The sequence below is a fragment of the Methylobacterium sp. TK31 genome (assembly GCF_055361545.1).
Genome location: NZ_CM143964.1, coordinates 3,943,623 through 4,000,200, shown reverse-complemented (window position 1 = coordinate 4,000,200; position 56,578 = coordinate 3,943,623). Strand labels below are relative to the sequence as shown.

At 72.0% G+C, this 56,578-nt stretch carries 50 protein-coding genes (2 of these 50 only partly in view); 37 read left to right on the top strand and 13 right to left on the bottom strand.

What is annotated here, in order from left to right; all coding sequences use genetic code 11:
- From ACXJY8_RS18530 to ACXJY8_RS18510, 5 genes are all read left to right on the top strand, one after another.
- Positions 1 to 601 (top strand): IS3 family transposase gene (locus ACXJY8_RS18530; protein ID WP_463771847.1) (it extends 613 nt beyond the left edge of the window). Within the gene, positions 1 to 601 belong to an annotated coding region that runs on past the window's edge; the region does not span the whole gene.
- A 498-nt stretch (positions 602 to 1,099) separates the two neighbouring features.
- Positions 1,100 to 3,994: a preprotein translocase subunit SecA gene (secA, locus tag ACXJY8_RS18525; RefSeq protein ID WP_463771844.1), complete on the top strand. Its 2,895-nt coding sequence runs from the start codon at positions 1,100 to 1,102 to the stop codon at positions 3,992 to 3,994.
- Positions 3,995 to 3,996: 2 nt separating this feature from the next.
- On the top strand, positions 3,997 to 4,404 hold the full coding sequence (locus ACXJY8_RS18520; protein ID WP_463771840.1) for a GNAT family N-acetyltransferase: 408 nt from the start codon (positions 3,997 to 3,999) through the stop codon (positions 4,402 to 4,404).
- A gap of 227 nt (positions 4,405 to 4,631) precedes the next feature.
- Positions 4,632 to 5,396, top strand: a complete 765-nt coding sequence (locus ACXJY8_RS18515) for a cell wall hydrolase (RefSeq protein WP_463771837.1) — start codon at positions 4,632 to 4,634, stop codon at positions 5,394 to 5,396.
- A gap of 148 nt (positions 5,397 to 5,544) precedes the next feature.
- Positions 5,545 to 5,850: a hypothetical protein gene (locus ACXJY8_RS18510; RefSeq protein WP_463771835.1), complete on the top strand. Its 306-nt coding sequence runs from the start codon at positions 5,545 to 5,547 to the stop codon at positions 5,848 to 5,850.
- A gap of 128 nt (positions 5,851 to 5,978) precedes the next feature.
- On the opposite strand, the gene ACXJY8_RS18505 is transcribed toward ACXJY8_RS18510, so the two are convergent.
- Both ACXJY8_RS18505 and ispG read right to left on the bottom strand, forming a co-directional pair.
- Positions 5,979 to 7,931: a potassium transporter Kup gene (locus tag ACXJY8_RS18505; RefSeq protein ID WP_463771832.1), complete on the bottom strand. Its 1,953-nt coding sequence runs from the start codon at positions 7,929 to 7,931 to the stop codon at positions 5,979 to 5,981.
- Between the two features lie 204 nt (positions 7,932 to 8,135).
- The gene (gene ispG, locus ACXJY8_RS18500) at positions 8,136 to 9,443 is read right to left on the bottom strand and encodes a flavodoxin-dependent (E)-4-hydroxy-3-methylbut-2-enyl-diphosphate synthase (protein WP_463771828.1); all 1,308 of its coding nucleotides are present in this window, start codon (positions 9,441 to 9,443) and stop codon (positions 8,136 to 8,138) included.
- 354 nt (positions 9,444 to 9,797) lie between these two features.
- On the opposite strand from ispG, the gene ACXJY8_RS18495 reads away from it, so the two are divergent.
- The 4 genes from ACXJY8_RS18495 (at position 9,798) to ACXJY8_RS18480 (ending at position 13,676) form a co-directional block, all read left to right on the top strand.
- On the top strand, positions 9,798 to 10,910 hold the full coding sequence (locus ACXJY8_RS18495; protein WP_463771826.1) for a patatin-like phospholipase family protein: 1,113 nt from the start codon (positions 9,798 to 9,800) through the stop codon (positions 10,908 to 10,910).
- 57 nt (positions 10,911 to 10,967) lie between these two features.
- Positions 10,968 to 11,582, top strand: a complete 615-nt coding sequence (locus ACXJY8_RS18490) for a sigma-70 family RNA polymerase sigma factor (protein WP_463771822.1) — start codon at positions 10,968 to 10,970, stop codon at positions 11,580 to 11,582.
- Between the two features lie 125 nt (positions 11,583 to 11,707).
- Complete coding sequence (locus ACXJY8_RS18485; RefSeq protein WP_463771819.1) at positions 11,708 to 12,502, top strand: anti-sigma factor family protein; 795 nt, start codon at positions 11,708 to 11,710, stop codon at positions 12,500 to 12,502.
- A gap of 313 nt (positions 12,503 to 12,815) precedes the next feature.
- Positions 12,816 to 13,676 (top strand): acid phosphatase, encoded by an 861-nt coding sequence (locus tag ACXJY8_RS18480; protein WP_463771815.1) that lies wholly within the window; start codon positions 12,816 to 12,818, stop codon positions 13,674 to 13,676.
- A gap of 255 nt (positions 13,677 to 13,931) precedes the next feature.
- Here the strand turns inward: ACXJY8_RS18480 and ACXJY8_RS18475 are convergent, their stop codons facing one another.
- Positions 13,932 to 14,681 (bottom strand): TerC family protein, encoded by a 750-nt coding sequence (locus tag ACXJY8_RS18475; protein ID WP_463771812.1) that lies wholly within the window; start codon positions 14,679 to 14,681, stop codon positions 13,932 to 13,934.
- A 102-nt stretch (positions 14,682 to 14,783) separates the two neighbouring features.
- Entirely contained in the window at positions 14,784 to 15,707 is a 924-nt protein-coding gene (locus ACXJY8_RS18470; RefSeq protein ID WP_463771810.1) for a lipid kinase, read from the bottom strand.
- Positions 15,708 to 16,104: 397 nt separating this feature from the next.
- Here ACXJY8_RS18470 and ACXJY8_RS18465 point away from each other — a divergent pair, with 397 nt between their 5' ends.
- From ACXJY8_RS18465 to ACXJY8_RS18445, 5 genes are all read left to right on the top strand, one after another.
- Complete coding sequence (locus ACXJY8_RS18465) at positions 16,105 to 17,088, top strand: hypothetical protein (protein ID WP_463771807.1); 984 nt, start codon at positions 16,105 to 16,107, stop codon at positions 17,086 to 17,088.
- A 74-nt stretch (positions 17,089 to 17,162) separates the two neighbouring features.
- Entirely contained in the window at positions 17,163 to 18,383 is a 1,221-nt protein-coding gene (locus tag ACXJY8_RS18460) for a thermonuclease family protein (RefSeq protein WP_463771803.1), read from the top strand.
- Between the two features lie 99 nt (positions 18,384 to 18,482).
- Positions 18,483 to 19,463, top strand: a complete 981-nt coding sequence (locus ACXJY8_RS18455) for an SPFH domain-containing protein (protein ID WP_463771801.1) — start codon at positions 18,483 to 18,485, stop codon at positions 19,461 to 19,463.
- Entirely contained in the window at positions 19,460 to 19,894 is a 435-nt protein-coding gene (locus ACXJY8_RS18450; RefSeq protein ID WP_463771798.1) for an NfeD family protein, read from the top strand. Before ACXJY8_RS18455 ends, ACXJY8_RS18450 begins: the two co-directional genes overlap by 4 nt.
- 195 nt (positions 19,895 to 20,089) lie before the next feature.
- A complete protein-coding gene (locus ACXJY8_RS18445) occupies positions 20,090 to 21,547 on the top strand; it encodes a phosphomannomutase (protein ID WP_463771795.1) in 1,458 nt (485 codons plus the stop codon).
- 76 nt (positions 21,548 to 21,623) lie between these two features.
- On the opposite strand, the gene ACXJY8_RS18440 is transcribed toward ACXJY8_RS18445, so the two are convergent.
- Positions 21,624 to 24,545: a phosphoenolpyruvate carboxylase gene (locus ACXJY8_RS18440; RefSeq protein ID WP_463771793.1), complete on the bottom strand. Its 2,922-nt coding sequence runs from the start codon at positions 24,543 to 24,545 to the stop codon at positions 21,624 to 21,626.
- 303 nt (positions 24,546 to 24,848) lie between these two features.
- Here ACXJY8_RS18440 and ACXJY8_RS18435 point away from each other — a divergent pair, with 303 nt between their 5' ends.
- The 3 genes from ACXJY8_RS18435 (at position 24,849) to ACXJY8_RS18425 (ending at position 26,506) form a co-directional block, all read left to right on the top strand.
- Complete coding sequence (locus ACXJY8_RS18435; protein WP_463771791.1) at positions 24,849 to 25,160, top strand: hypothetical protein; 312 nt, start codon at positions 24,849 to 24,851, stop codon at positions 25,158 to 25,160.
- Positions 25,160 to 25,951, top strand: a complete 792-nt coding sequence (locus ACXJY8_RS18430; RefSeq protein WP_463771788.1) for a hypothetical protein — start codon at positions 25,160 to 25,162, stop codon at positions 25,949 to 25,951. The genes ACXJY8_RS18435 and ACXJY8_RS18430 overlap by 1 nt, the downstream gene beginning before the upstream one ends.
- 105 nt (positions 25,952 to 26,056) lie before the next feature.
- Positions 26,057 to 26,506, top strand: a complete 450-nt coding sequence (locus ACXJY8_RS18425; RefSeq protein ID WP_463771786.1) for a cupin domain-containing protein — start codon at positions 26,057 to 26,059, stop codon at positions 26,504 to 26,506.
- Between the two features lie 10 nt (positions 26,507 to 26,516).
- Here the strand turns inward: ACXJY8_RS18425 and yddG are convergent, their stop codons facing one another.
- On the bottom strand, positions 26,517 to 27,386 hold the full coding sequence (yddG, locus tag ACXJY8_RS18420) for an aromatic amino acid exporter YddG (protein WP_463771782.1): 870 nt from the start codon (positions 27,384 to 27,386) through the stop codon (positions 26,517 to 26,519).
- A 154-nt stretch (positions 27,387 to 27,540) separates the two neighbouring features.
- Here yddG and ACXJY8_RS18415 point away from each other — a divergent pair, with 154 nt between their 5' ends.
- Positions 27,541 to 28,800, top strand: a complete 1,260-nt coding sequence (locus tag ACXJY8_RS18415; RefSeq protein ID WP_463771779.1) for a glycerophosphodiester phosphodiesterase family protein — start codon at positions 27,541 to 27,543, stop codon at positions 28,798 to 28,800.
- Positions 28,801 to 28,836: 36 nt separating this feature from the next.
- Here ACXJY8_RS18415 and phbB read toward each other — a convergent pair whose 3' ends face one another.
- Positions 28,837 to 29,568, bottom strand: coding sequence for an acetoacetyl-CoA reductase (phbB, locus tag ACXJY8_RS18410; protein ID WP_463771776.1), 732 nt, complete (start codon positions 29,566 to 29,568; stop codon positions 28,837 to 28,839).
- A 145-nt stretch (positions 29,569 to 29,713) separates the two neighbouring features.
- Positions 29,714 to 30,895 (bottom strand): acetyl-CoA C-acetyltransferase, encoded by a 1,182-nt coding sequence (locus ACXJY8_RS18405; protein WP_463771774.1) that lies wholly within the window; start codon positions 30,893 to 30,895, stop codon positions 29,714 to 29,716.
- 317 nt (positions 30,896 to 31,212) lie between these two features.
- Here ACXJY8_RS18405 and phaR point away from each other — a divergent pair, with 317 nt between their 5' ends.
- Both phaR and ACXJY8_RS18395 read left to right on the top strand, forming a co-directional pair.
- The gene (gene phaR, locus ACXJY8_RS18400; protein WP_463771772.1) at positions 31,213 to 31,839 is read left to right on the top strand and encodes a polyhydroxyalkanoate synthesis repressor PhaR; all 627 of its coding nucleotides are present in this window, start codon (positions 31,213 to 31,215) and stop codon (positions 31,837 to 31,839) included.
- 141 nt (positions 31,840 to 31,980) lie between these two features.
- Positions 31,981 to 32,289, top strand: coding sequence for a hypothetical protein (locus tag ACXJY8_RS18395; RefSeq protein WP_463771771.1), 309 nt, complete (start codon positions 31,981 to 31,983; stop codon positions 32,287 to 32,289).
- A 136-nt stretch (positions 32,290 to 32,425) separates the two neighbouring features.
- Here ACXJY8_RS18395 and rpmF read toward each other — a convergent pair whose 3' ends face one another.
- Positions 32,426 to 32,614 (bottom strand): 50S ribosomal protein L32, encoded by a 189-nt coding sequence (rpmF, locus tag ACXJY8_RS18390; protein ID WP_055946842.1) that lies wholly within the window; start codon positions 32,612 to 32,614, stop codon positions 32,426 to 32,428.
- A gap of 362 nt (positions 32,615 to 32,976) precedes the next feature.
- Here rpmF and ACXJY8_RS18385 point away from each other — a divergent pair, with 362 nt between their 5' ends.
- The 9 genes from ACXJY8_RS18385 (at position 32,977) to ACXJY8_RS18345 (ending at position 40,485) form a co-directional block, all read left to right on the top strand.
- A complete protein-coding gene (locus tag ACXJY8_RS18385; RefSeq protein WP_463771764.1) occupies positions 32,977 to 33,330 on the top strand; it encodes a helix-hairpin-helix domain-containing protein in 354 nt (117 codons plus the stop codon).
- 184 nt (positions 33,331 to 33,514) lie between these two features.
- A complete protein-coding gene (locus ACXJY8_RS18380) occupies positions 33,515 to 34,135 on the top strand; it encodes a ribonuclease D (RefSeq protein WP_463771761.1) in 621 nt (206 codons plus the stop codon).
- Positions 34,136 to 34,347: 212 nt separating this feature from the next.
- Entirely contained in the window at positions 34,348 to 35,145 is a 798-nt protein-coding gene (locus ACXJY8_RS18375) for a lipopolysaccharide-assembly, LptC-related protein (protein ID WP_463771759.1), read from the top strand.
- A 14-nt stretch (positions 35,146 to 35,159) separates the two neighbouring features.
- Complete coding sequence (locus ACXJY8_RS18370; RefSeq protein ID WP_463780784.1) at positions 35,160 to 35,933, top strand: LptA/OstA family protein; 774 nt, start codon at positions 35,160 to 35,162, stop codon at positions 35,931 to 35,933.
- Positions 35,934 to 36,016: 83 nt separating this feature from the next.
- Positions 36,017 to 36,805 (top strand): LPS export ABC transporter ATP-binding protein, encoded by a 789-nt coding sequence (gene lptB / locus ACXJY8_RS18365; protein ID WP_243214809.1) that lies wholly within the window; start codon positions 36,017 to 36,019, stop codon positions 36,803 to 36,805.
- A 366-nt stretch (positions 36,806 to 37,171) separates the two neighbouring features.
- A complete protein-coding gene (rpoN, locus tag ACXJY8_RS18360; RefSeq protein ID WP_463771757.1) occupies positions 37,172 to 38,734 on the top strand; it encodes an RNA polymerase factor sigma-54 in 1,563 nt (520 codons plus the stop codon).
- 212 nt (positions 38,735 to 38,946) lie between these two features.
- Positions 38,947 to 39,558 (top strand): ribosome hibernation-promoting factor, HPF/YfiA family, encoded by a 612-nt coding sequence (hpf, locus tag ACXJY8_RS18355; protein ID WP_463771755.1) that lies wholly within the window; start codon positions 38,947 to 38,949, stop codon positions 39,556 to 39,558.
- Between the two features lie 118 nt (positions 39,559 to 39,676).
- Entirely contained in the window at positions 39,677 to 40,144 is a 468-nt protein-coding gene (gene ptsN / locus ACXJY8_RS18350; RefSeq protein ID WP_055946855.1) for a PTS IIA-like nitrogen regulatory protein PtsN, read from the top strand.
- A gap of 2 nt (positions 40,145 to 40,146) precedes the next feature.
- Positions 40,147 to 40,485, top strand: a complete 339-nt coding sequence (locus ACXJY8_RS18345; protein WP_463771747.1) for a hypothetical protein — start codon at positions 40,147 to 40,149, stop codon at positions 40,483 to 40,485.
- A 146-nt stretch (positions 40,486 to 40,631) separates the two neighbouring features.
- Here the strand turns inward: ACXJY8_RS18345 and ACXJY8_RS18340 are convergent, their stop codons facing one another.
- The 3 genes from ACXJY8_RS18340 to ftsE form a co-directional block, all read right to left on the bottom strand.
- Complete coding sequence (locus tag ACXJY8_RS18340) at positions 40,632 to 41,441, bottom strand: YdcF family protein (protein WP_463771745.1); 810 nt, start codon at positions 41,439 to 41,441, stop codon at positions 40,632 to 40,634.
- Between the two features lie 139 nt (positions 41,442 to 41,580).
- Entirely contained in the window at positions 41,581 to 42,594 is a 1,014-nt protein-coding gene (locus ACXJY8_RS18335) for a cell division protein FtsX (RefSeq protein WP_463771742.1), read from the bottom strand.
- Positions 42,591 to 43,289, bottom strand: a complete 699-nt coding sequence (gene ftsE, locus ACXJY8_RS18330) for a cell division ATP-binding protein FtsE (RefSeq protein WP_181259686.1) — start codon at positions 43,287 to 43,289, stop codon at positions 42,591 to 42,593. The genes ACXJY8_RS18335 and ftsE overlap by 4 nt, the downstream gene beginning before the upstream one ends.
- Before the next feature lie 232 nt (positions 43,290 to 43,521).
- Here ftsE and ACXJY8_RS18325 point away from each other — a divergent pair, with 232 nt between their 5' ends.
- The 5 genes from ACXJY8_RS18325 to ACXJY8_RS18305 all read left to right on the top strand — a co-directional run bounded on the left by ACXJY8_RS18325 (position 43,522) and on the right by ACXJY8_RS18305 (position 46,857).
- On the top strand, positions 43,522 to 44,325 hold the full coding sequence (locus ACXJY8_RS18325; protein ID WP_463771740.1) for a zinc-ribbon domain-containing protein: 804 nt from the start codon (positions 43,522 to 43,524) through the stop codon (positions 44,323 to 44,325).
- A 12-nt stretch (positions 44,326 to 44,337) separates the two neighbouring features.
- Positions 44,338 to 44,931 carry a hypoxanthine phosphoribosyltransferase gene (hpt, locus tag ACXJY8_RS18320; RefSeq protein WP_463771737.1) on the top strand — a complete coding sequence of 198 codons (594 nt, stop codon included), beginning with the start codon at positions 44,338 to 44,340 and terminating at the stop codon, positions 44,929 to 44,931.
- A gap of 159 nt (positions 44,932 to 45,090) precedes the next feature.
- Entirely contained in the window at positions 45,091 to 45,456 is a 366-nt protein-coding gene (locus tag ACXJY8_RS18315) for a response regulator (RefSeq protein WP_055946868.1), read from the top strand.
- 38 nt (positions 45,457 to 45,494) lie between these two features.
- Complete coding sequence (locus ACXJY8_RS18310) at positions 45,495 to 46,559, top strand: cysteine synthase A (protein ID WP_463771734.1); 1,065 nt, start codon at positions 45,495 to 45,497, stop codon at positions 46,557 to 46,559.
- A 142-nt stretch (positions 46,560 to 46,701) separates the two neighbouring features.
- Positions 46,702 to 46,857, top strand: a complete 156-nt coding sequence (locus ACXJY8_RS18305; RefSeq protein ID WP_156389751.1) for a DUF3309 domain-containing protein — start codon at positions 46,702 to 46,704, stop codon at positions 46,855 to 46,857.
- Positions 46,858 to 46,867: 10 nt separating this feature from the next.
- Here the strand turns inward: ACXJY8_RS18305 and ACXJY8_RS18300 are convergent, their stop codons facing one another.
- On the bottom strand, positions 46,868 to 48,316 hold the full coding sequence (locus ACXJY8_RS18300) for a serine protease (protein WP_463771731.1): 1,449 nt from the start codon (positions 48,314 to 48,316) through the stop codon (positions 46,868 to 46,870).
- Positions 48,317 to 48,457: 141 nt separating this feature from the next.
- Here ACXJY8_RS18300 and ACXJY8_RS18295 point away from each other — a divergent pair, with 141 nt between their 5' ends.
- From ACXJY8_RS18295 to ACXJY8_RS18285, 3 genes are all read left to right on the top strand, one after another.
- Positions 48,458 to 53,821: an alpha-2-macroglobulin family protein gene (locus ACXJY8_RS18295; RefSeq protein ID WP_463771727.1), complete on the top strand. Its 5,364-nt coding sequence runs from the start codon at positions 48,458 to 48,460 to the stop codon at positions 53,819 to 53,821.
- A gap of 58 nt (positions 53,822 to 53,879) precedes the next feature.
- Positions 53,880 to 55,952, top strand: a complete 2,073-nt coding sequence (gene pbpC, locus ACXJY8_RS18290) for a penicillin-binding protein 1C (RefSeq protein ID WP_463780781.1) — start codon at positions 53,880 to 53,882, stop codon at positions 55,950 to 55,952.
- A gap of 163 nt (positions 55,953 to 56,115) precedes the next feature.
- Positions 56,116 to 56,578, top strand: the start of a protein-coding gene (locus ACXJY8_RS18285) for a potassium transporter Kup (protein ID WP_463780778.1). The gene runs 1,388 nt beyond the window's last position; only the first 463 of its 1,851 coding nucleotides appear in the window; it begins with the start codon at positions 56,116 to 56,118; the stop codon falls past the right edge of the window.

Here is a 56,578-nt window from a genome sequence, read left to right as displayed (position 1 = left end):
TGGTGGCCCTGTCACGACGCGGCGAGATCGAGAGGCGCGCCCGGCTCCCGACCTGGTCGACCGTAACTTTGCCGCCGCTGCCCCGAACCGGCTCTGGGTAGCGGATATCACCTACGTGCCGACTGATGCGGGCTTCCTCTACCTCAGCATCGTGCTTGACGCCTTCAGCCGCCGGATCGTCGGCTGGGCCATGGCCAATCACCTGCGTTCGGAGTTGGTTCTGGACGCTTTGGAGATGGCCGTGACACAGCGCAGGCCCCGCGACGTGATCCATCACTCGGACCAAGGATCGCAGTACACGTCGCTGGCCTTCGGCAGCCGCTGCCAGGAGGCGGGCGTGCGACCCTCGATGGGTTCGGTCGGCGACGCCTACGACAACGCCATGGCCGAGAGCTTCTTCTCGACCCTCGAATGCGAGTTGCTCGCCCGCCGCCGCTTCCGTTCGCAGGCCGAGGCACGAATGGCCTGCTTCAGCTACATCGAGGGCTTCTATAACCCGCTGCGCCGGCACTCGGCGCTCGGATACCGCTCGCCCGTCGTATACGAGCAGGAGACCCGACCGCACCCGTCACCTGAGACCCGGCTCAGCCAAGCCCCCTAACCGTCCACAGAAACGGGGCAATCCCAGACGGCAAGCGCGACCCGGCCGTGGAACGGTCGAATCCGGGCGCGGCGTCACGGTCGGGGCGGCGGGTCCGCCGGGGGCGCCGTCGAGGGGGCCCGCCTCGCCCGGGAGCCGCCCGGCGCGGGGCGATCACGATGCGGGGAGGTTCCGCCGCCGCCGCGGCGGGCCGGCTCGCGGCGGTGTTCCCGGTATCCCGCATGGCCGTGACGGGCCGGTCGCCGCGCGCCGGATCGAAACGAAGCCCTGCCGCGTTTGCCGAGCGACGCCGGCGGCCGCCCGTCCTGTGCGCCCCCTCCGGGCCCACCCGGACGCGCGGCCGCTCGGCCTCGCGCCTCCGCCTTGCGCCGACCCGGCCGCACCTCCATCCGGGTGTTGAGGCCGAGCCGGCTCTTTCGGATGCGCCGGCCCGTGTTTACCTCTATAAGCCCGGCCAACATTCGCCTTCAGACTTATTCGATCGACCGTAGGTTCACGATGCTCGGTGCCCTCGCCAAGAAGATTTTCGGCTCGTCCAACGACCGGCGCGTGAAGGGCTATCGTCCCCGTGTGGCCGAGATCAACGCCCTGGAGCCGCAGGTCGCCGCGCTCTCGGACGACGACCTGCGCGCCCGGACCGCGACGCTGAAGGCCGAACTCGCCGCCGGCAAGACCCTCGACGACATCCTGGTGCCGGCCTTCGCCACCGTGCGCGAGGCCGCCAAGCGCGTGCTCGGCCAGCGCCACTTCGACGTGCAGCTCATCGGCGGCATGGTGTTGCACGAGAGCGGCATCGCCGAGATGCGCACCGGCGAGGGCAAGACCCTGGTGGCGACCCTGCCGGTCTACCTCAACGCCCTCTCGGGCCTCGGCGTCCACGTCGTCACCGTGAACGACTACCTCGCCGCCCGCGACGCGGAGTGGATGGGCCGGGTCTACCGCTTCCTCGGCCTCTCCGTCGGCACCATCGTGCACGGCCTCGACGACCAGCAGCGCAAGGAAGCCTACGCCGCCGACATCACCTACGGCACCAACAACGAGTTCGGGTTCGACTACCTGCGCGACAACATGAAGTACGAGCTTAGCCAGCTCTCGCAGCGGGGCCACAACTACGCGATCGTCGACGAGGTCGACTCGATCCTGATCGACGAGGCGCGGACCCCGCTCATCATCTCCGGCCCGGTGGACGACCGCTCGGAACTCTACGTGTCCGTCGACGCGCTGATGCCGCATCTGGAGCGCGAGCATTACGACCTCGATGAGAAGCAGCGCACGGTCTCGCTGACCGAGAGCGGCAACGAGTTCGTCGAGGACCTCCTGCGCGGCGCCGATCTGCTCAGGGAAGGCGACCTCTACGACGCGCACAACGTCTCCCTGGTCCACCACGTGAACCTGGCCTTGCGTGCCCACACCCTGTTCACGCTGGACAAGGACTACATCGTCAAGAACGACGAGGTGGTGATCATCGACGAGTTCACCGGCCGCATGATGCAGGGCCGGCGCTACTCGGAGGGCCTGCACCAGGCCCTGGAGGCCAAGGAGCGGGTGACGATCCAGCCCGAGAACCAGACGCTGGCCTCGATCACCTTCCAGAACTACTTCCGCCTCTATTCCAAGCTCGCCGGCATGACCGGCACCGCCTCCACCGAGGCGGACGAGTTCGCCGAGATCTACAAGCTCGAGGTGGTCGACATCCCGACCAACAAGGAAGTCGAGCGCGTCGACGAGGACGACGAGGTCTACCGGACGGTGGCCGAGAAGTACGACGGCATCATCGCCGAGATCGAGAAGGCGCATGCGCGCCACCAGCCGATCCTGGTCGGCACCGGCTCGATCGAGAAGTCGCAGCACCTCGCCGAGATGCTGGTCAAGGCGGGCTTCCGCCAGCTCGACTACTCGGACCCCAACGCCCTGACCGACGTCTACGCCGCCGCCCGCGAGGGCCGGGTGACGAAGCGCTTCGCCGTGCTGAACGCCCGCTTCCACGAGCAGGAGGCCTACATCGTCGCCGAGGCCGGCGTGCCCGGCGCCATCACCATCGCGACCAACATGGCCGGCCGCGGCACCGACATCAAACTCGGCGGCAACGTCGAGATGCGGGTGGAGAAGGAACTGGCCGGCGTGCCCGAGGGGCCGGAGCGCGACGCGAAGATCGACGCCATCAAGGCCGAGATCGCCGAGAACCGCGACAAGGTGCTGGCCTCGGGCGAGCCGGCCGACCCGGCCGCAGGCCGCAAGGTCGCCCTGCCGGGCGGTCTCTACATCATCGGAACCGAGCGCCACGAATCCCGCCGCATCGACAACCAGCTGCGCGGCCGCTCCGGCCGCCAGGGCGATCCCGGCCGCTCGAAGTTCTACCTGTCGCTCCAGGACGACCTGATGCGGATCTTCGGGTCCGACCGCATGGACGGCATGCTGACCCGCCTCGGCCTGGAGCAGGGCGAGGCGATCATCCATCCCTGGATCAACAAGGCCATCGAGAAGGCGCAGCAGAAGGTCGAGGCGCGCAACTTCGACATGCGCAAGAACGTGCTCAAGTACGACAACGTCATGAACGACCAGCGCAAGGTCGTGTTCGAGCAGCGCCGCGACTTCATGGGCCAGGACAGCGTGCGCGAAACCGTGGACGAGATGCGCCACGGCGTCGTCGACGACCTCGTCGCCGTGCACGTGCCCGAGAACGCCTATGCGGAGCAGTGGGACATCGAGGGCCTGCGCGAGCGGGTCCAGACGGTGCTCAACCTCGACGTGCCGGTGGAGGACTGGGCCAAGGAGGAGGGCATCGCCGACGAGGAGATGCGCGACCGCCTGCGCCAGGCCGCCGACGAGGCCTATGCCCAGCGCACCGAGAAGAACACGCCGGAGGTGATGACCTATGTCGAGAAGCAGGTGCTCCTGCAGACCCTCGACCACCTCTGGCGCGAGCACCTCGTTACCCTCGACCACCTGCGCCAGGTGGTGGGCTGGCGCGGCGTCGCCCAGCGCGATCCCCTCAACGAGTACAAGTCCGAGGCGTTCGAGCTGTTCAACAGCCTGGTCGCGTCCTTACGCGAGCAGGTCACCCAGCAACTCTCGCGCATCGAGATCATGTACGAGGAGCCGCCGGCGGAGGGCGCCGACAACCCCTTCGCCCAGCCCGGCCTGCCGCCGATGTTCGCCCAGCACCTCGATCCCGTCACCGGCGAGAACGAGATGGCGGGCAACGGCACCGGCAGCGACGGCGGCGCGGGCCCCGCCTACGGCTACGCCGCCCGCGAGATGGCCACCGACACCGCCGTCCTCGAACGCGACCCGGACGATGCCACCACCTGGGGCCGCGTCGGTCGGAACGAGCCGTGCCCCTGCGGTTCGGGCAAGAAGTACAAGCACTGCCACGGGACGCTGACGGCCTGAGCGTGGCGGAGGTCGCCTACGGCCTCGAACCGGACCTCGACGCGGAGGCGTTCCGCCGCGTCCTGATCGATTCGGGCCTTGCCCCGCGACGCCCGGTCGAGGACCTGCCGCGCCTCGCCCGGATGCTGGCCCAGGCCGACCTCGTCGTCACCGCCCGGCGGGACGGCGACCTCGTCGGGGTCGCGCGCACGCTCACCGATTTCGTGTTCTGCGCCTACCTTTCCGACCTGGCCGTGAGCCGCTCGGTCCAGGGCCTCCGGATCGGCCAGGGTCTGATCGCGGCCACCCGCGCGGCGCTGGGGCCGCAGGCCTCGCTCCTGCTGACGGCCGCCCCCGGGGCCGTCACCTTCTACGATCACATCGGGATGCCGCGGGTGGCGGACGCCTTCCGCTACGACCGCGAGGCCTGACGCGGCGCGCCGCCTCGAAATTGCCGCCACTGCCCGAAAACGAACCCATTTGGTGGTCAAGCCATATGGATACGCTTGAGGGAGTGGAGCGAGACGGCATGCAGGAAATCCGATCGGCGACGACGCTGCCTCTACTTGGTCTTTTCCTGGCGGTTCCGGCTCTCGGTGGTTGCAATACCTATGCGGGTGCACCCAACACGACGGGCTCGACGCTCGCAGCCAAGCCGGTGTCTGTCACCGATGAGGAGCGCGACTGTCTCGGTCGGGCGATGTACTTCGAATCGAATCGCAGCGACGCGGAAGGCCTGCTGGCCGTCGGCACGGTGGTGATGAACCGGCTCGAGGCCGCCGCCTTCCCCAACGGGGGGATCTGCGCCGTGGTCGGCCAGCCCCGGCAATTCGCCCCCGGCGTCCTGACAAAGAAGATGGACGAGAAGAGCCTGCAGAAGGTCGCCGAGGTGACGGATGCCGTCCTCGACGGCCAGCGCCACCCGAAGGTCGGCCGGGCGATGTACTTCCACACCGCCGGCCTGCGCTTCCCCTACAACAACATGCACTACGTGGCGGTGGCCGGCGGCAACGCCTTCTACGAGAAGCGCAAACCCGGTGCCGTCGAGCAGGCCGAGCCGCCCGCGCGCACCACCGCGCTCGCCTTCGCCTCAGCCGAGGCCCCCGCGGCGCCGACGATGCCGACGATGCCGATGCGCGCGGCCCCGGTCTCTTCCGCCGCGGCGCCGGCCTCGATCGCCCCGGCCGTGACCCCGCCGGTTGCCGCGACCCCGGCCGCGTCGGCGCCGACCCCGCGCCCGGCTCCGATCCGCACGGCGCGGGCCGTCGAGGAGAGGACGGCGCCCGTCGCCCAGGTGCGCGTCGCCCAGGTGCCCGTCGTCAAGGCGCCGAAGGCGCCCCGCAGCCGCCTCGCCCTGACGCCGGCCGCCCTGGCTCCGGAGCCGCCGGTCCCGCCGACCGTCCTGAACCTGCCGAGGCCGTGAGCCGACGCCCGGGGCCACCGGCTCCGGGTCGCCGAGCGGTCTCCGGCGCCCCGCCGGTTCCGGTGCCCCGCGTGCCGCTTTCGGTCGCGGGGACCGGCGCGGCCCTCGCCCTATCTCGGATCGTGCCCGCCCGTCACCGAAGGTCACGATGAACATGCTTCGTCCGCTCGCCCACCTCGCAACGGCCTGCACGCGCGCGATCGTGCGTGCCATCACCGCGGGCTTCGATGCCCTGACGGGTCCGGTCGGGCGCCTGAACGACCGCGTCGAGGCCCATCTGCGCGATCGGACATCCTTGCTCAGGGCCTATTACGCGCGTCCCGCGAACCGGCAGGCCGCGCCGCTGCCCGTCCTCGACGGACCCGTCGACCTGGCGCTGCGCGGCGGGACCCGCGAGACCGGGGCCGCCCGGCCGTCGGGCGCGACGCCGGCGCCCTCGTCGGCCATGGCGTGAGCCCGGTGCCGCACGGCGCAACCGGCTGATCCCCGCTTCGCGCGGCGGTTTCGCCCGGATGCGGTCAAGGGCCGCGCGAGGGAAATCTCCAACGCGGCCCGGCCTGGAACCAATCCCCGGAGCGGTCCCTACACGGTGACCTGGGTTCCGACCTCGACCACGCGGCCGGTGGGGATCTGGAAGAAGTCCGTGGCGTCGTTGGCGTTCTTGGCCAGGGTGATGAAGATCCGGTCCTGCCACAGGGGCATGCCCGAATGGGCGGCCGGGCGGATCGAGCGGCGCGACAGGAAGAACGACGTCGCCATGATGTCGAACTTGAAGCCCTGCTTGCGCAGCAGCGTCAGGGTCCGGGGGATGTTCGGCGTCTCCATGTAGCCGAACTTCATCACGACCTTGTGGAAGTGCGGGCCGATCGGCTCGATGTGGATGCGGTCGGCCTCCGCGGCCCGGGGCGTGTCCACGGTCTCGACCGTGAGCACGACGTTCTTCTCGTGCAGCACCTTGTTGTGCTTGAGGTTGTGCAGCAGGGCGGCCGGCGCGATGTAGGGGTCGCTCGTCAGGAACACGGCCGTGCCGCGCACGTGGTGCGGCGGGCTCTTCTCCAGCATGCTGACGAGCTCGGTCAGCGGCACGTCGGTCTTGCGCGTCTTGTTGATGAGGATGCCGACGCCGCGCACCCAGGTCCACATCATCACGATCAGGGCGCCCGCGAAGAGCAGGGGCACGTAGCCGCCCTCGAACACCTTCAGCATGTTCGACAGCAGGAACAGGAACTCCACCGCCGCGAAGGGCAGGATCGCGAGGCCGGCGGCCCAGGGCGACCACTTCCAGGTCTTCCACAGCACCAGGAAGGCCAGGCTCGCGGTGATCAGCATCGTGCCCGTCACGGCGATGCCGTAGGCCGAGGCCAGGGCCGCCGAGGAGCGGAACAGCACGGCCAGGATCACGACGCCGACCATCAGGAGGGCGTTGATCTGCGGCAGGTAGATCTGGCCCGAATGTGATTCGGAGGTGTGGCGGATCTCGAGGCGCGGCAGCAGGCCGAGCTGGATCGCCTGGCGCGACAGGGAGAAGGCGCCGGTGATCACCGCCTGGCTCGCCGTGACGGTGGCGGCGGTGGCGAGCAGCACCATCGGCAGCAGGCCCCATTCGGGCACGAGCTGGAAGAACGGATCGGTGGTGTCGGGCTTCGACAGGACCAGGGCCGCCTGGCCGAAATAATTCAGCACGAGGCAGGGGCCGACGAGGCCGAGCCAGGCGATCTGGATCGGCCGGCGCCCGAAATGGCCGAGATCGGCGAACAGCGCCTCGGCCCCCGTCACCGCGAGGAACACCGCGCCGAGGGCCACCAGGGCGCCCGTGCCGTGCCCGAGGAGATAGTGGACGGCGTAGTACGGGTTGAGCGCCCAGAACACGTCGGTGTTGGCCGCGATATGGGGCAGGGCGGCCAGCGCCATCGCGGCGAACCACACCGCCATGATCGGCCCGAAGAAGGCCGCGACCTTGCTGGTGCCCCGCACCTGGATGAGGAACAGCGGCACGATGATCGCGATGGTGATCGGCAGCACGTAGGCGTCGAAGGCCGGGGTGACGAGCTTCAGGCCCTCCACCGCCGAGAGCACCGAGATCGCCGGCGTGATAATGGCGTCGCCGTAGAACAGCGAGGCGCCGAGCAGGCCGAACATGAACACCACCCGGGAGCCGCCCAGCGCCGTGCGGGCGAGCGCCATCAGCGAGAGGATGCCGCCCTCGCCGTTGTTGTCCATCCGCATCAGGATGACGACGTACTTGATGGTGACGATGAGGACGAGCGCCCAGAGGATGAGCGAGGCGACGCCGAGGACCTCCTCGCGCAGCAGGATGCCGTCGGCGCGGGCGGAGACCAGGGCCTCCCGGAAGGCGTAGAGCGGGCTCGTCCCGATATCGCCGTAGACCACGCCGATGGAGCCGAGGATGAGGGTCCAGAGGCTGGCCGGCGCGTGGGCGCGGGCGGTCTCGGCGGTCCCGTCGGCGACGGGGGGCGGGCTGCCGGCTCCCTCGGGTTTGGCGGCGGGCGCGCTCGAAGGGGCGGTCTGCGTCATTCGGCTCGATCGAGGCTCGTTGCGAGCCCAACGTCTCGCGGCGCGGCGTCAAGCTGCGCCCGGGAACGCCGGGGCCGGCTCCGACGAAGTCGGCCGGCGGGGGACGGATGCGTTCACGCTACCATGCGGCGCAGCATGCGAGAACGGCAACCTGTCCGAAGGCCGCCGTGCCGTCGCAGGGACCCGCGCCGTCCGGGTCGGTCGCTACTCGGCGGCGGTGCGGGCGCCCGAGCCGAAGCGCCGCTCGATGTAGTCGGTGACCACGGTCTCGAAATCCTTAGCCAGGGTCGGCCCGCGCAGGGTCATGGCCTTCTTGCCGTCGATGAAGACCGGGGCGGTCGGGGTCTCGCCGGTGCCCGGCAGGGAGATGCCGATATCGGCGTGCTTCGATTCGCCGGGGCCGTTCACGATGCAGCCCATCACCGCGACGTTGAGGCCCTCGACGCCCGGATAGGCCTTCTTCCACTCCGGCATCGAGTTGACGATCCAGCTCTGGATGTCGCGGGCGAGCTCCTGGAACGTGGTCGAGGTGGTGCGGCCGCAGCCCGGGCAGGCCGCGACGAGCGGCACGAAGGTGCGGAAGCCCATGGTCTGCAGCAGTTCCTGCGCGGCCTTCACCTCCACGGTGCGGTCGCCGCCCGGCTCGGGGGTCAGCGAGTAGCGGATGGTGTCGCCGATGCCTTCCTGCAGCAGCACCCCGATGGCGGCGGAGGCGGCCACCAGGCCCTTCGAGCCCATGCCCGCCTCGGTCAGGCCGAGATGGATGGCGAAGTCGGAGCGGCGCGCCACCTCGCGATAGACCGCGATCAGGTCCTGCACCGCCGAGACCTTGGCCGAGAGGATGATCTTGTCCTTCGACAGGCCGAGTTCCACGGCGCGCTCGGCCGAGGTGAGGGCCGACTGCACCATGGCCTCGCGCATCACCGCGCGGGCGTCGATCGGCCGGGGCAGCTTCGCGTTCTCATCCATCAGGTGGGTGAGAAGCGCCTCGTCGAGGGAGCCCCAGTTCGCACCGATGCGCACGGTCTTGCCGTAGCGGATCGCCTGCTCGATGATGGTCGAGAACTGCGTGTCCTTCTTCTCCTTGAAGCCGACATTGCCCGGGTTGATCCGGTACTTGGCCAGCGCCTCGGCGCAGGCCGGATGGTCGGAGAGGAGCTTGTGGCCGATGTAGTGGAAATCGCCCACCAGCGGCACGTGCACGCCGATGCGGTCGAGGCGCTCGCGGATCTTCGGCACTGCGGCCGCGGCCTCGTCGCGGTCGACGGTGATGCGCACGAGCTCCGAGCCCGCGCGGGCGAGCTGGGCCACCTGGGCCACCGTGCCGTCGATGTCGGCGGTGTCGGTGTTGGTCATCGACTGGACGACGATCGGCGCGCCGCCGCCCACCGTGACCGCGCCCTCGCCGGACCCGATGGTGACGCCGACCGTGCGGTGCCGGAGGCTCGGGCCTGCGATCTCGGGGCCGGTACCGCTGATCGGATTGACGGGGGTCGCGTCCATGATGTCCATCGTTGACTGTGCGCTCCGAGGAACGTCCGCCGGTGACCGTACCGCGCCGACCGGGCCGGCCGGGGCCGGTCGGCGGCGTTCCGATGCCGCGAACTCTACGCCCTCGATCGTTTAGCTGAGATGACGGCGGGCGGGCGTCAAGCCCGCTGCGTCACCCGGCGTCCCGGGCGGCACAGCGAGCACGCTGATCGGTTTCGGCTTCTCCCATGTCCCATCCGGGCGTCGATGTCGAGTTTCGGGGGACCGGCGGGGGGCAGGGCTGCGTGACGGACAGGGAACCGCTGCATCTTCGCGCCTGTTTGTGGCCTTGCGGCATCATATATTGCGTTGCAGCATCACCATCGGGAGATTCGCATGCTCGATCCGAACAAGGAACCGGCGATCGATTCGCTCATCGACGTCCCCGTCGAGCACGACCTGCCGATGCAGCCCGCCGCCGGCACCCGCGTGATCGCGGGGCCGCGGGCGGAGAAGACGGTGGCCCTCGCCCTGCAGGGCGGCGGCGCGCACGGGGCCTTCACCTGGGGCGTGCTCGACGCGCTGATCGAGGATGGGCGCCTCGGTTTCGAGGCCATCACCGGCGCCAGCGCCGGGGCCATGAACGCCGTCGTGATGGTCGATGGCTGGCTCGAGGACGGCCCCGCGGGCGCCCGCCGCGCCCTGGAGCGGTTCTGGCGGGAGGTCAGCCTCGACGGGGACCTCTGGCCGGCCCAGCGCCGCGCCTTCAGCGGCCTGTTCGAGTTCTGGTCGAACAACCCCGTCGCGGAGTTCTGGAGCCGGGCGCTGAGGATCAGCCCCTACACGTCGAATCCCCTCAACTACAATCCGCTGCGCAAGGTGCTGGCGGCCCAGGTGGATTTCGAGCGCCTGCGCGCGGCCGAGACGGCGTCGGTCTTCGTGTCCGCCACCAATGTCTGGACCGGCAAGCTCGCGGTCTTCGAGCGCGCGACCCTCGACGTCGATCACCTCATGGCCTCGGCCTGCCTGCCGACGGTGTTCCAGGCGGTGGAGATCGACGGCGTGCCGTACTGGGATGGCGGCTACCTGGGCAACCCGCCGCTCTATCCCCTCTATCGCGGCGCCGAGACCCGCGACATCGTCCTGGTCCAGATCAACCCGGTGGAGCGCCGCGAGACGCCGCGCACGCCGCAGGAGATCCAGGACCGCCTCAACGAGATCACCTTCAACGCCAACCTGATGCGCGAGCTGCGCGCCATCGACTTCGTCGATCACCTGATCGCCGAAGGCGTGCTCGGCCGGGGCGAGTACCGCTCGCAATACGTCCACCGCATCGACGGCACCGGGGCCCTCGACGAGTACCAGGCCTCCTCGCGCCTCGATGCCCGCTGGCGGGTGTTCGAGCGCCTGCGCGACAAGGGCCGCGGCGCGGCCCAGGCCTGGATCGCCGAGAACTACGACCAGATCGGCCGGCGCTGCACCCTCGACCTGGAGGCGACCTACCGCTGATGCGTTTGTGCGCCGGGCGGCTGGATTAAGCGCCCGGGTTCGTGCGTTGATGCTCTTATGACGACCGAACCGAACCGGACCGGCCCCGCCGCCATCGTCGACCTGCTCGTGCCGCTGCGGCGCTACGCCCGGGCCCTGACGCGCGACACCCTGCGGGCCGACGATCTCGTGCACGACGCCCTGGTGCGGGCCCTAGAATCGGGCCAGGCGGCGCGGCCGAACACCAATCTGCGCACCTGGATGATGACGGTGCTGCACAACGTCTTCATCGACGAGCAGCGCCGGAAGCGGGTCGAGGCCCGCCACGCCGACACGCTGGTCCAGATGAGCGAGGAGATGGCGCCCCCGGCCCAGGAGGCCCAGGTCCGCCTGGCGCAGATCCGCCGCGCCTTCCTGACCCTTCCGGAGGAGCAGCGCGCCGCCCTTCACCTCGTCACCCTGGAGGGCATGGCCTACGCCGACGCGGCCGCCGTGCTCGGCATTCCCATCGGGACGCTGATGTCGCGGCTCGGCCGGGGGCGCGCCGCCCTACGGGCCTTCGAGGAGGGCGAGCGGCAGGGCGGGGGCGTCGCCGAGCGGCGCCAGCGCCTCGCCGCCGAGCGGCCGCGCCTGCGCCTCGTCGCCCAGGACGATCCGGACGCCGCGCCGCGCCGGGCCGTCGGCGACACCTGAGTTTTGGAAGACCCGACAGTTTAGAAGACCGGGACGGAGCGCCGGCGACAGGCCGATCCGTCCCCAGCGCGGCCGGGACTCCATGTCCGGGGACGCGCCCCCTGTATCCGACCGGAGCCGACGCCATGGAACAGACCGCGATGATCGATCCGATCACCGAGAACGACCTCACCGCCTTCGTGGACGGGCAGCTCGACGGCATGCGCCGCCTCGACGTGGAGGCGCATCTGGCGCGCAACCCCGAGACCGCCGCGCGGATCATGGCCGAACTGCATGACCGCGATGCCCTGCGGCAGGCCTTCGCCATCCTTCCGGGCCCGGGACCGGAGCGCAACCGGGCCGCCGCGCGCCGGCTCGACCGCAGCCTGGCCTGGCGCCGGTTCGGCGACCGCCTGCGCCGGGCCGCCGTGATCGCGCTCCTCGTCGGCACCGGCTGGCTCGCCCATTCGGACGGCCCCTTCCTCGGCGTGCCGGACACCTTCGCCTCCCCCGTCGATCCGGCCCTGGTGGCGGATGCCCGCCACGCCCGCGAGGCGGCGCAGGTCCGCGCCCGCATCGCCGCGCAGCGGGGCAGCCAGACCCAGCCCTACGACCGTGCCGGCATCGCCGCGGCCACCGGCATCGCCCTGCCCGACCTGCCGTCCGACTGGACGGTGCGCGACGTGCAGGTGGTGCCGGCCCGGCACGGCACCGGCATCGAGGTGATGATCGACGCGGGCAAGCTCGGCGAGGTCTCGCTCTTCGCCACCCGCAACCTCGACGGCCACGTCGCCCCGAGCGAGGTCACGAGCCCCGGCGACGGCGAGACCGCCTACTGGACCGCGGGCCGCTCCGCCTATGCCCTCAGCGGCGGGCACGACCAGGCGGGTCTCGAGACCGCGGCGCGCAGCCTTGCCGGCCGGACCGCGACGAAGCTCTGACCCGGCGTCGGGCCGGAGCGGCCCGTGCCCCCTGCGACCAGCCTGCCCCGAGGCGCGGCGGATCCTCCGCCGCGCCTCGTCGCGTAGGGTCGTCTCGCGCCCGAGCCGCTCGCCGGCGGCCTCCCTGCCTGGGCGGAGCCGGACCGTGCGGGGGCGCAAAAAGATCCGGCCTCCCTCGAAATTCGGGCGGTCCGGCGAGACACCGGCGGCAATTTCGTCCGCGTTCAGATCAGGCCTGCCATAGGCCTGTTGTAAAGGCGTTCTATACTGACGCATCACCTGCTCTGTGCTGACCTCCGATACCGAGACGCCGATGGCCCGCCTGTCCCAGATCCTGACGTTCCTCGCGGTCGTGCCGATCGGAGGCGTGCCCGCGGCGGTGCAGGCGGAGGAGACGGCGCAGAAGCCGACTTCCGCCCCCTCCGTCAGCGCCGCGCCGCTGACGCCCGGCAAGCCGGCCCGGGCGCCCTACCTCTCGGAGACCCAGGCCCCCGACACCGTGGCGATCCTCGGCCCGCCGCCCCGGGGCCAGTCGGCGGCCGAGGCCGCGGACAAGGCGGCCTTCGTCGCCACCCGGTCCCTCAAGGGAACCCCGCGCTGGACCCTGGCCACGACCGATGTGGCCGACGGCGCCTCCGCGATCCTCGACGATTTCGCCTGCGTCATCGGCCAGCGCATCGAGCAGTCGCGCGCGCCCGCCCTGATGACCCTGATGGAGCGCGCACGCCTCGACATCGCGCAGGCGACCCGGGCCCCGAAGCTGCATTATCGCCGCCTGCGCCCCTTCGTCGGCAACGACGCGGAGATCTGCGTGATGCGCACCTCCGATCTCGGCAACGCCTTCAGCTTCCCGTCGAGCCACGCGACGCAGGCCTGGACCTACGCGGCGATCATGGCGGCCCTGATGCCCGAGAAGGCGACCCAGTTCTTCGTCCGGGCCCGCTCCTACGGCGAGAGCCGCATCGTCTGCGGCCTGCACTGGGCCAGCGACATCGAGGCCGGCCGCACGGCCGCCAGCGCGGTCTTCGCCGCCCTCCAGGGCGATGCCGGTTTCCGGGCCGATCTGGAGAAGGCCCGTGCCGAGCTCGCAAAGCTCGTGACCGCCGGTGGCCCGGCCCCCGATCGGGCGGTCTGTGCCCGTGAGGAAGCGGCCGCGCGCGAGCCCGTGCTCTAGCCCTCATCCGATCCGGCCGAGGGTCGAGGCCCCTTTCGCAAGGCACGTCCGGGCCGATTTGCCGGTCCGGACGCCGCGTGACCCTGTCGGGACGGGCGCGCGATCACATTCCGGCACGTCGGCCTTGGCATCGGCGCGGCAGGGTCCGGTTGCGAGCCGGTCCGGACGCGAGCGAGCCCGAACGTGAGCAGGCCCGGCCGATCGCTCGGCCGGGCCTGCTCACGGGTTTTCCCGTGAAACGTTAACCATGGCGTTTCAGGTCCGGGTCGGGGCTCCCGCCCGGGTGCGCTTGCGGCGCCGGGCCAGCATGTTCAGCCCCTCCACGGCGGCCGAGAAGGCCATGGCGGTGTAGATGTACCCCTTCGGCACGTGGGCGCCGAAGCCCTCGGCGATCAGCGTCATGCCGATCATGATGAGGAAGCCCAGCGCCAGCATGACCACCGTCGGATTGGCGGCGATGAAGCGCGAGAGCGGGTCGGCGGCCAGCAGCATCACGGTCACGGCCGTGACGACGGCGATCACCATGATCGGCACGTGCTCGGTCATGCCCACCGCCGTGATGATGCTGTCGATGGAGAACACGAGGTCGAGAACGAGGATCTGGCCGATGGCGGCGGCGAAGCCGAGCCGCACGGCGCCGCTGCCCGGGGTCTCCGGCTCCGGATCGACGGTGTGATGGATCTCCTTCGTGGCCTTCCACAGCAGGAACAGGCCGCCGGCGATGAGGATCAGGTCGCGCCAGGAGAAGCCCTTGCCGAACACCGCGAAGACCGGCTGCGTCAGCGCGACGATGTAGGCGATGGTGGCGAGGAGGCCGAGGCGCAGGATCAGGGCGAGGCCGATGCCGATGCGGCGTGCCTTCTGCTGGTGCTCGGGCGGGAGCTTGTTGGTCAGGATCGAGATGAAGATCAGGTTGTCGATGCCGAGCACGACCTCCATCACCACCAGGGTGGCGAGGGCCGCCCAGGCGGTGGGGTCGCTGGCGAGTTGAAGCAGGCTGTCCACGATGGCCTCGTTTCGTCGGTCGGGCCTGCTCCGCGTCCGACGTCGCGCCGGGAGCAGGCGTGCGGAGGAGAGGGACCGGCCCCGGCCCCGGATTCGGCTCGGTCAGGCTGTGAGGGGGGAACTGCGCGTGGCCACGCCCGGCCGCTCGGCCGGGGCCGGGCTGAAGATCCGCACCGCCTGCGGCACCACCTTGAAATGGGCCGGGGTGTAGGTCGACAGCTCGCCGTCGGTGTTCACCGGCCGCGGCTTCTTGGTCTTCACCACGATCTCGGTGGTGCTGAAGGCCCGCACGTCGGCCGCCTTGCCCTGGGTGCCCTTGCGCAGGGCCGGCAGCAGCATCAGCAGCCGCCACCAATGGGCGACCTCCAGGCTGTAGAAATCCAGCTTGCCGTCGTCGACGGTGGCCGTCTCCTCCACGGTCATGCCGCCGCCGTAGTGGCGGCCGTTGCCCACCGAGACCTGGATGGTGCGCACGGTCTCGGTCTGGCCGTCATGCTCGATATAGACCGTGAAGGGCCGCATCCGCCGGAGCACGCGAACCGCCGCGATGCCGTAGCCCAGGGTGCCCCAGGTCTTCTTCGATTCCGCCGTGAGATCGCCGGCGAGGTCCGCCGAGAATCCGATGCTGGCGACGTTGAAGTAGTAGTGTCCGTTGACGCAGCCGAGATCGGCCGGGCGCGCCTCCTCGGTGGTGATGAGGCGGGCCGCCTCCACCGGGTCGACGGGCAGGCCCAGGGAACGGGCGAGGTCGTTGGCCGTGCCGAGGGGCAGGATGCCAAGCGGCAATCCCGTCTCCACCAGGGCGGGCGCGGCCGCGTTGAGCGTGCCGTCGCCGCCCCCGAGGATGACGAGGTCGCAACCCTGCGCGTGGCGCTTGATCACGGCGGTGCAGTCGGCATCGCCCGGCGGCTCGAAGGGCTCGATGCCTCCGGCGCGCAGGACATCGCGCACCTCGTCGAGGGAGAAGCTGCCGTTGCGGGCCTTCGGGTTAACGAGGAGGAGCGCCTTGCGGGCGGGCGCGCTCATCGCGAGCCTCCGGACCGGCACGGGGCGGGCCGAATCGGATCGAGCGGGAGACTACGAGGGACCATGAGGTTCGACACCCTCCGGTGCGTTCGCGCCGCGTCAGCGCAAAAGCATGGAAGGGTCCGACATCACGGTCGACGCCTCGACCGCCAGAGGGGCCCGGACCCGCACCACAAGGTGGGTTCAGGCTTGGCAATGACAAGAGCCCGGCGGCACAAGAGTCCGTGCCTGGGGGCGTCCCCGCAATCCCCGCACTCGTCCACACCCCGGAACACGGGGCCGGGTCCTTCCGTGCGCATTCAGGGAAACTTAGCGGGCACGCCCGACGTTTCACCCCGGTCGATCGGTCCCGCACGCGCTTTTCCGAAACCCCGGCCGCGACCCCGGTGATGATACCATGCACCACGGTCCAAGCTCCCACGGACGCTCCCACGGAACCGGCCTCGTCCGACTGGGCCTCGCCTCGTCCGTCGCGCTGGTGAGCGCCGCTTTGTCCCTGGGGACGGCGGAGGCCCAGACGCGCCCGGGCTGGGTCGACCCGCCGGCCCGCCAGGCCCAGCAGCCCGGCACGGACAAGGCCGCCCCCGAGAAGTCGTCGCCCGAGAAGCCCGTGACCGGGAAGTCCCTGACCGGGAAGTCCATGACCGGGAAGTCCATGACCGGGAAGTCCCTGGCCGAGACGCCGGTGGCCGAGACGCCCGCGGTGGAAACGCCCGCGACGGCCCGGGCCCAGGCGGACGGCCAGGCGGCTCAGGACTCGGCCGCCGCGGAGCGGACCCCGATGGCCTCGCACCGGCGGCGCGTGGCCGGACCGTCCGCCGAAGGCCGCCGCCTCGCGACCCGTAGCGCCGCGCCGGAACGGCTCCACATCCACCCGCGCCTGGCCGACACGCCGACGCCGATGGCGCCGCCGCCGGCGGCCTCCGAGGCGCGCTTCCCCGAATGGGCCGCCACCGCGACGCGGCTGACGGACCGCTATCTCGACAGCGTCTCGGCCCCCGGCGACGCGATGGTGGCTGCCGCACCCCGGTTCTATGCCGAGCGCGTCCGCTTCCACGGCCGCACCCTGTCGCTGGCGGCCCTGATCGCCGAGAAGCGCCGCTTCGTCCGGCGCTGGCCCGAGCGGCGCTACGAAGCGCAGGGCGGCGCGACCCGGACCGCCTGCAACGCCGCCAGCGCGACCTGCATCGTCCACACCACCTTCGATTTCCGCGCCGACAATCCGGCGCGCGGCGTGCGCTCGCAGGGCGTATCGGAACTCAGCCTCACCATCAGCTTCGCCGGGGAGCGCCCGCTCATCGTCGCCGAGTCGAGCCGCGTCCTGCGCCGCTATGGTGCCGGGCCGCAGAGCGCTATAGCGGGTGCTCAGCGCGGTGCCTGAGGCCGGCCCGCTGCGATCGGTGCGTCACACCCGGAGTTGTTCGCGTCTTGGATGATCGGAATCCACCCTCGCCGGTGCCGGGTGACGCGCGACGGGACGGAACGGCCTCGGACCGCGCGGCCCTGCGCGCGCGCATCGCCGAGGCGGTCGCGCAGGCCGGCGCCTATCCGGTGGCGGAGCGGACGCTCGCGCTCCTGGCGGAGGCGGCCCTGGTGCCGGGCCTGGAATCGCCCGGCTACCGCGTGGTGGATCGCGCGGGCGTGCCGCGCCAGATCACCGGGGCGGACGGGACCGCGGTCCCGATGGACCTGCCGGCCCTGCTCGCGGAACTGCGCGACCAGCATCCCGCCCTGTTCCGGCCGATCCCCGAGCCGGCGCCCGAGCCCGAACCGGAGCCCGTCCCGACCGAGGATTTCCGGACGGCGACGGCGCGCTTCGTCGGGGCCCAGTCGGTTCTCGCCCGATCCCTGGTCGCGCGCTCGGCCACCCGCGGCCGGGCGTTCGCCACCTCCGTCTCCGACCGCCTTTCGACGCTCCGGCGGAGCCGGGCCGAAGGCTCGACGGCCGAACCGTCCGCTCCCGGCCTCGCGACGGAAGCTCCGGAACCGACCCGGGCCGGGCTCGTCGCCGGCCGTGTCCGCGACGGCGCGCAGCGCGTCGGTGGTTATGCCCGCGGCCGGCTCGCCGACAGCGCCTCGCGCTTCGGCGAGGTCGCGCGCGACCGCAACGTGCTGCGCGACGCCCTGTCCCGGCGCGCGCTTCCGATCGGGCTCGGGGCCGCCGCGCTGGTGGCCCTCATCGCCGTCCTCGGCGGGCGCACGCCCCCGGAGACCGCGCCCGCCGAGACGGGGTCCCCGCCTTCGTCCCAATCCCAACCCCAGTCCCAACCCTCGGCATCCGCGACCGCCGCGCCGCCGCCGAGCGCCCCCGACATGAGCCCGGCCGCGCCGGAGGAGGCACCGCCGAAGCAGGCCGCGGCCAACGAGATCAGCGGCCCGGTCGAGGTCATCGACACCGCGACCCTGCGCGTCGGCGGCAAGCTCGTGCGCCTGTTCGGGGTCGAGTGGGTGCGCGGCGGACAGGCCGACGAACTCACCCGCTACCTCGCCGGCCGCACCGTGACCTGCCAGCCGGTGGCGGGCAGCGAGGCCCGCCTGTGCTCGGTGGAGGGGCGCGATCTCTCCGAGGTGGTGCTGTTCAACGGCGGCGGCCGCGCCTCGCCCGAGGCGACGCCCGACCTCGTGGCCGCCGAGGACCATGCCCGCGCCGAACGCCTCGGCGTCTGGGCGCGCTGACCGCACGGGCCCCCTCCGGGTCGCGGCCGCGTGAACAACGCCCTTGCGTCGTCGCGGCCCGCCGGTCTCAATGCCGGCGGGACGGCCGGGGGACGAGGCATGGATTTCTCTGTGGGCGTGAGCGTCGCCGCCGTGGTGCTCGTGGCGCTCGTCGTCGTCACCCTGGGGATCGGCATCAACATCGTGCCGCAGGGGCACGTCTACACCGTGGAGCGGTTCGGCAAGTACCACCGCAGCCTGGAATCCGGCCTCGGCCTCATCGCCCCCTATGTCGAGCGCCTCGGCCGGCGGGTGAACGTGATGGAGCAGGTCATCGACGTGCCGAGCCAGGAGGCCTTCACCCGCGACAATGCCGGGGTGCGGATCGATGCCGTGGTCTTCTACCAGGTGCTCGATGGGGCCCGCGCCTCCTACGAGGTCTCGAACCTCGAGGTGGCGATGATGACCCTGACCATGACCAACATCCGCACCGTGGTCGGCTCGATGGACCTCGATCAGCTCCTGTCGCACCGCGACGAGATCAACGAGCGCCTGCTGAGGGTGATGGATGCGGCGGCCTCGCCCTGGGGGGTGAAGATGACCCGCATCGAGATCAAGGACATCGTGCCGCCCGCCGACCTCGCCGGCGCGATGGCGCGCCAGATGAAGGCTGAGCGCGAGAAGCGCGCCTCGGTGCTGGAGGCGGAAGGGCACCGGCAGGCGGAGATCCTGCGGGCCGAGGGGCGCAAGCAATCGGCCATCCTGGAGGCCGAAGGGCGCAAGGAGGCGGCCTTTCGCGACGCGGAGGCGCGCGAGCGCGGCGCCGAGGCGGAGGCGCGGGCGACCCAACTCGTGAGCGAGGCCATCGCCAAGGGCGACCTCGCGGCGGCGAACTTCCTCGTGGCCGAGAAATACGTCGAGGCGGTGAAGGCCATTGCCACGGCGCCGAACCAGCGCGTCGTGGTGGTGCCGATCGAGGCGGCGGCCCTGGCCGGCACGCTGGGCGGCATCGCCGAGATCACCCGCAGCGTCTTCGGCGAGGGCGCGCCTCAGCGCAAGAGCGCCGGCCTGCCGCCGAACGTCGGAGGCGGCGCCCGATGATCGCGTCGTTCGTCGAGGCGATCGGACCCGCCTGGACCTGGATCCTGATCGGCCTCGTGCTGATGGGGACGGAGCTCGTGGCGTCCGGGGTCTTCCTGCTCTGGCTCGGGTTGGCGGCTCTGGTGACGGGGCTGCAGATCCTCCTGGTGCCGATGCCCTGGCAGGGCCAGATCCTGCTCTTCGGTGTCCTCTCCGTGCTCTTCGCCGTGGTGGCGAGCCGGCGGACGCGGGCGACCAACACCCTGAACCGGGGGCCCCAGGGGCTGGTCGGACGCGAATATCCCCTGTCGGCCCCGATCGTGGCGGGCGAGGGCCAGATCCGCGTCAACGACACCCTCTGGCGCGTCACCGGCCCGGATGCACCGCTGGGCGCGCGGGTGCGGGTGACGGGGGTGGAGGGCACGCTGCTGACGGTGGTGACGGCGTCGTAGCCGGCGCCCCGACCTCGCTCGGCCACGCCCCCACGATGCGGGCCACGAGCGTCTTTACGGGCGCGCGTTCCCCGTCTCTGCGAGCCTATAGGCGACGGCCTCCGGGATTCATTTGAGAAAGCGGGCGGCTGTTAATAGAAGCGCAGCTGACGCTCCCTCTCGCCATCGCGTCGCGCGCCTCTGACAGGACATCTCATGAGCAGCTTGAAGTTCGGAACGAGCGGTTTGCGCGGGCTGGTCACCGATCTCGTGGGCTGGCCGAGCTACGCCTATGCGAGCGCCTTCTTCCGCTCCATCGCCGCGACCACCGGCCCCGGCCAGACCCCCGTGCGGACCGTCGTGATCGGGCGGGACCTGCGCGACAGCAGCCCCGGCATCGCCGCGACGGTGGCCGCCGCCGCCGCGGGCGCCGGCTTCACGGCGATCGATTGCGGCGCGCTGCCGACGCCGGCCCTGGCCCTGGAGGCCCTCCGGCGCGGTGCCTGCGCCGTGATGGTCACCGGGAGCCACATCCCCGAGGACCGGAACGGCCTGAAGTTCTATCGGCCCGACGGCGAGATCACCAAGACCGACGAGGCCGCGATCCTGGCCGCCCTCGGGGACGTCTCCACGGAAGGGCCCATGGCGGCGGCCGACGCCGCCCCGCAGGAATCCGGCGCGACGGACCGCTACCGCCAGCGCTACCGTGACGCCTTCGCCCCCGACATGCTGGCCGGCCTCAGGATCGCGGTCTACCAGCAGAGTTCCGTGGCGCGGGACCTGCTCGTCGAGCTCCTGACGGCGCTGGGGGCGGACGTGACCGCGATCGGACGCGCGGCGCGCTTCGTGCCGATCGACACGGAGGCCCATCGCCCGGAGGACGTCGCCTTCATCCGCGAGGCCATGACGTCCGGTGCGTTCGATGCCCTGGTGACGACCGACGGCGACGCCGACCGGCCGCTGGTCGCGGATGCCGCCGGGCGGATCCTGCGGGGAGACGTTCTCGGGCTGATCACGGCGCGCCACCTCGGCGTCGATACCGTCGTCGTGCCGGTCACGGCCGGCTCGGCCATCGAGCATGCGGGCGGGTTCCGGCGGGTGCTGCGCACCCGGGTCGGCTCCCCCTACGTCATCGCCGGCATGGCCCAGGCGGAGACCGAGGGCGCCGAGGCCGTCGTCGGCTTCGAGGCGAATGGCGGCTTCCTGCTCGGCTCGGACGTGACCCGCGACGGCCGGACCCTGCCCGCGCTGCCGACCCGCGATGCGATGCTGCCCATCCTGGCGACGCTGGCCGCGGCGCGCGGGGCCGGATTGTCCCTCGCGGACCTCGTCGCCTCCCTGTCCGTGGGCGAGACCGCGAGCGACCGCCTGCCCAACACGCCGGCCGAGCACAGCGGCGCCTTCCTGCGACGGCTCGGCCAGGAGGCGTATCGGCGGGATTTCGTTCGACCGGTCGGAACGCCGCGCGCCGTCGACGAGCAGGACGGCGTGAGGATGGAGCTCGACGGCGGGCGCACCATCCACTTTCGCGCCTCCGGCAACGCGCCCGAGCTGCGCTGCTACGCCGAGGCGGGAACGGCCGGCGAGGCGGAGGAGCTGGTCCGCTGGGGATTGGCGGCCGCGGCGGCCGCGATGAAGCCGGACGCGGCGGGCGGGGATTCCGCGCCGCGCTGAGCGGCGGCCGGACCCGCTTCTCCGCCGCGGCCGCCGGCGCGATCCGGCGGCCGCGGCGGGGCCGCGAATCCCGGCCTCACCCGAACGCGCCCACCTCGTGCTGGATCATGCCCGAGATCTCGCGCACCCGCTGGAAGCTGCGCCGGATCGGCTCGAACAGCGTCCTGTGCTCGGCCTCGTAGGTGCCGACGTCGCGCGGCCCGGCGGGCTCGCCGAAGTTCAGGCCGAGGGTCGGGTCCGGGGTGATCGGGAAGATGTCCTCCAGCAGCGTCAGGCAGCCGTCGATGTCGAGGCGCAGGAAGCGCTCGATCAGCGCCTCGCGGCTCACCCCCGATTGCGGGCGGAACCCCGGGATGTGCACGGCCAGGAACCAGATCCGGTGGATCAGCGCGAGGCGGATCGCGTGCAGCAGGGTCAGGCGGGCCGACATCCGGCCGAGGTCGGGCGCCGCGACCTGCAGGTTGAGCCAGTCGCAGGTGAGCCGGCCGAACAGGTGGCGCAGGTCGGGGGCGAGGCGCAGCCGGTCGAGGGCGTTGGCGATCACCACGAGCTCCTCGCGCCGGCCGTCGCGCTGGGTGCGCCGGGCCCGCTCCAGCCACACCGCCGGGTCGAGGGTGTCGATGTAGGCCCGCAGCACGTCGAGATCGGCGACGCTGGCGGCATGCTGCACCAGGCGGAAGGCGCGGGAGAAGCGCACCGAATCCCGGCGCATGTCGCGGAACAGGTCCGGGGTGCGGCCGGCGGCCCGGCCGACGCCGTGCAGGGAGTTGGCCAGGAAACCGAGCTGCTGCAGGATCGCGTTGTTGGGGATCGCCCGCATCTGGCGCGGATGGGTGATCATGGTCGGGCCGCCGCCATCGGTCTGGCGGGCGACGGGCCGGGAGCCGGTGCGGTCGAGGAGGCTCGGGCCGAAGGTGCCGAGCAGGGCGGCGTAGCCGGGATCGTCCACCAGCGCCTCCATGTCCTGGCGCACCACGGTGAAGAACTCGGCGGCGAAGTCCGGCTCGGCGTAGATCGGGTCGTCGGTCTCGTCGGCCCCGCTCGCCGGATCGGAGAGGACGTAGTCGGCGAAGCTGTCGTCGTCGGCGACGTCGAAGGCGAAGACGTGCTCGGCGATGCGCTCCACCGTGGCCTCGGCCAGGGGCAGGGTGCCGAACATCAGGTAGCCGTCCGAGCCCTGGAAGCTCGATTCGAGGCGCACGCGGATGCCGGCGGTCCGGTTGCGCCGGCGCGCATCCTCCGGGGCGAGATAGGCGAGGCGGTCGCGCAGGGAGGTCGGGTGCGCCCCCCGGCCGATGGATTCCCCGTGGGTGTCGAAGATCGCGAGCTCCACCCCCGTGAGGTCGTTCTGCACCATCAGCTCGGTGATGCGCAGGCGCAGGCGCTCGATCCAGAAGCTCGCGGCGAGCTGGCCGACGTAGCGCCCGGAATCCGAGTAGCCGAACTGCACCGTCAGGCGCCCGATGCGCTTGAGGTAGGCCCGCCAGTGCGGATTGCGGAGCGCATCGTCGAGGACGCGGATGCCCTGTTCGAGGGCGCTGGCCGTCTCAAACAGCGGCGTGATCTCGACCTTGTCGGCGATGCCGTAGTGCCGCGCCAGCCAGAGGGCGGCGAGCAGCGTGTAGCCGGTCTCGGTCTCGGCGATGAGGAAGCGGACCGGGTGGGTGCCGTCGACGTGCTTGAGGATCTGGGTGATCGTCATCATCAGCCGGGCGGCCGAGGCCCGCTCGGCGGCCAGCGCGCCGAAATCGACGTCCACCGCCTGCACGTCGTTGAGGAGCGCGTGGATGGTGGCGAGGTGGGACCGGCGCTGGGCGGCGTCGGTGGGCTCGCCCTCGAGGTCGGTGACGCGGCGCACCGCATTGTGGATCTGGCTGGCGTTCAGCCGGAAATGCGGCAGGGCGTTCGAGAGGCCGTGCGTGGCGATGCCGGAGCGCAGGAGCGCGATGCTGCGCCTGTCCGCGTCGGATTCGGCGGCTCCGACCGCCCCCGCGAGCCCGGCCAGGATCGCGCCGGAATCGGTCTGGGCCCGCTCGCGCTCGATGATCAGCGCGAGGGCGAAGCGGTGCACCGCCTCGAGGGTCGGCTTGGTCCCGAGCCGGGGCGCCACCGCGAGCTGGCGGTTCACGGCGGCGAGCGCGTTCCCGGTGAGCTCGCGCACCACCTGGGTCGCCGGCACCTGCGGCAGCTGGCGCATCACCCGGTCGAGCTGCATCCGCTTCGATTCCAGGCGGTAGCGCAGGGTGTCCCACCAGCCGATATCGGTGCGCCCGTCGGTGTCGCAGCCGACCCAGCTCGCGATCGCGAACGGCTTGGGCACGAGCTCGGTCCAGCGGTCCGGCCAGCGCGCCCGGGCGGCGTCGAGGAGCGCGGCGTTGAAGCCATCGAGGGCGGTGCGGCCGTGATTGGCCGCGACGCAGGCCTGGTCGAACTCGTCGTCGAGGCTGATGTTCGGGTCGGGCCGCGTCGAGAGGCCGGCCGCGCGCGCGAGCAGCGGCTGCCGGGCGGCACCCTCGGCCTCGCTCGCCGCCTGGGCGATCAGGGCGGCGACGGCGCGCGGCATCCCGAAGGTCGGGTGGGCGGTGAAGACCACAGCGAAGCCGGTGCGGCCGACGAGATCCCGGAAGGTCTCGAAATCCCCCTGGCGCGCCGGTACCGCCGCCACGAGGCGGGCGGCCATCCGGCTGTCGGGCGCCGCCGCCGCGTCCCGGTCGAGCCCGACATAGGCGCGCAGGCGCTCGGCGCGGGCGCTCAGGGACTGGGCCCGGAGCCGGGGGAACAGGGCATCGAGGTCGTCCTCGCCGATCTCGCCCCGGTCGAAGCGCCGGGTGATGGCCAGCGTCACCGCCAGCACCGGATTGCGGAACGGATCCTCCGCCGCCTGCTCGCGGGATTCCTCGATCAGCCGCAGGAGGTCCCGCTCCAGGCTCTCCGCCCCCTCCGGGGCATGGCCGGAATCGTGGCCGGCATCGGCCGGATTGAGGTCATGCAGGCGCATCGATCGACCTTGGGGTTCGGGAGCGGGCTACGGCGTCATACGGTATGCGGACGACGCCGGTGCGTCGGACCTGCGCGGAATCCACGGCCATCGACGGGGGAGGGCAGGTCCGCCCCGGGTCGCCGCGGTCGCACGCTCCATGCCTGACGGCCCCGGGGCGGGGGGCATCGGGCCGGGATGGAGACGTACCTTCTGACATCGCCGGTCCGGGACGCAAGGACCGTTCCGGGCCCGGGCCGGCTCCGGCGAAAGCGCCGGGGGAGGATGCAACGCGGCGCGTCCTGGGCTAACGCTGGACCCGGCATGGAAACACTCCTGATCCTGGGGGCCCTCGGCGTCCTCCTGTTCTCCGGCTTCCTCGTGGCCCTGCAGCTCGCGCGCGCGCGCCGCCCCGAACTCCGCATGGCGCGCGAGGAGGATCTCTTGGACGAGGACGACGGCGAGGACCTGCTGCTCCGCAGCCTGGAGCCGCCGCGCGCCAGCCCGATCGACCGCACGGCGACCATCCTGGACATCGAGCCCGAGCGGCCGCACGCGATCCCGGGCGAGGCCCCGCCCCGCGAGCTGCCATCGCCACCCCTCCGAGACCCGTATCGAGATCGAGAGCTTCGCTGATGGTGTGCTCCCGCACGCGCCGGTGGGCGGTCCTCCTGCCGCTGGCCGCCCTGCTGGCGGTCGGCCCCGCCCGGGCCCAGGCCCCCGAGCCGGCCGCCGAGGCCGAGGCTCCGGCCGCGCCGCCTTCCCGGGAGGCGGCCCCGAAGCCCAAACCCAAACCCAAACCGAAGCCCATTCCCAAGTCGGCACCGAAGCCGGCCGCCGAGGCCCGGCCGACCGCGCCGGTCGCCCCGGACCCCGTGGCCGCCGCCCCTCCTGCGCCGATGCCGGCCGCCAACCTGGCCGGCCTGACCGTGCAGTGCGAGGCGCGGGCGGCGCTCTACGAGGGGCCGAAGGACTTCGCGGTCTGGGTCACCCGCACGGGGGCCGTGGTGGTCGAGAACCCGCTGCGCCCGCTCACGCCGGAGACGACCCGGGTGCTCGAGGTCGTCATCGCCGGCAAGGCCGCCACGGCCTACGGCCCCGACCTGTTCGCCCTGCGGCGCGGCGGAAGCCCCGCGGCGCTGGGCGCGCTGCTCGGCGCCCCGGTCCGCTGGGACCCTGTGCCGGCGACCCTTCCCGACACGCTCAACATCGTCTCCGAGACCGGCCAGAGCCTGGCGCAGCTCGGCTTTCGCGAATGCGGCGAGGCGCCCGCGGTGAAGAGCGCCCCGGTCGCGGCCAAGGACGAGGCGGCCAAGGGCGGCAAGGCTGCGGCGAAGCCGAAGAGCCGGCCCAAGGTCTCGGCGGGCGGGGCGTCGGGCGCCAAGGCGCCCCCCGGCCTCAGCCTGCCGCAGGGGGCCATCGAGTGACTTGGCTTGTCGAGCGAGACTTGGCTTGTCGAGGGAGACTTGGCTTGTCGAGCAAGACTTGGCCTGCGGGCCTTCGACCAGGAGTTCCAGGATGAGTGTTCGCCGATGAGTGCCGGATCGCAGGGACCCACCGCCGCGGAGGTGATCGCCCGCCTCGGCCTCGTGCCGCACCCGGAGGGCGGGCATTATCGCGAGACCTTCCGGGACCCCCGCACCGTGGACGGGCGCTCGGTGGGCAGCGCGATCTACTACCTCCTCGATCTCGGCGAGGTCTCCGAGTGGCACCGGGTCGATGCGGCCGAGATCTGGCACTGGCACGCGGGCGCGCCCCTCGTCCTCACGGTCAGCCCCAACGGCCACGATGCCAGCGCGGCCTATCTCGGTCCCGACCTGACCCGCGGCCAGCAGCCGCAGATCGTGGTTCCGGCCGGGCACTGGCAGACCGCCACCAGCCTCGGCGCCTGGACGCTGGTGGGCTGCACGGTCTCGCCGGCCTTTGAGTTCGCCGGCTTCGAGCTGGCGCCGCCGGACTGGCGGCCGGTGCCCAGGTCCTGACGAGCAGGCCCTAGCGCGGCCCGGCGCGGGACGCCCGCACCGCCACGAGCGCGCCGAGGACGATGAGGAGGCAGGCGAGCGCCAGGGCCGGGCTCGGCTCGGCATAGCCGGCGAGCACCAGGGTCAGGGTCGACAGGATCGGGGCGGCGTAGGCCGCGACTCCGAGGAGGCGCAGGTCGCCCCGCTTCACGCCGATGTCCCAGAGGTAGAAGGCAGCACCCACCGGGCCGAGCCCGAGGGCGACGACGGCGCCCCATTGCACCGCGCCCGCCGGCCACAGGGTCGTCTCGAAGGCGCGGTGGCAGGCGAGGCTGAGGGCGGCGGTGGCGAGGCAGAAGCCCGCCACCGCGTCGGTCGGCACCGCCCCGACCCGGGAGGAGAGCACCGAATAGCCCGACCAGACGAAGGCGGCCGCCAGCGCCGCGAGGTATCCGGGCAGGGCCCCGGCGGCGAAGTCGATCCCGCCCCGTCCGGCGAACAGCACCACGACGCCGACGAGCCCGAGGGCGGCTCCGCCGAGATGGCCGGCGCGCAGGCCCGCCGCCCCGGGGAGCCGGGCCGACAGCAGCACGATGAGGAGCGGCCAGAGGTAGTTGAGCAGGCCCGCCTCCGCCGGCGGGGCGAGGCGCAGGGCGGCGAAGTAGAGGGCGTGGTACCCGAACAGGCCGCCGACGCCGAGGAGCCAGACCGGCCAGGGCTGGCGCAAGGCGCGCAGGCCCGCGGGGCGCACGAGCCAGCTGGCGCAGCCGACGAGGCCGCCGAGCGCGAAGGTCATCGCCGCGAGCTGGAACGGCGGCACCGCCCCCGACAGGGCCGTGAGCAGGGCGAGCAGCGACCAGAGCAGGATCGCGCCGAAGCCGAGCAGGGTCGCGGAAGGCATGGGAAACCGGGTGTCCGAGGCGGGAGGCCGTGCCGCTGTCCCATGCCGGAGGCGTCCCGGGCAAGGCGGGGATGTCCCGGGGCGGCCGCCTTCATCGACCGGTCACGGGCGGGCCCTACCTGCTGGGGGGCGACACGCGGCGGGGAGGCGGAGCATGGACACGGCATCTCTCGGATCAGGACGCGTCCGGAGGGCGGCCCTGGGCATGGCCTCGGCCCTGCTCCTCTGCGCAGGCCCGGCAGCGGCCGGCGAGCCGGCCCAGCTCGGGCCGCGGCCCTTCTACCTCGTGGACAGCATGAAGCCCGGGCCCCTGAAGGACCGCCTGCGGGCCTGCGGCGCCGACCGCCCCTACACCGCCCGCACCTTCTCGATCTCACACCGGGGCGCGCCGCTGCAGTTTCCCGAGCATACCCGGGAGGGCGTCCTGGCGGCTGCCCGCATGGGCGCCGGCGTGATCGAGTGCGACGTCGCCTTCACGCGGGACCGGCAGCTGGTCTGCCGGCACGCCCAGTGCGACCTCCATGCCACCACGGACATCCTCGCCCGTCCGGACTTGGCGGCCAAGTGCAGCCAGGATTTCCAGCCCGCCGACCCCGCCACCGGGCGCAAGGCCTCGGCCCGCTGCTGCACCAGCGACCTGACCCTGGCCGAGTTCAAGAGCCTCAACGGCAAGATGGACGCGAGCGACCCACAGGCCACGACGCGGGAGGCCTACGCGCATGCGACCCCCCGCTGGCGGACCGATCTCTACGCCACCACCGGCACGCTGATGAGTCATGACGAATACATCGCGCTGGTCAGATCCCTGGGGCGCCGGTTCACGCCGGAACTGAAGGCGCCCGAGGTGCCGATGCCCTTCGAGGGCTACGGCCAGGACCAGTATGCCCAGGCGATGATCGACGCCTACAAGCGGGCGGGCATCCCGGCCTCGGCGGTGCGGCCGCAGAGCTTCCAGCTCCGGGACATCCAGTACTGGCTGAAGGCCGAGCCCGACTTCGGACGGCAGGCCCTCTGGCTCGACAACCGGGACGAGACCGATCCGGGCTTCGACCCCGAGCGGCCGGAGAGCTGGAAGCCCGGCATGGCGGAACTGGCGGCGCTGGGCCTGCGCACCCTGGCGCCGCCCCTCTGGATACTGGTCCGGGTCGGGCCGAACGGGACGATCGAACCCTCGGCCTACGCGCGGGCGGCCCGGGCCGCCGGCCTCGACCTGATCACCTGGTCGCTGGAGCGCTCGGGGCCGCTGAAGGAGGGGGGCGGCTACTACTACAAGTCGATCCGCCCGGTGATCGACCGGGACGGCGACACCTTCGCGCTCCTCGACGTGCTCGCGCGCGACGTCGGGGTGAAGGGGGTCTTCTCGGACTGGCCGGCGACGGTGACGTTCTACGCCAATTGCCTCGGCCTCGAGTGAGGGGCGCGGCTCCCGCGGGGGGAGCCGCGCGGACCACTAGCCGGCGATGTACTGGGCGCCGTTGATGGTCAGGGTCGAGCCGGTGATGAAGCCGGAATCCTCGGCCGCGAGGTACTCCACCGCGCGGGCGATCTCCTCGGCCTCGCCGAGGCGGCCCACGGGGATCGTCGAGATGATCTTGTTGCGCACGTCCTCCGGCACCGCCATGACCATGTCGGTGGCGATGTAGCCCGGCGCGATCACGTTGACGGTGATGCCCTTCGCGGCGCTCTCCTGGGCCAGCGCCTTGGCGAAGCCGATCACGCCGGCCTTGGCGGCGGAGTAGTTGGCCTGGCCGACCTGGCCCTTCTGGCCGTTGATCGACGAGATCAGGATGATGCGGCCGAAGCCCCGGTTGCGCATGCCCTCGATGACCGGCCGGGTCACCGTGAAGGCGGAATCGAGGTTGGTCTTGATGACCGCCTGCCACTTCTCGAAGGTCATCTTGTGGAACAGGCCGTCGCGGGTGATGCCGGCGTTGTTGACCAGAATGTCGACCGGGCCGACCTCGGACTCGACGGCCTTGATGCCGGCCTCGCAGGCGGCGTAGTCGCCGACGTCGAACTTGAAGACCGGGATGCCGGTCTCTTCCTTGAAGGCGTTGGCGGCCTCGTCGTTGCCGCCGTAATTGGCCGCGACCTTGTAGCCCTTGGCCTTCAGGCCCTTCGAGATGGCGGCGCCGATGCCGCGGGTGCCGCCGGTGACGAGTGCGACGCGTTCCTGAGCCATGGTTTCCTCCGAACTCCGGTTTCTTGTGATTATGATTGCCCGGTCGTGCTTTAGCGGAGCGCCCGCGCGTCGCGCGACCGATTTAAATTTGCGGCGCCGTCAAGAATTCATGCGAGAATTCCTGCGGCGCCGCTCAAGCCGGAGCTCAGACGCGCTCGACGCAGAGGGCGACGCCCATGCCGCCGCCGATGCAGAGGGTGGCGAGGCCGCGCTTGGCGTCCCGGCGCTTCAGCTCGTGCAGCAGGGTGACGAGGACGCGGGCGCCGGAGGCGCCGATCGGGTGGCCGATGGCGATGGCGCCGCCATTGACGTTCACCTTGTCGGTGTCCCAGCCCATGTCCTTGTTCACGGCGAGCGCCTGGGCGGCGAAGGCCTCGTTGGCCTCGATCAGGTCGAGGTCGGAGGCCTTCCAGCCGGCCTTGTCCAGGGCCTTGCGCGAGGCCGGGATCGGACCAGTGCCCATCACCTTGGGGTCGACGCCGGCGGTGGCCCAGGAGACGATCCGGGCCAAGGGCTTGATGCCCCGGCGCTCGGCCTCGGAGGCCGACATCAGCACGATGGCGGCGGCGCCGTCGTTGAGGCCGGAGGCGTTGGCGGCGGTCACGGTGCCGTCCTTGGTGAAGGCCGGCTTCAGCTTAGCCATCGCCTCCATGGTGGCGCCGTCACGGATGTACTCGTCGGTGTCGACGATCACGTCGCCCTTGCGGCCCGGCACGGTGACGGGGGCGATCTCCTCCTTGAAGCGGCCCTCCTTGCGGGCGGCCTCGGCCTTGTTCTGCGAGGCGGTGGCGAACTGGTCCTGCTGCTCGCGGGTGAGCTGGAAGGCCTGGGCCACGTTCTCCGCCGTCTGGCCCATGTGGTAGCCGTTGAAGGCGTCCCAGAGCCCGTCCTTGATCATGGTGTCGACGAGCTTGACGTCGCCCATCTTCTGGCCGCCGCGCAGATACTGCGCGTGGGGGGAAAGCGACATCGATTCCTGGCCGCCGGCCACGATGACGGTGGCGTCGCCGTTGGCGATCTGCTGCATGCCGATGGCGACGGTGCGCAGGCCCGAGCCGCAGACCTGGTTGACGCCCCAGGCCGTGGCCTTCTCGGGAATGCCCGCCTTGATGGCGGCCTGGCGGGCGGGGTTCTGGCCGGCACCGGCCGTGAGCACCTGGCCGAAGATCACCTCGTCCACGTCGTCGGCGGGGACGCCGGCGCGCTCGAGGGCCGCCTTGATCGCCACGGCGCCGAGGTCGTGCGCGGGCACGGTGTTGAATGCGCCGCCGAACGAGCCCACCGCGGTGCGCGCCGCGCCGACGATGACGATGTCTTCTGCTGCCATGGTGACGTTCTCCTCATCCCGGCCGGCGCTCCCTTGACGCTCCGATTTCAATCGGGCGTGGGCGCCATTGTGCCGTTCTCTCGGATGAAAGCCGTCGACCCTACGAAGTCAAGGCACCCTGGAGTTGTTTGCGGCTCCTGTCGTGACAGGAGTCGCCCCCTTGCGTGGTATTCCGCGGGATGGGCGATAAATTGCTGTTTTCGTCGGCACGCGAACGTCTTAAGGTGCACTTGTGCGCCGCGAGATCGAGCAGCGGTCCGTAGCGCGACCGAAAGAAGATCACGCGGCCATGAACGCGTCGGGAGAGGCCCCCAGAAATGGCGGATAACGGTAAGTCCAACCACACCGTCATCAAGAAATACGCCAACCGGCGCCTCTATCACACCGGGACGTCGACCTACGTCACCCTCGAGGACTTGGCGACGATGGTGCAGAACGGCGAGGATTTCCTCGTCTACGATGCACGCTCGGGCGACGACATCACCCGGTCGGTGCTGACGCAGATCATCTTCGAGCAGGAGAACAAGGCCGGTGAGGACAACCTGCTGCCGGTGGCCTTCCTGCGCCAGCTGATCCGCTTCTACGGCGACAGCATGCGCACCATGGTGCCGAGCTTCCTGGAATTCTCCATGGCGAACTTCGCCCGGGACCAGGAAGGCCTGCGCGAGAAGATGGCCCAGAGCTTCGCCCCCACCGCGTTCCAGAGCGCGATGGAGGAGCAGGTCCGGGCCAACATGAGCTTCTTCGGCGACGCCATGAAGATGTTCACCACCTTCGGCACCGGCCCGCTCTCGGGCATGGGCGCGCATCCCTCCTCGGCGGGCAAGTCGGGCGCGGGCGTTCCCACACCGGTCCAGCACGGCTCCGGGGGGAGCGACCTCGACGACCTCAAGCGCCAGATGGCCGAGATGCAGTCCCGCCTCGAGGATCTGGCCAAGAAGTAGGCGCGCGGCGCCGGCGGGACTCGACCCCCGCCCGCGGCCGGTAACCTTGCCGCGCGATGGGCGCCCGAGCAAAGGTTGACGAACCGTTAACGCGGACCAATTCTGTTCCCACGGGCCATGCGGGCGCGGGGAGCGACGGCCATGGAGCACGCCGGGACGGACCGGGACTGCCCGTCGGGCGCGAGGCCCGAATCGGATGCGCCCGCGCGCCGCGAGCTCGTGGTGATCTCCGGTGGCCAAGAATCGGGTAGCCAAGAATCGGGTAGCCAAGAATCGGGTGGCCAAGAATCAGCCAGCCAGACATCGGGATTTCGGCCGGTCCCGGCCCGTCCCCTCTCCGGCTTCCTCGCCCAGCTCCTCGTCAGCGTCGAGCCGACCTTGCGGCCGTCCCGCATCGAACGCACGCGCTCGGCCGCCGCGCATTACGCGGCGGCGGCACGCCGGGCCTGACCGCCCACGGCGGACGGGAACCATCCGGCGAAATCGGGAACGCCCAACGAAAAGAGCCGGGCCCTTGCGGGGCCGCGGCTCATGACTCTCGGGCGTATCATGCCGTCCGGGGCAGCCGTGCGGCGCCCCGCGGGGCTCAGGCCTCGGTCGACTTCACCTTCAGGACCTGACGGCCGCGGTACATGCCGGTCTTCAGGTCGATGTGGTGGGGACGGCGCAGCTCGCCCGAATCCTTGTCGGTGACGTAGGTCGGGGCCTTGAGGGCGTCGGCGGAGCGGCGCATGCCGCGACGCGAGGGAGAGGTCTTTCGCTTCGGAACGGCCATCGGAAGAGTCCTGTACGGCAAAAAAGGCACCGTGGGCGCGACTTCCAGGGGAAGGCCGCCTCGGTACCGTGGTCAAACGGAGATTCGCTGGCGGCTCTATAACGCCGCGCACGGGTTCTGGCTAGAGGCGGTCCCGCGCAGGATGCCAGGACACGCCGGATGCCAGGACACGCCGGATGCCCGGACGCGCAGGTCCAGGGCGGTCCGCCCGGGGGATTCGAACCGTCCGGGGGATTCGAACAGATAGATCCGGGCCCGCGCGGGCGCGAGGACTTTAATCTGCGGTTCAAGTTGGACCTTCTATTCGTAAGGACAGGCTCGCTGCCGCATCGCGCGGACGGCGATGCTTTCGGGAGACGTCCATGTCCTCATCCCTGCTGCGTACCCTCGCCGTCCTGACCTGCTTCGCCGCCGGCCCCGCCCTGGCCCAGGCGCCGAGCCCGGCGACCCCCGCCCCCGCGACCGCACCCAGGACGGTGGCGCCCACGGCCCCCAAGGCGCCCACGGTCGAGCCGGCAGCGAAGACGGCCCTGGTCGACATCAACAGCGCCACCGCCGCCGAACTCGACGCCCTTCCGGGCATCGGCGCCGCCCGCGCCGCCGCGATCATCAAGGGGCGTCCCTACCGCGGCAAGGACGAGCTTCTGTCCAAGAAGATCATCCCGCAGAACGCCTATGACGGCATCAAGGACAAGGTCATCGCCAAGCAGAAGTAGGGCCGGGCGGGCGCAGGCCGATCCGGCCGACGCGACACGGGCCTGACGCGGCGCGCGGGGTGACCCCGCGCGCCGCGCAATCCGCCACCTTGCGGGGGTCCGGGCCGGGTGATAGGCGCCGGGGATCACACGAGAAACGCCGTTCGTGGCCCGTCGTCGATCCCAGCGCGGAAACCTTCCGTCCATGCCGCCTTCCACCCGCCTGCATCGCGGCGACCTGCCGGCCGACTACGTCGCCGGCCCGGCCATCGCCATCGACACCGAGACCCTCGGGCTCAACCCCCATCGCGACCGGCTCTGCGTCGTGCAGATCTCGCAGGGCGACGGCAGCGCCGACGTGGTGCAGATCGTTCCCGGCGGTCCGGCCCCGGAGACGCTGATGCGCGTGCTGGCGGACCCCGCTACGCTGAAGATCTTCCACTTCGCGCGCTTCGACCTCGCGGTGCTGTTCCGCGGCCTCGGCGTCATGCCGGCGCCCGTCTACTGCACCAAGGTCGCCTCGAAGCTGGCACGCACCTATACCGACCGGCATGGCCTGAAGGACGTGGTCCGCGAACTCGTGGGCGTCGATCTCTCCAAGCAGCAGCAATCCTCGGATTGGGGGGCCGAAACCCTGAGCCAGGCGCAGGTCGATTACGCGGCCTCCGACGTGCTCTACCTCCACGCCGCGCGGGCACGCCTCGACGCGATGCTGGAGCGGGAGGGCCGCACGGACCTCGCCAGGAACTGTTTCGACTTCCTGCCGACCCGGGCCCGGCTCGATCTGGCCGGCTGGGCGGAGACCGACATCTTCGCGCATGCCTGAGGGCGGGCGCCGACCCGCGGGCCGCCGTGCGCCGTCGCACATCCCCCATCTGGCGCCTGCGCCATTCCGGCTTTCGGAAGCGCGCAGGCTTGATGGTTTCTCAAGCTTCCGGTCATAACTTCGCCACTGCCCCCGGGCATCCGGCGGTCGACCCAGCCGTGGCGCGCCCCTCGCGGGCGTCGACGCCGCCGGGGCACGATGTTGGAAAGATCATGCACGTGGGCGCGGCGATCGAGACGGGGCAGACGAGCGGCGACCGCGTCGATGCGCGCCGGACCCGTGCCCATGCGCGGGCGCGCAACCACAGCAGCCACGTGCGCGCCCTGCGCCGGCTGATCCCCCTCGCCGCCGGAACCGCCGTGCTGGCGCTGGCGGTCGTCACCCTGTTCAATCCCTTCGGGGCCGGCCTGCCCGACGTCTCGATGGGCCAGGTCAGCCTGTCGGGCAGCAAGGTGAAGATGGAGAACCCGCGCCTGTCCGGCTTCCGGAAGGGCGACCGGGGCTACGAGGTCACCGCCACCGCCGCCTTCCAGGACGTGCGCAAGCCGAGCGTGATCGAGCTGCAGGCGATGAAGGGCCAGCTCAACACCGACGACAAGGGCGGCCTCGTCCACCTCGAAGCCGCCTCCGGCGTGTTCGATTCCTCCCGGGAGTCCCTGAACCTCGAGCGCGACATCCGCCTCTGGACCGACAAGGGCGAGGAGATCCGCCTGAAGACGGCCGCCGTCGACTTCAAGGCCGGCAGCGTCCGCTCCAATGAGACCGTCGCGGTCTCGATGCCGAGCGGCACCATCGTGGCCGATACCCTCGAGGTGGTCGACAACGGCCACGTGATCTCCTTCGTCGGCAACGTCCACACCGTGCTGCACGGTCGCGACCCGTCGGGCGGAGAGTCCCGGGACAAGTCCGAAGCCCGGGCCGACGAGGCCCAGGTCGCCGGCCTGCCCGACAGGCCGGCGCGCATCCGGACCACCGCGGCCGAGCCCGAGGACGGGGAGCGCCGCCGGTGACGCGGCCCGCGGCGATGGGCGTCGTCCCGCACCGGCGCTTCGCGCCCCTCGCGCTCGCCCTGGCGGCCCTGGTGGCGGCGGGGTCGGCCGCGGCGCAGACGGCGCCCGCGGCTCCGCGCAAGGAGAAGGCGGCCTCGCCGCTCGGCAATCTCGGCGGCGGCGGCAAAGAGCCGATCAAGATCGACGCCGACCGGCTCGACGTGTTCGACCGCGAGAACAAGGCGGTCTTCGCCGGCAACGTCGTCGCCGTGCAGGGCGACAGCACCATCCGGTGCTCCAGCATGACGGTGCGCTACAAGCGCGGCAAGGACAAGAAGGAGCCTGCGGAGGCGGGTGCCGAGTCGGCGAGCCAGGCCGAGCGCGCCGCTGGCCTGAACGAGAACGGGATCCAGCGCGTGGAATGCGCCGGCCCGGTCACGGTGGTGCAGAAGGACCAGATCGCCACCGGCGACAACGCCGTGTTCGACCAGGAGGCCAAGCGCATCGTGGTCACCGGCAACGTCATCCTGAGCCAGTGCCAGAACGTCACCCGGGGCTCGCGCCTCGTCTACGACATGAACACCGGCCGGGCGAACATGGACCCGGTGGCGGGCGGTCGGGTCTCCGCCCTGCTGGTGCCGCAGAAGGAGGACGGGGCCAAGGGCAAGGGCTGTACGCAGGCCCCCATCGCCGGGCGCGCGGCCAGGCCGCCGGCCGATAAGTCCCCCGCCGACAAGTCCTCCACCGAGAAGTCCTCCGAGGCCTCCGCCGAGAAGCCGGCCGGCAAGACCCGGGCCCAGACGAATTGAGTGCCGCATCGCCGGCGCCCGCCCTGGCGGAGCGCTCCTCCGACCGTGCCGGCGCGCCGCCTGCGCCCTCCCTGATCCGACGGCTGTTCGGCGGCCGCGCCCGCCGCCGGGCGGCCGAGGCGGCCGCCATCGTCGAGGAGGGCGGCGGGCCGGGCATCCTCTGCGTGCGCGGCCTGCGCAAGAGCTACGGCGCCCGCACCGTCGTGCACGAGGCCGGTCTGACCGTGCGGAACGGCGAGGCGGTCGGCCTCCTCGGCCCCAACGGAGCCGGCAAGACGACGATCTTCTACATGATCACCGGTCTCGTCACGGCCGATCGGGGGACGATCACCCTCGACGGCCTGCCGATCACCCAGCTGCCGATGTACCAGCGGGCCCGGCTCGGCATCGGCTACCTGCCGCAGGAGGCCTCGATCTTTCGCGGCCTCACCGTGGAGGACAACATCCGCGCGGTGCTCGAGGTGGCCGAGCCGGACCGCAAGGAGCGCGCCCGCAAGCTCGAATCGCTGCTCGAGGAATTCGACATCGCCCGCCTGCGCAAGTCGCCCTCCATCGCCCTGTCGGGCGGCGAGCGCCGGCGCTGCGAGATCGCCCGGGCGCTGGCCTCCTCGCCGAGCTTCATGCTGCTCGACGAGCCCTTCGCGGGCATCGACCCCATCGCGGTGGGCGACATCCAGGACCTGGTGAAGCACCTCAAGCAGCGCGGCATCGGCGTGCTCATCACCGACCACAACGTGCGCGAGACCCTCGGGCTGATCGACCGCGCCTACATCGCGCATTCGGGCCGGATCCTCACGGAGGGGACGCCCGAGGAGATCGTGGCCAATCCGGAGGCGCGCCGCCTCTATCTCGGCGAGGATTTCCGCCTTTAGGCAGGGGATGTCCACCCGTCCGGGGGCGTGAGCCCTGCATCCACCTCGTATCCCGCAGATTTTTTTGCCGGCTTCGACGGCCGCGCTCCGTGCCCCGTCTGGGTGCAGTGCGGGAATTTCCCTTGATCGCAGAAGCTTTTGTTAGTGCGCGCGATGCGAAGCTCGGGTCGGGGCGGCGCGGCCTCCCCCGTCCTGCTGTCATGGCCTGCCTAATTTGCGTGCAAATAAGGCCCGTCACACTTTGACGTGTGGCTGGGTTGGCGCTAGACCTGGGAGCAGACAACAGGAAGCAAGATTTGTGCCGAGGCTCGGCTCACCGCGACGTGCGCCGCTGACCTGAGGTGCGACTCACCCGGGGCGACAACCATGAGTCTGCTGCAACGGCTGGAAATGCGCCAGGGGCAAGCCCTGGTGATGACGCCTCAGCTTCTCCAGGCCATCAAGCTCCTCCAACTCTCCCAACTGGACCTCGCCGCCTACGTCGACGCCGAACTCGAGCGCAACCCGCTGCTGGAGCGCGCCGAGGGCGAGAGCGAGATCGAGCGCCCCGCGGCCGAGACGCCATCCGAATCCTCGGTGGATCGCGAAGGGGACGGCGAGGGCGGCGACTACGAGGGAGGCGACGAGACCTGGATCGCCACCACGCTGACGGCGAGCGGCGCCGATATGGAGAGCGCCCTCGACACCCGCCTCGACAACGTCTTCTCGGACGAGAACCCCTCCCATGCCCGCGAGGCGGCCTCCGGCGACATGCTCTCGCTGACGCCGGCCCCCTACGGCAATACCGGCGGCAGCTTCGACGGCGAGGCTCCCGACTTCGAGGCGAGCCTGACCGCCGAGATCTCCCTGCGCGAGCATCTTGGGAGCCAGCTCGATCTCGCCACCCGCGATCCCATGGACCGCCTGATCGGCGGCTTCCTGATCGATGCCGTCGACGATGCCGGCTACCTGCGCGAATCGATCGACGACGTGGCCGAGCGCCTCGGCGCCTCCCTCGACCGGGTCGCCCGGGTGCTGAAGCTGGTCCAGAGCTTCGAGCCGGCCGGCATCGCCGCCCGCGACCTCGCCGAGTGCCTCGCCCTGCAGCTGCGCGACCGCGACCGCTTCGATCCGGCCATGCAGGCCCTGGTCTCGCGCCTCGATCTGGTGGCCAAGCGCGACTTCACGGCTTTGCGCCGGCTCTGCGGCGTCGACGACGAGGATCTCGTCGACATGCTGGCCGAGCTGCGCCGGCTCGACCCGAAGCCCGGCCGCGCCTTCGGGGCCCGGGCCGTGGAGGTGCTGATCCCCGACGTCTTCGTGCGCGCCGCGCCCGACGGGTCCTGGCTGGTCGAGCTCAATGCCGAGGCGCTGCCGCGGGTGCTGGTCAACCAGAGCTACTATGCCCGCGTCTCGCGCGGCGCGGTGGCCGAGGGCGACAAGGCCTTCCTGTCGGAGTGCCTGCAGACCGCCAACTGGCTGACCCGCAGCCTGGAGCAGCGGGCCCGCACCATCCTCAAGGTCGCCTCCGAGATCGTGCGCCAGCAGGATGCCTTCTTCCTGCACGGCGTCGCGCACCTGCGCCCGCTCAACCTCAAGACCGTGGCCGAGGCGATCGGCATGCACGAATCGACCGTCTCGCGGGTCACCTCCAACAAGTCGATCGGCACCAGCCGCGGTACGCTGGAGATGAAGTACTTCTTCACCGCCGCGATCCCGGGTGCCGCCGGCACCGCCTCGCACTCCTCCGAAGCCGTGCGTCACCGCATCAAGCAGCTCGTGGACGGCGAGGCGCCGAGCGACGTGCTCTCCGACGACGCCCTGGTTCAGAAGCTGCGCGACGAGGGCATCGACATCGCCCGTCGCACCGTCGCCAAGTACCGGGAATCCCTGCGGATTCCCTCCTCGATCGAGCGCCGGCGCGAGCATTTCGCCTACGCGGGCCGCTGAGGCGGCCTCCGGGCGCCGGAATCGGGCCCGATCAGCGGTGCGAGGCCGATCGAGCCCCGGACAGGTCGAGGCCGCTCGGCTGCACGGCGCGCAACCTGCGCGGTCATCCGACCCGATCTCCGCCCCCGGGATCGCCCCGCGCCCCTCGCGTTGACTTCTCCGCGCAGGGCTCCTTAACTCGTAGCCCGAAAGCAACGAAAACCGGAGGGATCATGGGGTCATTGCGCGTGACGGGCCACGGCCTGGATCTTGGCGAAGCCCTGCGGGGCCGGGTCGAGGAGCGAATGGCGGCCACCCTCTCGAAATACCTCGACAGCCACATGAGCGGGACCTGCTCCGGCCACGTCACCCTGCGGCGGGACGGAACGGCCTACCGCACCGATTGCGTGCTCCACCTCGTCTCGGGCCTGACCCTGGAAGCGTCCGGCGCCGCGCACGATGCCCATGCGAGCTTCGAACAGACGGCGGACCGCCTCGAAAAGCGCCTGCGGCGCTACAAGCACAAGCTGAAGGATCACGGTGCGGCCGGTCATGACGGCGCGACGGTGCAGGCGGCCTACGCCGTGTTCGCGGCCCCGAGCGAGGCCGACGCCCTCGACCTGGACGAGGACGGCGAGGACGAGGAGGCGGCGCATCCCCCCGTGGTGGCCGAGAGCACCAAGACCCTGAAGCGCCACTCGGTCAGCGAGGCGGTCACCGCCCTCGACCTCACGGGGGCTCCGGTCATCGTGTTCGTTCACGCTGGCACCGGACGCATCAACGTCGTATACCGCCGCACAGACGGGGCCATCGGCTGGGTCGATCCGGCCGAGGCGGCTTCGTAGGCGCGGGTCGGGAACAGAGCCTGAACCCGTCCGATTGAGTCCAAGGGTCGCCCGTGCGGCCCGACCTTTCATGGAGTGGCGGCCGGGTCGGCCGCCGCCGACGGGGCGACGGTCCTTCATGCCAGTGCTGGAATTCCTCTCTCCGGATTCCGTGGTGCCGTCCCTGCGCGTCCGCGCCAAGAAGTCGATGCTGCAGGAGCTCAGCGCTCATGCGGTGCGTCAGCTTCCGGCCCTGGACGAGCGCGAGGTGTTCGAGACCCTGCTGCAGCGCGAGCGCCTGGGCTCCACCGGAATCGGCGACGGTGTCGCCATTCCGCACGGCAAGCTGCCCGGCCTCGACCGGCTGTTCGGCCTCGTCGCCCGGTTGGAGAAGCCGGTGGATTTCGATGCCCTCGACGGCCAGCCCGTCGACATCGCCTTCCTGCTCCTGGCTCCCGAGGGCGCCGGCGCCGACCACCTCAAGGCCCTGGCCCAGGTCGCCCGCCTCCTGCGCGAGCCCGGCATCCTGGAACGCATCCGCGCCGCCCGCGACGCCAGCGCCCTCTACGCGCTGCTCACCCACACCTCGGCCTCCCAGGCCGCATGACCATGCGTGGTCCGACCCGCGCGGCCGTGGCGGCCGCCCTCCTGCTCGCCGCGATGCCCGCCTTGGCGCAGCAGCGCGGCGCCACCGACACGGCCTGCGCCCGCGACGTCCTGGTGGCCAATTCGATGCAGCGCCAGGCGATCGATCAGCTCGAGCAGGCCGGCAGCGAGGCGGCCGACCAGTGCCGCGTCTGGCGCCGGCACGTGGAGACCATGCGCCGGGTGGCCAGCGTCTACGGCCGCTGCCTCTCGGGTGCCGAGCGCACGGACCGCCTCAATCAGGTCCAGACCTCCGAGAAGGAGTTTTCGGGGATGATCCGGAGCCAGTGCAAGGGGCTCTGAGCCAGGGTCCTTGCGCCAAGGACTTCGAGCCAAGGACTTCGAGCCAGGAACTTCGAGCAGAGGTCTCCGACGGGGGCTCCGGCCAGCAGACCTGAGAGCAGGCGCCTGCGAAGCCGCGGGCGCCAGCGGTTCTCCGTCCGATTCGGCTATTCCTGTCCGCGCAGCAGCAGCGGTTCGGCGACCATCTTGATCGGCTTGCGGCGTCCGATCAGGATGGCGGCCCGCGAGCGCTCCGGATCGGCCTCGAAGCGGGTCCGGACCCAGGCCACGAGGAATTTCAGGTATTCCGAAGCCAGGAGCTTGGCCGAGGAGGGATGGTGCCACCAGCGGTCGGCGTCGAAGCCTTCCGCGACCACCGGATGGGGCACGATGCGGTCGCCGCCCATCAGGGCGTGGTCGAGTTCCACCAGCGTGCGGGGCATGTGGTAGTTCGAGGTCACCACCGTCACCGTGCTGAAGCGGTGCTGGCGCATCCAGCGCCGGGTCTCGATGGCGTTGCCGATGGTGTTGCGGGCCCGGTAGTCGAGATCGACGCAGCAATCGATCCAGTGCCGCTGGGTCGGATTGAGGCGGGCGATCTCGTCGCGGCTGGTGCGCTCGTTGACGCCGGTGATCAGGAGGCGGCGGCCGTACCCGTTGGCCAGGAGATCGATGGCGTCGCCGATGCGCTGGGCGCCGCCGGTGAGCGCTACGATGCCGTCGGCCCGGCCCTGCGGCACGCGCTCGTCCCGCTCCAGGCAGGCCACGAAGGCGAGGAAGCCGCAGAACAGCGCGACCGCGCCGGCGGCGGCCAGGCCGAGCGTGGCCCTGGCGGTGGGGCCGAGGCCAGTCCGGGCCGCGAGATCGGAACCAGCCGCGACCGGAGGGAGCCGTACCGGTGCCGGCACGCGGGATGCGGCGTCGGTCCAGGCCCATCCGAAAGCCTCGGAGGGCTTCATGGTGCCGCTGGCTGACATCCGCGTCGTCATTCCCCCAGAGAGTAGCCCCGATTGGGGCGTTCACGAGGCAAGTATCTCCGCCCGGAAAGGTTCACGAAGGGTTAACGGGATCGGCCGGACCCGACAGGTTCCCCGGCCCCTGTCGCCGGACGCGCCGTCAGGCCAGGAAACGCCGCACGGTGAGGCGGGAGACGATGCCGGTGACCACCGAGGCGATGACGCCGATGAGCAGCACGGCGGCGTAGCCGCGCCAGCCGATGTGGAAGGTCCCGAACAGGGCCTCGATCTCCTCGCCGGCCGGGCCCGAGCGCCAGTTGCGCGCCACCAGCCCCGCCAGGGCGAAGGCCGCAATCGCCGCGCCGGAGCCGATGATGCCGCCGCGCAGGCCGAGGCCGAAGAAGCGGCGCTGGAAGGCGCGGGCGATGAAGTCGTCGTTGGCGCCCACGAAGTGCAGCACCTCCACCACCTCCCGGTTGCCCGCCATGGCGCCGCGGGTCGCGAAGACCACGGCGAGGCCCGTCGCCACCAGCACCAGCAGGACGATGCCGATGCCGACGCCCACGAAGGTGTTGGCCGCCGTTGAGAGCCGGCGCAGCCAGAGGGCGTGGTCGTCCAGGCTCGCCACCCCGGGCAGGGCCTCCGCGAGGGAACTCCGCAGGGGTTTGAGGTCGGGGGCCGTCTCGGCGAGCTTCAGGGTCACGAGGCGGGGGACCGGCAGGTCCGAGAGGTCGAGGCCGCTGCCGAGCCAGGGCTCGAGCAGCCGCTCGGCCTCCGACTTCGAGAAGACCCGCACGGCGGCGATGCCGGGCGTGGCCTTGGCCAGGCCCTCGGCGCGGGCGACGTCGGCGTCGATGTCCCGCCCGGGGCTCGGACGCACCTGGATCGTCACCTCCTGGGCCACCGTGTCCTGCCACTGGACGGCGCTGGAGGCCACGATCTCGGCCGCGCCCGCGCAGAGGGCGGCCAGGAAGGTCAGGATGGCGATGACGGCGGCGAGCGCCCGGCTCGCCGCCGAATCGGTCGGCACCAGGGGCGCGTTGCGGCGCAGGGTCGGGGGCAGGGGGGCGCCGCGCGAATCCGGCGGGGCCGGGGGCCTGACCGGCGGCCGATCGTCGGCGCGGGCGGGCGCGCGGTTCGGCGCGGCGGGGGGCGTGCCGGTCTCGCCCATCATGCCTCGACCGTCAGGCGGCCGTCGCCGAGGACGAAGCGCCGGGCATCGACGAGGTCCATCAGGGCGAAGTCGTGGGTGGCGATCAGCACGGAGGTGCCCAGCCGGTTGAGTTCGATGAACAGGCGCAGCAGGCGCCGGCCGAGGCCGGGGTCGACGTTGCCGGTGGGCTCGTCGGCCAGCAGCAGTTCCGGCCGGGCGATGAGCGCGCGGGCGATGGCGGCGCGCTGCTTCTCGCCGCCCGAGAGCAGGGGCGGCAGCACGTGCATCCGTTCCCCGAGCCCGACCCAGCGCAGGAGCTCGACGACCTCGGCCCGGTAGCTCGTCTCCGACCGGCCCTGGACGCGCAGGGGCAGCGCCACGTTCTCGTAGGTGGTGAGGTGGTCGAGCAGGCGGAAATCCTGGAAGACCACGCCCATGCGCCGGCGCAGGCCGGTCAGCGCCTCGCTGGAGATGTCGCTGACCTCCTCGCCGAAGACCGAGACGAGGCCGCGTGTCGGGCGCACGGACAGGAGGATCAGGCGCAGCAGGGTGGTCTTGCCCGCGCCGGACGGCCCCGTGAGGAACTGGAACGAGCGCGGCGCGATCTGGAAGCTGACGTCGCTCAGCACCTCCGGCCCGAGGCCGTAGCGCATGCCGACGCTCTCGAACTGGACCACCGGCTCTTCCGCCCCGGAGAGGAGCGACTGCGTGTTCACCCGATCCGCCACGATCCCCCCAAGGTCCTGCCCGCCGAAGTGTCCTGCGCGCCGAAGTGTCCTGCGCGCCGAAGTGTCCTGCCCGCCGAAGTCCGATCTCTCGCGACGGCCCGGCGCATGCCGGTTATAGGCCGGCCGCTTCACGGACGGTTAACCGTGTTGGCCGAGAACCGTTTGAGTCTTTTTGCCCCCGTCGGCAACCGTCCATCGAGATCCGAGGCACACGGACGCCATGCTGATCGTCTGCCCGTCCTGTGCCAGCGAGTACGAGATCGACATCGACCGCGTCGGCGCGGACGGGCGCTCGGTGCGCTGCGCGGCCTGCCGCGAGACCTGGTTCATCTCCCCCGACGACGTCTCGGCCGCCCTCGAAGCCGAGATGACCGCCGCCATGATGGCCGCCTCCGAGCTCGGGCCCGACGCGGCGCAGAGCCGCGCCTCGGCCCAGGCCGATCTCGATGCCTGGGAATCGGCCCTGGCCGCCGAGCCGGAGCCGGCCCCGCCGCCCGAGGCGCCGCGCCCGCGGGCCAGGACGAAGCCCGCCAAGCCCAGGCGCAAGGGGTTCCCCCTGGCCTCGCCCGGCGCCGCCCTCGGGCTCGCCGTGGTGGGCGGGCTCGGCCTCGCCGTCCTCGGGCGCGCCACGGTGGTGCGGGCGATGCCCCAGAGCGCCGGGCTCTATGCCCGCGTCGGGCTCCCGGTGAACCTGCGCGGCCTCGCGTTCCGCGACGTCGTGGCGTTCCAGAGCCCGGGCGAGGGTGCCCAGGGGCAGCTCGTGGTGGAGGGCGACCTCGTCGGGGTCGCCGCCGAGGCCGACGTACCGCCGATCGAGGTGGAGGTCCGGGACGGGCGCGACCAGCCGCTCTATCGCTGGCGCATCGCGCCCCCGCGCGCGTCCCTGGAGCGGAGCGAGACCGCGCGGTTCCGGGCGAGCCTGTCGGCGCCGCCAGCGCAGGGCCGCTCGGTGCGCGTGAACTTTGCCGCCCCGGAGACGGGCGAGACCGGATCGAAGGCCGATGCCAGCGCGCCGGCCCCGTGATATGGAATGCGGATGAGCAGCACGTCCCCCAACCCCTCCCCGAGCACCTCCCGACGCGTCCGCGTTCTCTTCGACGAAACCGCCATCGCCCGGCGCACCGAGGAACTCGCGGCCGCCATCGCGGCCGCCAACCCCGAGAATCTCCTCGTGGTGGCGGTGCTCAAGGGCAGCTTCATGTTCGCCGCCGACCTCCTGCGGGCCCTGCACCGGGTCGGCCTGGAGCCGCAGGCCGAGTTCGTCCACCTGTCGAGCTACCGCACCGCCACGGTCTCCTCGGGGCAGGTCGAGATCCTGCGCGACGTGGAGAGCGAGGTGCGCGGGCGCGACGTGCTCCTCGTCGACGACATCCTCGAATCGGGCCGCACCATCGTGTTCGCCAAGGACCTGCTGATGGCGCGGGGCGCCAAGCGGGTGCTCACCGCCGTGCTCCTGGAGAAGCCCGGCAAGCGCGCCGTGACGATCGACGCGGATTTCGTCGGCTTCACCTGTCCGGACGTGTTCGTCGTCGGCTACGGCATGGATGTCGCCCATGCCTACCGGCAGCTGCCCTTCGTCGGCCTCGTCGATTACGAGAGCCGCGAGCCGGATCTGTTCGGCGGCACCTGATGCGCAGCCTGCCGCGGAGGCCGAAACCTGCGGCGCACACGAACAATGTGAAACGATTCGGCCCTTAAAGGGCTCGCTGTGTCCGACGATCCCTTGACAGGGCGCGTCGGCGCTTGCGTGACTGAGCGTACGGACCCCACAGAGAGACACAGACGCACGATGGCCCGCATCCTCCTGGTGGATGACGAAGAGACGGTGCGGGGCTTCCTCAAGCGGGGCCTCGAGATCGACGGCCATGCCGTGGTCACGGCCACCGACGGCAGCGACGGTCTCGACCGGCTGACCGAGGCGGACGGCGCGTTCGACCTCATGCTCACCGACATCCGCATGCCGCTGATGGACGGCATCGCCCTGGCGCTGGCGGCCAAGCGCGACTTTCCCAACCTCACCATCCTGCTGATGACCGGCTTCGCCGACCAGCGCGAGCGCGCGCGGGGCCTCGATGCCATCGTGACGGACGTGCTGACGAAGCCGTTCTCGCTGGCCGACCTGCGCTCCACGGTGAACCGGGCGCTCGCCGCCTGAGGCGCCCCGTCCGCCGCCTCTCTCTCGGAGTCCCGCGCATGAGCGTCCACGCCGATCGACGTCTGCCCGACCATTCCCTGCCCGACATCCTCTCGGCCATCGGCGCCACGCCGCTGATCCGCCTGGCACGCGCCTCGGAGGAGACCGGCTGCACCATCCTGGGCAAGGCCGAGTTCCTGAATCCCGGCCTCTCGGTGAAGGACCGGGCGGCGCTGTCCATCGTGCGCGACGCCGAGGCCCGGGGCGCCATCCGGCCCGGCGGTACCATCGTGGAGGGCACGGCCGGCAACACCGGCATCGGCCTGGCGCTCGTCGCCTCGGTGCGCGGCTACCGCACGGTGATCGTGATCCCGGAGACACAGTCGGCCGAGAAGAAGGAAACCCTGCGCCTGGCCGGCGCCCACCTCGTCGAGGTCCCGGCGGTGCCGTTCGCGAACCCCGACAACTACGTCCACGCCGCCCGCCGGCTGGCCGAGCGCCTGGCCGAGACCGAGCCGTCCGGCGCCTTCTTCGCCGACCAGTTCGACAACCTGGCCAACCGGCGGGCGCATGTGGAGACGACGGGTCCGGAGATCCTGGCGGCGACCGGCGGCGCCGTCGACGGCTTCATCTGTGCGGCCGGGACCGGGGGCACCCTCGCGGGGACCGCCGAGGCCCTGCGCGCCGCGCGCCCCGGCGTGCGGATCGGCCTCGCCGACCCGGACGGCTCGGCGCTGCACGCCCACTACACCACCGGCACCCTGAAGGCCGAGGGCTCCTCGATCACGGAAGGCATCGGCCAGGGTCGGATCACCCGCAACCTCGCGGGCTTCACCCCGGACGTCTCGTTTCGGATCCCTGATTCCGAGGCCCTCGACATCGTCTTCCGGCTGATGCGCGAGGAGGGCCTCAGCCTCGGCGGCTCGTCCGGCATGAACGTCGCCGGGGCGATCCGGCTCGCCCGGGAGCTCGGGCCGGGGCACACCATCGTGACCATCCTGTGCGACGGCGCGGCCCGCTACGCCTCGAAGCTGTTCAACCCCGCTTTCCTGTCCGAGCGCGGCCTGCCGGTGCCGTCCTGGCTCGGCGCCGCGTCCGCATCCCTGCCGGATTGGCGGGCCTGAAGCCGGGACGGCGAGGAACGCGGCAAAAAACCTTTGCTTCGTGGGATTATGCCGCACGGACCGTTGAACGGAATCGCCACGGCGACGTTTGTACGGTCAAGCTCAAGCAATTCCGGTTGGGCGCGTGACGGAGTTCCCATCCATGACCCTGACCACCATTCTTCTCATTGTCCTGATCCTGATCGTGCTCGGCGGCGGCAACTTCCTCGGCGGCGGTGCCTATCGCGGTCCAAGCTTCGGCCTCGGCGGCCTGCTCGTCATCATCCTGATCGTGCTCCTCGTCACCGGGCGAATCTGACGGTTCCCCCTCAGGGCTGGCACGTGATCGGCACCACCGCGCCCGCCAGGGTCGCGGCGGCCGCGCCGAGCGTGCCGGCCTCTTTCTGACGCGCCGTCCGCAGGCCGGCCGCCCCGAGGAAGTCCGCAAGGGTCGCCGCCGGCACCAGGCCGTAGCGCGCCGGCGGCAGGATCCCCGCCACGAGGCGGGGACGTAACGGCACCGTCGCGACCAGCCCCGCGAGCGCGCCCGAGCGGTCGAGGACCGGGGCGCCCCCCGCACCGGGCTGGAGCGGGGCCGCGATGCGGGTGATTCCCGCCGCTTCTCCCAGGACCGCCTCTCCGAAGATCACCTCGCCCGGCGCCACGGCGACGCCGCCCTCCGCATCGATGGCGAGGGCCGCCACCGCCTCGCTCCCGGCGAGGGCATGTCCGCGAACGGACGGCGTGATCGCGGCCCGGCCCGGGAGGGCGCCGGTCTCCAGAATCAGAAGCTCGGCCGTGGCGCCGGCACCCGTCCGCGCCGGCTGGCCCGCGACCAGGGGTGCCCGGCAGCCGGACAGGGCCGCGGCACTTGTCAGGACGCGCCCGGGCGCCACGAGGAGGCCTGTCGCGGCCGGTGCCGCGCGCGGACCCGGCACGGGCGGCGGCGTCGGGGCCGGGACGGCGGTCGCGACCGGCGCCGCGGCGGTGGCCGGGGCCGCATCGGGGAAGGGCACGAAGCTGTTGGCGATGGCGATGGCGAGGCGGTCGACCTCGCCCGCCAGGGCCTTGTCGTAGCCGAGGGTGAGCCCGCGCAGGCCGGCCTCGCCGGCGGCGTAGCGGATATAGGACTTGCCCGTCCCGGTCTCGGCGGTCACCACCAAGAAGTCGGGGCGCAGGAGCTTGTAGGTCACCCGCCGGTCGGGGCTCGGCGCGGTAATGCGCGCGAAGACCGCCTCGAGCCCGGTCTCGCCGGCCGGATAGGATTTCGTCTCCAGGGTGATTCGCCCGTCGGCGCTCTGCCAGCGGGTGCCGCCGGGCTGCGGCGAGCGCTTCGGCAGCACGCGCTCCGGCACGCCGAGCACCACGCCGCTGGCCGGGTCGGGCTTGACGGCGAAGCGCGCGCCCGCCCGCGCCGCGGCGCCCTCCTTCAGCAGGGCGGCCCGGCCGGCCGCGTCGGGCAGCCCGGACCCGCCGCTGCGCTTGGCATAGGCCTGCAGCGCCTCGTAGCTGCGCCGCCCGAAGGTGCCGTTGACCACGCTGTTGTAGTCGCCGGTCCAGACCAGGGCGTCCTGCAGGCCCTTGCGCTCGGCCTCGGGCAGGGCCTCGAAGGCGGCCCGCGCCGCCTCGAAGGCCGGATCGGGTGCGGCCGGCTTGGCCCGCGCGGGCGGCGGGGCGGAGGGTGGTGGTGCGGGGGGCGTCTGGGCGGCAGCCGTACCCGCCATCGTCCCGAGCAGCAATCCGGTCACGCCCCGGATGATCCGATCCCGTCGCGTCATGGCCGAGTCGCGTCTCCTCCGCGAGAACCGATCCGGTGTGGCAGAGCCCGCCACCGAATTCCAGGCCGTTGCGGCCGATGCGCGAAGTGCTACGGTCCCGCCCGGCGCCCTGCACCGGCGCCCGGACGACGGGGTGGAAGCATGTCGGGATCAACCGGACACGGGCGCTCGCCCCGATCGGCGGTCGGCGTCGCCGGCCTCCTGCAGGCCCTGGCGCTCGCCGGCCTGCTGGCGCTCCCCGCCACGGTCCAGGCCCAGGCTCCGATTCAGGCCCCGGTTCAGGCCCCCCGGTCCGCGGCCAAGGCCATGCCCCGGCCCTCCGCCGCGAAGAGCTTCGTGCGCGAAGACCTCGCCAGCGACGGCGTCCGGCTCGAGGCCACCCTGAAGGGCGAGGCGGGCACGGCGAAGCCCGATGCGAAGACCGCCGCGAAGGCCCGGGCGGAGGGCGAGGCCCTGGTCGAGGCCGAGAAGCCGGCGGACGCCCTCAAGCCCCTCGGCCTCGCCGTGGCGGGGGAGCCCGGCGAGCCGGCGAACTGGCTCGCCTATGCGCGCGCGGCGAGCACCGTCGGCAACGACGACCAGACCGGCGACTATGCGAGCCGCCTGCGCCTGCGCCGCAACGCCCGGGCCGCGGCCTATCAGGGCTACTTGCGGGCCGCGACGGCGGCGGCCGAGGCCGGGGCCCTCGCTGTCCTGGGCGAGGTCTACGCGGACGAGGCGGAGTGGCGCCCGTCGCTGGAGGCCTACCGCGCCAGCCTGGCGCTTGCCGACGATGCGGAGGTGCGCGAGACCTACGAAGCCCTGCGGGCCGAGCACGGCTTCCGCATCCTCAACTACACCGTCGATTCGGACGCGGCGGCACCGCGCATCTGCTTCCAGTTCTCCGAGGGCGTCGCCGCCAAGACCGACTTCACGCCCTACATCGCGGTCTCGGGCGCGGCCAACGCTGCCGTCACCGCCACCGGTCAGCAGGTCTGCGTCGACGGCCTCAAGCACGGCGAGCGCTACGCCTTCGTGGTGCGTTCCGGCCTGCCCTCCAGCGCTGGGGAGACCCTGCTCAAAGCAGCCGATTACGAGGTCTATGTCCGGGACCGCTCGCCCCAGGTCCGCTTCACGGGGCGCAACTACGTCCTGCCCCGCACCGGCCAGGCCGGCGTGCCCCTGGTCTCGGTGAACGCGGCCCGGATCGACGTGGAGGTGCTGCGCGTCGGCGACCGTGGCCTCCTGCCGTCCCTGCGGGCCGAGGACTTCCTGTCCCAGCTCACCGGCGCCACCGCCCGCACCATCGCCGACCAGAAGGGCCAGCGCGTTTGGAAGGGCGTGCTCGACACCGCCAAGGCCGAACTGAACCAGGAGGCCGTCACCGCCTTCCCGGTGCTCCAGGCCGTCGGCAAGCTGGAGCCGGGCATCTACATCATGCTGGCCCAGGCCAGCGGAGCCGCGACCGCGTCCGCCGACGAGGAGGGCGGCTACGAGACCCAGGCGACGCAGTGGTTCGTGGTCTCGGATCTCGGCCTCACCGCCTTCAAGGGCCGCGACGGCGTCCACGTCTTCGCCCGCTCCCTGGCCTCGGCCGAGACCGTGCCGGGCGCCGAGATCCGGCTGGTGGCCCGCAACAACGAGGTCCTGGCCACCGCCAGGACCGACCGCCAGGGTCACGCCGCCTTCGCGGCCGGCCTCGCGCGCGGGGAGGGGGGCATCGCGCCCGGCCTCGTGGTGGCGCAGATCGGCGACGATTACGGTTTCCTCGATCTCGGCCAGTCGGCCTTCGACCTCACCGATCGCGGCGTGAAGGGCCGGCCCCAGCCCGGCGCGGTCGAGGCCTACGTGTTCCCCGAGCGCGGGGTCTACCGCTCGGGCGAGACCGTGAACCTCACCGGGCTCCTGCGCGACGCCACCGGCCTCGCGGTGCCGGAGATCCCGCTCACCCTTGTGGTCAAGCGCCCGGACGGGGTCGAGTACCGGCGCGCCCAGGTGGCGGATGCGGGCCTCGGCGGACGCGCCCTGGCGCTGCCCCTCCTTCCCGGCGCGCAGCACGGCACCTGGCGGGTGGCGGCCTATACCGACCCGAAGGCACCGGCCGTCGGTGAAGCGAGCTTCCTCGTGGAGGATTACGTCCCCGAGCGCCTCGACGTGACCCTGGAGAGCGCGACGCCGAGCCTGACCCGGGGGGCACCCGCCACGGTCGACGTGGCCGCCCGCTACCTCTACGGCGCCCCCGGCGCCGGGCTGGAAATCTCCGGCACCGTGCTGGTGCAGCAGGCGGCCGGCAACGGCATCAAGGGGCTGGAGGGCTTCTCCGTCGGCCTCGACGACGAGCGGGTGGAGGCCGTCTCGACGGAGATCGACGCCCGCGCCACGACCGATGCCGCCGGCAGGGCCCGGCTCGTGGTGCCGGTCCAGGCGCCCGCCGCCCCGCGCCCCCTTGAGGCAAAGATCACCCTGCAGGTGGGCGAGCCCGGCGGGCGTGCGCTGAGCCGCAGCCTGACCCTGCCGATCCTGCCCGAGGGGCCGGTGCTCGCCATTCGGAAGGAGTTCGGCGGCGATCTGACCGAGGGCAGCGTCGCCGGCTTCGACGTGGTGATGGCCGCCCCCGATGGCCGGCGCCTGGCCCAGGGCGACGTCGCCTGGACGCTGCAGCGCGTCGAGAAGAGCTATCAGTGGTATCGCGAGAACGGGCGCTGGTCCTACGAGCCGGTCACCAGCACCCGCCGCATCGCTGACGGCCGCCTCGATCTGACCCCCGACGCGCCGGGCCGCGTCAGCGCCACGGTGAGCTACGGCACCTATCGGCTGGAGGCGAACCTGCCCGGCCGCCCGGCCGCCACCGCGAGCGTGACCTTCACGGTGGGCTGGAGCGGCGGCGAGACCGCGGACGTGCCCGACCTCCTCGACCTGCGCCTCGACAAGGCGGCCTACGCCGCCGGCGAGACCCTGCGCGCGCGGCTGCAGCCGAAGTTCAAGGGCCAGGCGACGCTCGCCGTCGTCAGCGACAAGCTGCACGCGCTCCTCACCGTCGACGTGCCGGCCGCCGGCACCACCGTCGACATTCCCGTCAAGGCCGAGTGGGGCTCGGGCGCCTACCTCGTGGCCACCGCCTACCGGCCCCTCGACCAGGCGGCCAAGCGCCTGCCGGGCCGGGCCCTGGGCCTCGCCTGGTTCGGGGTCGACCGGGACAGCCGCACCCTCGGCGTCGCCCTGCAGGCGCCGGCGAAGGTCCGCCCGCGCGAGACCCTGACCCTGCCGATCCAGCTCGCCGGCCTGACATCCGGCGAGGAGGCCCGGGTCAGCGTGGCGCTGGTGGACGTCGGCATCCTCAACCTGACCCGCTACGAGGCGCCCAACCCCTTCGGCTACTTCTTCGGCCAGAAGGCCCTCGGCCCCGAGATCCGCGACCTCTACGGATACCTCATCGACGGCATGCAGGGGACGCTCGGCGCCATCCGCTCCGGCGGCGACGGCGGGGCGGCGGAACTGGCCGATTCGCCCCCGACCCAGGCGCCGCTGGCGCTCTATTCCGGGCCCATCACGGTCGGGCCGGACGGCAGGGCGAGCGTCAGCTTCCCCCTGCCGGCCTTCAATGGGACGGGGCGGGTGATGGTCACCGCCTGGAGCCGTGCCAAGGTGGGCGCGGCCCAGGCCGACGTGACCATCCGGGACCCCGTCGTCCTCACCGGCACCCTGCCGCGCTTCCTCAATGTCGGCGACCGCTCGCGCTTCCACGTTGCCATCGACAATGTCGAGGGGCAGGCCGGCGACTACACGGTGGATCTTGATCTCGCTGGCTCCGTCCTCGTCGGCGCCGAGGCCGTGCACAGGACCCTGCGCCTGGAGGCCGGCGCCAAGGGCGCCCTCGTCATCCCCATCACGGCCACCGGGCCGGGCCTGTCGCGGATCGACCTGACCCTGCGGGGGCCCGGGCTGCCCGAGGGCGTCGGCCAGAGCTTCGCCCTCAACATCGGTCCCGGCACGGGGGCGCTCGCCCGCCGCTCCGTGCAGACCCTCGAACCCGGCGCGAGCCTGACGCTCTCGGAGGAACTCCTGGCCGACATCCTGCCCGGCACCGGCACGGTCTCGCTCTCCGCCTCGAACCTCGCCGGCATCGACGTGCCGGCCCTGCTCCAGTCCCTCGACCGCTATCCCTACGGCTGCTCCGAGCAGACGGTGAGCCGGGCGATGCCGCTCCTCTACGTCGACCGCCTCGCGGCCCTCGACGGGCTCGGGATCGACACACAAGCCGACGAGCGCGTGCGCCAGGCGATCGAGCGGGTGCTCGGGCGCCAGAACGCGGCCGGCGATTTCGGCCTGTGGTCCACGGACGGGGCCAGCGACACCTGGCTCAACGCCTACGTCACCGACTTCCTGACCCGGGCCCGCGAGCGCGGATTCGCCGTGCCCCAGACCGCCTTCGCCAACGCCCTCGATCGCCTGCGCAACGCGGTGGCCAACACCACGGAGGTCGGCGGGGGCGGCATGGACATCGCCTACGCGGCCTATGTGCTGGCCCGAAACGGTCGGCCCGTGATGGGTGACCTGCGCTATCTCGCCGACACCAAGCTCGCGGCCTTCGCCACCCCGCTCGCGCGGGGCCAGATCGCGGCGGCCCTGGCCCTGCTCGGCGACCGTGGCCGGGCGGCGAAGGCCTTTACCTCGGCGATGGCCGGCTTCCGGGAGACGGCCGCGAGTCCCGCCTACCGGCCGGATTACGGCTCCCGCCTGCGCGACGGCGCCGGCCTGCTGGCGCTGGCCGCCGAGACGGGGCTCGCCCGCGACAGCATCCAGCCGCTGGGCGCGCTCATCGCGGCCGAGCGCGCCGGCGGCCGGCCCACCAGCACCCAGGAGGAGGCCTGGATGGTGCTCGCCGCCGAGGGCCTGAGCGCGGAATCCGAGAATCTGCGCTTCACCCTCGACGGCCGTCCCCAGAGCGGCGCCGTGGCGCGCAGCTTCCGGGCCGCCGCCCTGGAGGCGAGGCCCGTGACCCTGGCCAACGCGGGCAGCCAGGCCGTGCAGGCGGTGATCAGCGTCAGCGGCAATCCGATCGCGCCGGAGCCGGCCGAGGCGCGCGGCTACACGATCGAGCGGCGCTACCACCGTCTCGACGGGACGCCGGTCGATCTCGCGCAAGGGGTCCGCCAGAACGACCGCCTCGTGGTGGTGCTCACGGTGACCGAGGCCAAGGCCAGCGCCGGCCGCCTCCTCCTCGTCGACCGCCTGCCCGCCGGCCTCGAGATCGACAACCCGAAGCTCCTCGATGCCGACGCGCTCACCGGGCTCGCCTTCGCCAAATCGGACGTGGCCCCGGTCCATACCGAGTTCCGCGACGACCGCTTTGTGGCCGCCTACGAGCGCAGCCCCGAGCAATCCGCCTTCTTCCGGGTCGCCTACACCGTGCGGGCGGTCTCGCCCGGCACTTACGTCCATCCGGCCGCCACCGTCGAGGACATGTACCGGCTGGAGCGCTTCGGACGCACGGGCTTCGGGTCGATGACGGTGAGCGCGAAGTAGGGCCGTGGAGACGGGTCGCCTGAACCCTCCCCCCGCAGAGCGGGGAGGGCGTCTCGCAATCGTCGCGGGCCTCCTCCTCCTCCTCCTGCTCGTCCCGGCCCTCGCCCTCTGGCGCTTCGTCGACACCCTGCCGCCGCTCGACCTCAGCCAGGCCGGGCTCCGCTCGACGGTGGTGCTCGACCGCGACGGGCGTCTGCTGCGCCCCTTCGCCACCGCTGACGGGCGCTGGCGCCTGCCGGTGACCGGACACCAGGTCGATCCGCGCTTCCTGGCCATGCTCACCGCCTACGAGGACCGGCGCTTCGCCTCGCATCCCGGCATCGACCCAGCCGCGACGCTCCGGGCCGCATGGCAATGGTTCACGGCGGGGCGCATCGTCTCGGGGGGCTCGACCCTGTCGATGCAGGTGGCCCGCCTCGTCGAGCCCCGCGCCGAGCGCTCGCTGGCCGCCAAGCTCCGCCAGATGGTGCGGGCGGTGCAGCTGGAGCGGCGCCTCGGCAAGGACGGGGTGCTCGACCTCTACCTGGCGCTCGCCCCCTATGGCGGCCCGGTGGAGGGGCTGCGCGCCGCCAGCCTCGCGTATTTCGGGCGGGAACCCGCCCGGCTGTCCTTCGCCGAGAGCGCGCTCCTCGTCGCCCTGCCGCAGGCGCCGGAGGCCCGGCGGCCGGACCGCTTCCCGCAGGCGGCCCGGCGCGCCCGCGACCGGGTCCTCGCCATCGCGGCGGCCGGGGGCGTGATCACGCCCGCCGAGGCCGAGGCCGAGTCCGCCCGCGCCGAGCCGGTGCCCGTCGGGCGAAAGCCCTTCCCGATGCTGGCTGCCCACGCGGCGGAGGCGGCGCATGCCGCCGATCCCGCGGCGCAGGCAATCCGCCTGACCCTCGACGGCCGCCTGCAGGCGAGCCTCGAGACCCTCGTCGCCGAGCGCGCGGCCGCCCTGGGGCCCGGGATCTCGGCCGCGATCCTGGCCCTCGACAACCGCACCGGCGCGGTTCTGGCCCAGGTCGGCAGCCCCGGCTACCTCGATGCGGGCCGGGCCGGCGCCATCGACATGACGGGCGCGATCCGCTCGCCGGGCTCCGCCCTCAAGCCCTTCATCTACGCGCTCGCCTTCGAGACGGGCCTCGCCCATCCCGAGACGCAGCTCGACGACCGGCCGGTGCGCTTTGCAGGCGCCTATGCCCCGGAGAATTTCGACCTCGGCTACCAGGGCAGCGTGACGGCGCGGCGCGCCCTCCAGCTCTCGCTGAACGTGCCCGCGGTGGATTTGCTGGAGGTGGTCGGGCCCGCCCGCTTCATCGCGCGCCTGCGGGCGGCCGGCGCCCGGGTCGATCTCCCCCGCGACACCGCCCCGGGCCTGCCGGTGGCGCTCGGCGGCCTCGGCATCACGCTGACCGACCTTGCCCGCCTGTTTTCGGGCCTGGCCCGGCAGGGGCTGGTGCCGAACCTGGTGCGTCGCCTCGACGGGCCGCCCGACGAGGTGGTCCCGGAGGCGCGCGTCACGGAAGGCGTCGCCGCCTGGTACGTCGCCGACATCCTGCGGGGGGCGCCTCCGCCGGAGAACGCCCTGGCCGGCCGGATCGCCTACAAGACCGGCACCTCCTACGGCTATCGGGACGCCCTGGCGGTGGGGTTCGACCGGCACGTCACGATCGCGGTCTGGGTCGGGCGGCCGGACGGCAATGCCGTGCCGGGCCTCGTCGGCCGGGTGGTCGCGGCGCCGATCCTGTTCGACGCCTTCGCGCGCTTCGGCGGGGAGCCCGACCCGGTACCGATGCCGCGCGACGCCCTGGTGACCACCACGGCCGGCCTGCCGCCACCCCTGCGCCACATCCGGCGGGATATCCCCAAGACCCTGTCGGCGGCCCTGGGCGGCGCCCTGAAGATCGCCTACCCGCCGGACGGCGCCCGCATCGATCTCGGCCTGTCCGAACCGGAGGCCGGGCCGTCCGCGCGCCTCGCCCTGAAGGCGCTGGGCGGCGTGCCGCCCCTGACCTGGATGGTCGACGGCCTGCCGGTGGCGGCCGGCGCCCGCCGGCAATCGGCCTGGGCCCCGGAGGGCGCGGGCTTCGCGCGGATCTCGGTGATGGACGCCACGGGCGCCAGCGACAGCGTGATGGTGCGGCTCGAGTGACGCCCCCGCCCGGGGTTCAAGCGGGAGACCTCGCGGGCCCCTGGTCGGACGGAAACCCGCCCCTACCTGCGAGCGGCAGAGCGAACCTTCGCCGTTTCCGGAGAGCGTGCCCGTGGCCCACGACGAATCCCGAACGGGACGGCCGGCCCTGCGCCCGGCGGTGATGCTGGGGGCGCTCGGCATCGTCTACGGCGATATCGGCACCTCGCCCCTCTACGCCTTCAAGGAGGCCGTGCGCGCCGCGAGCGCCGGGGCTCCGCCGACGCCGATCGCGGTGACGGGCGCCGTCTCGCTGATCCTGTGGTCGCTGATCCTCATCGTCTCGATCAAGTACGCCGTGCTGATCCTGCGCGCGGACAACCGCGGCGAGGGCGGCATCGTCGCCATGCTGGCGCTGCTCGGGGCCCGGAACGCCAAGCCCGGCTCCTGGGCCGGCGTGCTCCTCGTGGTCGGCCTCGTCGGGGCCGCCCTCCTCTACGGCGACGGGGCGATCACGCCGGCGATCTCGGTGCTCTCGGCGGTCGAGGGCCTCAAGGTCGAGGCGCCGGCCCTGTCGCGCTTCGTCGTGCCGATCACGGTGCTGATCCTGGTCGGGCTCTTCCTGGTCCAGAGCCGGGGCGTGGCCT

Coding starts and splice junctions, on each gene's coding strand:
- secA (WP_463771844.1), top strand. CDS start 1,100: ATGCTCGGTGCCCTCGCCAAGAAGATTTTCGGCTCGTCCAACGACCGG.
- ACXJY8_RS18510 (WP_463771835.1), top strand. CDS start 5,545: ATGAACATGCTTCGTCCGCTCGCCCACCTCGCAACGGCCTGCACGCGC.
- ACXJY8_RS18505 (WP_463771832.1), bottom strand. CDS start 7,931: ATGACGCAGACCGCCCCTTCGAGCGCGCCCGCCGCCAAACCCGAGGGA.
- ispG (WP_463771828.1), bottom strand. CDS start 9,443: ATGGACATCATGGACGCGACCCCCGTCAATCCGATCAGCGGTACCGGC.
- ACXJY8_RS18495 (WP_463771826.1), top strand. CDS start 9,798: ATGCTCGATCCGAACAAGGAACCGGCGATCGATTCGCTCATCGACGTC.
- ACXJY8_RS18490 (WP_463771822.1), top strand. CDS start 10,968: ATGACGACCGAACCGAACCGGACCGGCCCCGCCGCCATCGTCGACCTG.
- ACXJY8_RS18485 (WP_463771819.1), top strand. CDS start 11,708: ATGGAACAGACCGCGATGATCGATCCGATCACCGAGAACGACCTCACC.
- ACXJY8_RS18480 (WP_463771815.1), top strand. CDS start 12,816: ATGGCCCGCCTGTCCCAGATCCTGACGTTCCTCGCGGTCGTGCCGATC.
- ACXJY8_RS18470 (WP_463771810.1), bottom strand. CDS start 15,707: ATGAGCGCGCCCGCCCGCAAGGCGCTCCTCCTCGTTAACCCGAAGGCC.
- ACXJY8_RS18465 (WP_463771807.1), top strand. CDS start 16,105: ATGCACCACGGTCCAAGCTCCCACGGACGCTCCCACGGAACCGGCCTC.
- ACXJY8_RS18455 (WP_463771801.1), top strand. CDS start 18,483: ATGGATTTCTCTGTGGGCGTGAGCGTCGCCGCCGTGGTGCTCGTGGCG.
- ACXJY8_RS18450 (WP_463771798.1), top strand. CDS start 19,460: ATGATCGCGTCGTTCGTCGAGGCGATCGGACCCGCCTGGACCTGGATC.
- ACXJY8_RS18445 (WP_463771795.1), top strand. CDS start 20,090: ATGAGCAGCTTGAAGTTCGGAACGAGCGGTTTGCGCGGGCTGGTCACC.
- ACXJY8_RS18440 (WP_463771793.1), bottom strand. CDS start 24,545: ATGCGCCTGCATGACCTCAATCCGGCCGATGCCGGCCACGATTCCGGC.
- ACXJY8_RS18435 (WP_463771791.1), top strand. CDS start 24,849: ATGGAAACACTCCTGATCCTGGGGGCCCTCGGCGTCCTCCTGTTCTCC.
- ACXJY8_RS18430 (WP_463771788.1), top strand. CDS start 25,160: ATGGTGTGCTCCCGCACGCGCCGGTGGGCGGTCCTCCTGCCGCTGGCC.
- ACXJY8_RS18425 (WP_463771786.1), top strand. CDS start 26,057: ATGAGTGCCGGATCGCAGGGACCCACCGCCGCGGAGGTGATCGCCCGC.
- yddG (WP_463771782.1), bottom strand. CDS start 27,386: ATGCCTTCCGCGACCCTGCTCGGCTTCGGCGCGATCCTGCTCTGGTCG.
- ACXJY8_RS18415 (WP_463771779.1), top strand. CDS start 27,541: ATGGACACGGCATCTCTCGGATCAGGACGCGTCCGGAGGGCGGCCCTG.
- phbB (WP_463771776.1), bottom strand. CDS start 29,568: ATGGCTCAGGAACGCGTCGCACTCGTCACCGGCGGCACCCGCGGCATC.
- ACXJY8_RS18405 (WP_463771774.1), bottom strand. CDS start 30,895: ATGGCAGCAGAAGACATCGTCATCGTCGGCGCGGCGCGCACCGCGGTG.
- phaR (WP_463771772.1), top strand. CDS start 31,213: ATGGCGGATAACGGTAAGTCCAACCACACCGTCATCAAGAAATACGCC.
- ACXJY8_RS18395 (WP_463771771.1), top strand. CDS start 31,981: ATGGAGCACGCCGGGACGGACCGGGACTGCCCGTCGGGCGCGAGGCCC.
- rpmF (WP_055946842.1), bottom strand. CDS start 32,614: ATGGCCGTTCCGAAGCGAAAGACCTCTCCCTCGCGTCGCGGCATGCGC.
- ACXJY8_RS18385 (WP_463771764.1), top strand. CDS start 32,977: ATGTCCTCATCCCTGCTGCGTACCCTCGCCGTCCTGACCTGCTTCGCC.
- ACXJY8_RS18380 (WP_463771761.1), top strand. CDS start 33,515: ATGCCGCCTTCCACCCGCCTGCATCGCGGCGACCTGCCGGCCGACTAC.
- ACXJY8_RS18375 (WP_463771759.1), top strand. CDS start 34,348: ATGCACGTGGGCGCGGCGATCGAGACGGGGCAGACGAGCGGCGACCGC.
- ACXJY8_RS18370 (WP_463780784.1), top strand. CDS start 35,160: ATGGGCGTCGTCCCGCACCGGCGCTTCGCGCCCCTCGCGCTCGCCCTG.
- rpoN (WP_463771757.1), top strand. CDS start 37,172: ATGAGTCTGCTGCAACGGCTGGAAATGCGCCAGGGGCAAGCCCTGGTG.
- hpf (WP_463771755.1), top strand. CDS start 38,947: ATGGGGTCATTGCGCGTGACGGGCCACGGCCTGGATCTTGGCGAAGCC.
- ptsN (WP_055946855.1), top strand. CDS start 39,677: ATGCCAGTGCTGGAATTCCTCTCTCCGGATTCCGTGGTGCCGTCCCTG.
- ACXJY8_RS18345 (WP_463771747.1), top strand. CDS start 40,147: ATGCGTGGTCCGACCCGCGCGGCCGTGGCGGCCGCCCTCCTGCTCGCC.
- ACXJY8_RS18340 (WP_463771745.1), bottom strand. CDS start 41,441: ATGTCAGCCAGCGGCACCATGAAGCCCTCCGAGGCTTTCGGATGGGCC.
- ACXJY8_RS18335 (WP_463771742.1), bottom strand. CDS start 42,594: ATGATGGGCGAGACCGGCACGCCCCCCGCCGCGCCGAACCGCGCGCCC.
- ACXJY8_RS18325 (WP_463771740.1), top strand. CDS start 43,522: ATGCTGATCGTCTGCCCGTCCTGTGCCAGCGAGTACGAGATCGACATC.
- hpt (WP_463771737.1), top strand. CDS start 44,338: ATGAGCAGCACGTCCCCCAACCCCTCCCCGAGCACCTCCCGACGCGTC.
- ACXJY8_RS18315 (WP_055946868.1), top strand. CDS start 45,091: ATGGCCCGCATCCTCCTGGTGGATGACGAAGAGACGGTGCGGGGCTTC.
- ACXJY8_RS18310 (WP_463771734.1), top strand. CDS start 45,495: ATGAGCGTCCACGCCGATCGACGTCTGCCCGACCATTCCCTGCCCGAC.
- ACXJY8_RS18305 (WP_156389751.1), top strand. CDS start 46,702: ATGACCCTGACCACCATTCTTCTCATTGTCCTGATCCTGATCGTGCTC.
- ACXJY8_RS18300 (WP_463771731.1), bottom strand. CDS start 48,316: ATGACGCGACGGGATCGGATCATCCGGGGCGTGACCGGATTGCTGCTC.
- ACXJY8_RS18295 (WP_463771727.1), top strand. CDS start 48,458: ATGTCGGGATCAACCGGACACGGGCGCTCGCCCCGATCGGCGGTCGGC.